Below are 56,409 nucleotides of genomic sequence, written 5' to 3'. Positions count from 1 at the left end.
ATCCCTCCGTTATTCTATATTTTATCATATATTAATTAAAAATTCTATTTTTACAATATAGCACAGCAATAAAAAAAGAAATCAGGAAAGCCCCAATTTCTTTGTGAGTTTCTGTAAAGCGGATTCCTGAGAGGTTTCCAGAGTCGGCTCCTCCTGGCTGAAATTATCTCTGTTCAGATTTACATAAATGACGTTTTCTTCCGTTCTTTTTTCCATACCAAGCGCTTCCGCCTTTTCCGAAATTCTATCGATTCCCGAGGAAGAGAGTATCACTGCTTCTGCGGCAGCTATTTCTTTTTCCAGCTCTCTTGATATATCTTCCATAATTCACCTTTATTAACAAATTTTAAAGATTCTTTTTACAAACCAGGTCTTACAAGTGTTTTTGCAGCAGCAATCAAAGGAATCTTTATGTTTTGAAAAATATCACCAATAATTTTATACCTGCTGTTTTGATTTTCCAAAAATAATTTTCTTTGCCCCAACAAAGTTTGATTGTTTTCAAAGATCAGAAAACAATCAAACAAAACCACAAAAACACGATCATGGTAATAAATCCCTGTCCTGTCACTTTTCACCTTCAAACCCGACCCAAGATTATCTGCCAGCTTTCTTATTTCACGCCATTGTTCCCACCAACTTATATCCGGTAAGTATTCAGAGGAATAAAACGACAGATAATCATGATAGCTTCCTTTTTCAATGGCTTTTATCCATTGCCTCAACATGAGGGTTATACTTTCCTCCTGCCTGGCAAGTATTTTTCTATCAATCCTGTCAATTTCTTCAACCATAATCACAGGCGTTGAATTAAGGGTTATATAGTCTGAAAGTTTTAGGACGTTAGAATTTTCCAATGCAATGCATCCATTTGAATCCATGGGTTTTAGTTTTTTGTTTGTACCATGTATCCAGATAGCCGATCCGTTTTTTCCTGCTTTTTTATCAATAAAATTGGGGTAATCTGTGGGGAATGCTTTTTTCCCATATATCGGGGACAAATATTTATCTTCATATTCATCTTTTAAAAAATAAACACCTTCGGGTGTTTTCTTGTCTCCTGCCATTTGTTTGATGCCCGACACCTCTCCTGTTGAGCAGGGGACTTGAAACCGAACGAACAGATCATTGGCCCGGAAAGTATACAGAAACAGGGTTTGACTTTTTTTCTCAACCAAAATGGCATTCTCATTATCAGGTAATTTAATAACAGCGGAAGGAAATGATTGATCAACTGCAAAAACGATAAAATTGAGTGGTGAAAAAAATGGTATCACCACGATCAATAATAACAGATTCAGTCTATTTAAAAATAATTTCTTTCCCATCTGAATTAACAATTATACCTCATTGGGGACGCTTCATTCTTAGGGTTTAAGCTTAAGATGTTGATATGCTTTTTGTGATGCTTTTCTGCCGCTGGATGTTCGAAGGACCAGGCCGATTTTTAATAAAAACGGTTCAACGACATCCACAAGCGTATCGGTCTCTTCCTGCAATGTCGCTGCTATTGCTTCAATCCCCACAGGTCCCCCCTTATAAAAATCTATTATCGTTTTTAGATAATTCCTGTCAAGAGATGTGAGCCCCAGCACATCAATTCCTTCGAGTTCAAGCGCTGCCTGTACACTCTCCCGGGTCACTTTCCCGTGTGATTTTACCTGTGAATAATCCCGGACTCTTTTTAATAATCTATTCGTAATCCGAGGGGTTCCTCTGGACCGTTCAGCAAGTTCTGCGGCACCATTCTCAGAAATAACCGTGTTTAAAATGGCAGCAGACCGCTTAACGATAACAATCAATTGTTCCTTTGAATAAAAATCAAGGGTGCGGAAAATACCAAACCGGTCCCTTAACGGGGAGGACAAAAGACCGACTCTGGTCGTTGCACCAATAAGGACAAACTGCTTCAGCCGGTATCGATGACTCCTTGCATGAAGACCCTTATCAAATATAAAATCTACAGCAAAATCTTCCATGGCAGGGTATAAAAACTCCTCAACAACCTTTGGGATTCGATGGATTTCATCGATAAAAAGAATGTCCCCTTCACCCAGATTGGTCAATATCCCGATGAGATCTCCCCCCTTCTCCAGGGTGGGCCCTGAAGTGACGGTTAAATCTTTGCCCATTTCTTTGGCAATAATATGGGAAACGGTTGTCTTGCCCAAGCCCGGGGGCCCATGAAACAGTATATGGTCTAACGGTTCATTCCTCATTTTGGCTGCCTGTATGGCAATTTTCAAGGTTTCAACCGTATCATTCTGCCCGATATACTCTTTAAAACTTGTGGGTCTTAAAGATATAATATCAGAGGATATATCATCCATTGTGCTGTTCGATGTAACGATTCCCTTTTTATCAGAAGAATAGGAAATGATATCATCACTCATATTTTATCTTTTCTCCTGAAAAATTTCATCAAAAAGTTCTTCCGGGGTTGACATCGTGGTGTTTCTTTCAAACGCCTCCTTGATCATCCTTTTTGCAGATGTTTGGGAATGCCCCAATTGCTCTACAAGAACATCCGCAACCTGTTGTCCGATAGTGTGTATCTCAATGGGGATTTTGCCTTGAGTAAATTCTTTTTTATCACCGGTCACCGCTATGAATTTTTCTACTTTCCCATGAAGGGTTGCGATGATTTTTTCAGCAGTTCTTTTACCAATCCCGCTTAAGCCCGTTAAAAATGAAACATTTTTTTTTTCAATGGCCTCTGCCATCTCGCCAATCGGACGAGTCATTGCTTTTACAGCTTTCATGGGACCAATAGCAGCTACAGTAATAAATGTTTGAAAAAACTCTTTATCCTCAAGTGTTTCAAAACCAATGAGTACGGGTTTAGGCTGTCTCTCTGTCTGATGATAATAAACATATAAAGAAATAGGGTTTTCATTTGAATCCTGAGACATTAATTTTTCAACCATTTGAGGACTCAATAACACCTCATAGCCAATGTCACCCACAAGCAGTAAAATGCCGTCGGGCTCAAAATGAAGAATTCTTCCTTCAAGGTATCCAATCATAATCTTCTTTTGTACCTGTAATATCCTGTTAAAGCAAGTCCCAGTGCATCTGATGCATGAAAGGGACGGATAGGTTCTCCGTGTTTTAATATATTTCGAACCGCCCTTTCCATCTGGTATTTGTCTGCGCTCCCATTTCCTGAAATAATTTTTTTTACTTGTCTTACAGGAATTTCTTCCACATCAAGACCTGCTTTATATGCAGCCACAAGAAGAACGCCTGAAACTTTACCCAGCATAATACCTGATCCGGGGTATTTTTCAAGTGAATAGATGTCCTCAATCATCACATAATCCGGCTGTTGTTCACAAAGAAAATCTAATATTTTTGAGTAAATAGTGTGAAGTCTGAAATGAATCGGATCCTTTGCATCAGTGGAGATGCTTCCAAATGAATACCCAAGGATTTCATTTCTGCTTCCCTCTACGACACCAATACCGGTGCCGGCCAACCCCGGGTCAATACCGACTACCTTTACCATGGGAATTTACTAAATCACTTTAAGGTTTTTAATTTCTTTTGGGCATACTCGGCTTCATTTGAGTCAGGATGTTTTTTTAACAACTCTTTCAGGATAAGCCTTGCATTGGCTTTTTCGCCCAGCTCAGCAAATGCATACCCTTGTTTCAGCCTTGCTGCAGCCAATTTATTACTGTCCAGATAGTCTTCCAGGACTTTCTGGTACTCCAGAATAGCTTTTTCAAACCATTTTTCCGAATAATAACTGTCGGCAATCCAAAACCTGGCATTGTCCGCATTATCAGAATCCGGATATTTATTTATAAAATTTTCAAACTGGATGCGGGCATTTCCCTTATCCCCATCATCAAACAATTTCTTTGCAAAATCATATAATTTCTGTTCACTATCCTTCTTTGGTCCTTCTGATGATACGGTTTTTTTCTCAAGCTCTCCGCCCGCCGATGGCTCGAACCCCATATATTTTTCAAGCTTGATCACTTTTTCATAATTTCTTGAAATAGCCTGATCAAGTCTTTCGAGTGTCTTCTCAATTCCTTGTCTATCTTTTTGACTGTACTTTTCAAAGCCATGATTAATCTCTTCTATTAAACCTTGAACCCGTCGAAGATCCTCTTTGATAGTCTGGATATCATATTTTAATTCTGCATATTCTTCCTGACTAATGCTGTGACTTTCACTTAATCTTCGCTCTAAATTATCAAGATTCTCCTTAAGCTTTACCTGATTCTGCTCGTTATGCAGGGGAAGCTGCCTGTCATTTTCCATTTCTATGGCTGCCACCCTGTTTTCAAGGATAACAAATTTTTGAGGTTCTACACAACCGAGGAAAAATAACAAAGCCATCACAATATATAAAAAATATGTTACTCTCATAACCAAACTCCAAAATGAATGGGGTCAGGCTTTCCTTGTTGTCGTTATTAAACTCAATAACGACAACAAGGAAAGCCTGACCCCGTCTATTGATTAATTAATCAATTGCAAAATGGTCCCGCCTGTTTTTTCTATAGGCACTTTCTGTTTTGTCTGAATCTTTGGGTTGCTCTTCACCATAGCTGATGGTATTCAAACGGGAAGCTGCAATACCAAGATTAATCAAATAGCTTTTAGCAATGCTTGCACGACGTTCACCCAGGGCAAGGTTATATTCAGTTGTGCCGCGCTCATCACAATGCCCTTCAATGGTTACAACTGCTGAGTAGTTTGCTTTTAACCAGGCTACCTTTTCTTTTAACACCATTTTTGCCATGGAACTTAACTCTGAGCTGTCATATTCGAAATGAATATCCTGATTCTCAAACCGTTTCTTTGCAGCTATGGCTTTAGCTGCCTTAAGCGCTTTTTCACTGGCTATCTGATCTTCAAGATTTTGCTGTGCAATACGCTCAGCCTCTGCCTGGGCCTGAGCCTTTGCAGCTGCTGCTGCTTCGGCTTTGGCCTGATCCTCTATAGTTGTTGCATCAGACACAACCGTTTTCTTCGCACATGAGACAGTAAAAAAAAGCCCTGCCACAAGAACTACCATTACCAGATTAATCCACACTCTCTTTTTCATTACTTTATCTCCTCTTTTTAGTGGGGTCAGGCTTTCCTTATTGTCGTTATTGAACTTAATAACGACAATAAGGAAAGCCTGACCCCGTCTTTTAATTTTTTGACATTGACCAGTCCGGTTGGGTCTGTTTTCCTTTCAACCTTAAAAGTCTTCGCTGGTCTGATCCGGATGCATTCATAACAAAAATTCTTGGAATGCCGCCTTCACGGGTTGATGTAAACGTCAGCATACTTCCATCCGGTGACCAGGCAGGATCTTCATTGTCCCCTGCATTCCTGGTCAATTGCACCGGCATTCCTGAGTCAATATTCATCACAAAAATATTGATGTTATTTTTTTCTATGCCCACATAGGCAATCTTTCCGCCATCCGGCGACCAGGCAGCAGATGTATTGTTGAGGCCCTTGAACGTTAGCCTTTGCACTCTTGCCGATTCAAGATCCTTTATATAAACTTGCGGAGTGCCGATCCGTTTTGAAGTAAAGACTATTCTTTTGCCGTCCGGTGAAAATCTAGGCGACACATCAATTCCCCAATTCCTTGTTATTCTTTTAATAATTTCTCCCTTTACGGTCAACAAATAAATTTCCTGATCCCCGGAAAAACTTAATGCTGCTGCAAGTTTAAGCTGTCCGGGCATCCAGTCCGGAGAGATATTCATTCCCTTGTAATTGACAATTGACCCTCTTTTTTCTCTGAGATTTTTAATAAATATTTGAGGGTTTCCCCTTGCATAGGAAACATAGGCCAACCATTTGCCGTCAAAAGACCAGGACGGGGAAAGGGATATGCTTTTATGGGATGTAATCTGTTTGATATTTTGTCCATCAAAATCGCAGGTAAATATCTCTTTTTTCCCCTTTACAGTTGAAACAAACGCTATCTTGCTGTTAAATACTCCCCATTTGCCGGTAAGCTTATAGGATATTTCACTGCAAAACAGATGAATCATTTGTCTGATCTGAGATCGGGAGCCGGTATATACTTTACCGACCAGAAGTTTTGTTTTAAATGTATCAAAAAGCCTTAATTGAAGCTTCACTTTCCCCTGATTTTCAACAATTCCTCCTGTAACCAGCAGCTCAGCCCCAATCCCTGTCCAGTCCCGAAAACTTATCTGAGCCAGTTGAATGCCTGATTCAGCCGGGTTTGAAAGAAACGCGACAGAATTCATTGTTTTAAGATATCCTGTAAACTCAAGCGCCTCTTTTAAAATATATCTTGCTGTTTTCCCATCTTTTACTTCAGTGGCATGCCCGTTAAATGCTTTAAATTCTGTCACGGCAACCGGTGTTTTCTTTAAAAACGGGTTGCTGACATTGATATAATCATAGTCTCTGGCATATACAGGTATCGAAAAAAATAAACTACACCCCACTCCCAGAAAACAATATAGTATGAATAAAATAATTTTATTGAACATATCATGGGAACAATACCGCTTATTCCCTGCAAAAGAAACCATTTTTATTTCAAACCTTTGGGTGTAAAAATCACAACAACATCGTAGGAGCGCATTCCACCCGGTAATGGTGGCAACGGATTTGCCTTTTTAATTGCTTTTTTTGCAGATTCATCAAGATATCGATTCCCTGACTTAGTTTCGTAAATAATATCCCTTATTTCTCCGCTTTTTAATATCTTAATCAGAATTCTGACTTCAAACTTCTGATCCATCCTGGCAAGGATATCATTAAACACCCAATTCTGTTCTATCGTCTGCCCTAAAACCATTTTATAAAGATCAATGGGCTTATACCCTTTTTTGCCAACTCCGGCAGTTAACCCCTTTTTTTCACCTTCTTTTGATTTGCCCTGATCCTTTACCTTTTCCTGGAGACGGCTCAACGCCTGGGCAATTCGATCCTGACTCCGGTCCTGCATCTGATCCTCAACTTTTTTTTCTAATTTTCCCCTTGCTTCTTCTAATACCTTTTCAGAATCAATTTGTTTTTTGGGTTTCTCTTTTTTAACAGGTGTTTTCTTTTTTTTCTCCTGTTGAGCCATCAGGTCTTTCAAATTTTTAGGTTTTGTTTTTAAACTGATATCAGGCTTTATAGTAGAAATTTTGCGAGTCTTTTTTTTTATAATTTGAGGTTTTATCGGGATACCCTCTTTCTTTGAAGTCTCTTCACTTTTGGCGGGTTCTTCTAACAGGGGTTCCGGTGAAAAAGAAACCAGATCAATCCGGATAACAGGCGGCATGGGCCTGGGCAGTTTGAAATCTTGAAAAAATATTATACTGCAAAAAAAAAGACCGTGTAAAAACAGAGAAATAAAGAAAAAAATAATTCCGGTTTTCCTGCTGTGATCTAAGGGAGTGAGAAAAAATTCTCTTCTTTTTTTAAAATTTTCCGGAAAACTCATGCTTGTCAATCAGGACTCTTCTTCATTTTCAGGAAGTGTAATCATCCCCAAGCTGTCAACACCGGCCTTTTTAATCTTTGAAATCACATTGACAACAATCCCGTAAGGCACTTTTTTATCTGCCCTGAGATATACGTTTTTTTTATCAAAATTTTCCAGTATGGCACCCAGCTTCTGGGTCAGAAACTCAACACTGACAACCTGCTCGTTAATAAACACTTTAAGATCATCATCAATGGATATAATCAGGCGCTCTTCACTGCCTTTTAATGCTTTTGAGGTAGCCTTGGGCAAATCCACATCAACACCCTGAACCATCATGGGGGCAGTTACCATGAAAATAATCAACAAGACAAGCATTACATCAACAAAAGGGGTGACATTAATCTCGGACATGAATTGACCATTACCGGAGCCTGATTGCATTATACCTCCATTTGGTTTTGAATATCGCGTTCCATTATATTTAAAAGATCTGAAGAAAAACTTTGCAATTCAGAATCCAAAATTCTTATCCTGTCAGTAAAATAATTGTAACCGATAACAGATGGAATAGCCACGGCAAGCCCTGCTGCTGTTGCGATGAGTGCCTCTGAAATACCGGGGGCCACGACGGCAAGACTTGCAGACCCACTCAACCCAATTCCATGAAAGGTGCCCATGATCCCCCAAACCGTTCCGAAAAGACCGATAAACGGGGCGGTATTACCCGCAGTTGCCAGGAATGGCACCAATTGAACCAGACGTCTGACTTCAACATTGATGGATCGATTTAATGATCGTTTTACACTTCCAATAATTTGGAAATAGGTACTCTGAGTTCTTTTTATCTGTGTTTTTTCCTTATCTTTGCTGTCAGATCTTGCCATCTCCGTATATGCGGTGATAAAAATTCTTGCAACCGGACTTGACCTCAATGCCTTGGCTTTTGAAAATGCATCAGCCAGATTTCGACACTGCCAGAAAATATCCGTAAAATCAGCAGACTCTTTAAATGCCTTTCGGATATACCTGAACTTGATAAACATAATTGCCCATGATGTTATTGAAAAAAACAGCAGCAACAGCATAACAAACTTAACAACCGGGCCTGCGCCGCTCAACATGTAAAGCACCCCTAAGGTTTCAGTGGTCATATATCCTCTCTTACAAATTTATCTTCCCAATAGCGGTAAAATAATAAATAAAATTTAATAAAACTAAGTATATGAGCCGGCATTTCATGTCAAGTTCTTATTGAAAACTCCCGCAGGAAACCAAGGGGATTTCGCCTGCATGGGACAGCTCAAAAACAAAGCCCCTGCACACAAAATGTGCAGGGGCTTTGTTCAATCTATATGAATATAATGTTTAATTCAACATTACATCATTCCGGGCATTCCGCCGCCCATTCCGCCCATTCCGCCGCCGGGCATTCCACCCGGCATTCCGCCACCGGCATTTTCTTCCGGTTTTTCAGCGATCATGGCTTCTGTGGTCAGCATTACAGATGCAACACTGGCTGCATTCTGAAGTGCAAACCGAACCACTTTCTTGGGATCAATAACACCTGCTTCAATGAGGTCTTCATAAACATCTGTCTTGGCATTGTAACCAAAAGCGCCTTTACCCTCTTTTACTTTATTCAAGACAACAGCACCTTCAACACCGGCATTGTCGGCAATTTTTCTCAAGGGTTCTTCAAGGGCTTTTATCACAACGTCAACACCCAGTTGTTCCTCCCCTTCAAGCTTAAGGTCTTCAAGGGTTGGAATGCATCTGATAAGGGCAACACCACCCCCGGAAACAATACCCTCTTCAACGGCTGCACGGGTTGCATTAAGCGCATCTTCAACCCTGGCTTTCTTTTCTTTCATTTCAGTTTCAGTGGCTGCTCCAACATTAATAACAGCAACACCGCCAACGAGCTTGGCAAGTCTTTCCTGGAGTTTTTCTCTGTCATAATCGGAAGATGTCTCTTCAGCCTGGGCACGAAGCATTTTTACCCTGCCTTCAAGGGCTTCTCTTGAACCGGCACCATCAACAATTGTGGTATTGTCTTTATCGATTGTGATAGATTTTGCCTGGCCAAGATCCTGCAGGGTTACATTTTCAAGTTTAATTCCGATATCTTCTGAAACAACCTGTCCACCAGTCAGTACGGCAACATCTTCCAGCATGGCTTTTCTTCTGTCACCAAATCCGGGAGCTTTAACAGCAGCCACATTCAAGGTGCCGCGAAGCTTGTTGACAACCAGTGTTGCAAGGGCTTCGCCTTCAACATCTTCGGCAACAATAACAAGAGGCTTGCCTGTTTTGGCAATCTCTTCAAGAACCGGAAGTAAATCTTTCATGGAAGAAATCTTTTTATCACAGATCAAAATAAACGGGCTTTCAAAGGAGGCAACCATTTTTTCAGTATCTGTTACAAAATACGGAGAAAGATAACCCCGATCAAACTGCATGCCTTCTACCACATCCAGAGTGGTATCCATTGATTTGGCTTCTTCTACGGTGATAACACCTTCTTTACCGACTTTATCCATGGCCTCGGCAATAATGTTACCAATGGTTTCATCACTGTTTGCAGAAATGGTTCCAACCTGGGCAATCTCATTTTGATCCTTGGTTGGTTTTGCCATTCCTTCAAGGACTTCAACAACTTTGACAACAGCTTTGTCAACCCCTCTTTTAATATCCATGGGGTTATTACCGGCAACAACCAATTTCTGGCCGTTTTCATAGATTGCCCTTGCAAGAACAGTTGCTGTGGTTGTTCCATCACCCGCCATGTCAGACGTTTTGCTGGCAACTTCTTTTACCATCTGGACACCCATGTTCTCGAATTTATCTTCAAGCTCAATTTCTTTTGCAACGGTTACACCGTCCTTGGTAACATTGGGGGAACCCCAGGATTTTTCAATCACTACGTTTCTGCCTTTGGGCCCAAGTGTAACCACTACTGCATCAGCAAGGGTCTTGACACCTTTAAGCATTGCCTCGCGGGCTTTAGCATCATATTTAATCTCTTTTGCCATCGTATATAATCTCCAATTATAAATTTAAATTATTCAATTATTCCAAGAACATCATCCTGACGCAGGATAAGATAATCACTTCCATCAATTTTCACGTCTGTTCCGCCGTATTTACTGAAAAGAACGCGATCCCCCACTTTTACATCCATTGGAAGAAGTTTTCCGTCTTCACCCATGCGGCCGTTGCCCGTAGCAACAATTTTTCCTTCTGCCGGTTTTTCTTTTGCTGTATCAGGAATAATAATACCGCCTTTGGTTTTTTCATCCTCGTCAACACGTTCCACAAGAATTCTGTCACTTAAAGGTCTCAAACTCATGATCTTTTTCTCCTTTGCATAATTTGTTTGGTTTGTTCTTTTAAATTTTTATTTTATGTCAACTTCAATCTTTAGAATCTGTTGTCTTTTTTGAAGTTGTTTTTGATTCTTTATCTTTTATGCCGGATTTTGTATTAGATTCTTTTTTACTTCCAGTCTTTGCCCCGCCATAATCCGTCACATACCATCCTGATCCTTTCAGATGAAATGTACTTTGAGAGATAAGTTTTTTCAAATGTCCCTTACAATGAAAACAGGTTTCAAGCGGTGGATCTGAAATCTTCTGAAATGCTTCTTGTATTTGTCCGCACTCTGTACATTGATACTCGTAAACTGGCATTTTCTTTACTTCTCCGTTTTCCTTTTATCTTCTTGAAAAATCAAAGATAAAATAATTAGTCTTTCACCCTTGTCAAGCAGGTTTATCCAAATTTTTTACCCATGATTCAGATCACGGGTTCTCTGTGCCAATCCTTATAAAATTCAAAGACTTCGCTTAATCCCGGAACCAATACCGGCTTTAAAATAATGTGGGTTAACTGATGAACTTTTCGCTCTTCATCCAATGTAACATCCGCTTCATTCTTATTTTCATATCGCTGTTTAAATTTTGAAAACCTGACCACATGAACCAGTTCATGGGTCAATATATAAAGAAGGAACGGCTCTAAGGACAGGTCCTCTTTTTTTTCAACTGTTGAAAGAATGGCATAGTCCTGAAGACATACTTTGTAAAGACTGAATAAAGAAGAGCCCAAAGAGACATCTTTTTTTCGCCCTTCATATTTAACCACCTGGGCAAAGGGACCGTCAACACATTCATGGGGGACAAGGTCTTTGGCTGTCTTTATATCATACCTGTTTTTAAGCCACTGACCAGAGGACATTTTATAAAAATTATTGACTATCTCCTCTGAAACCTTTACAGCCTCATCAACCTTTAAAAGCTCTTCTTTATTAAAGCGTCGTGCTGTTTTCATTGCGCGCCTTTAGTATAACCAATAAAAAATTGGACATTTAATAAAATATTATGTTATAATACTTTTTTAACTAATTTGAAATAAAAATTAAACTATGCCTGTATAATAAGGAGGTGATTTTTTTGAGCAGTGTGATGAAAAAGAGAAGGAAAAAAATGAGAAAGCATAAACACAGAAAGCTCCTTGCCAAGACCCGACACCAGAGAAAGAAAAAATAGCTGTTAAAATATTCGCGAGTATTGAGTTGAAAACGATTGTTCAACTCAATACTCAAAATCCGTTTCTTATCTATTTCTTAAGAGAGGGCTACTCAACACCTTTAAAGTATTTCATGAAATCAGAATCTGTTGAAAGAATCAGAGTGCTGTCTTTTTTTATGGTTTTTTTATAGACGTCCATGGTCTTTAAAAAAGCATAAAAATCAGGATCTACACCATACGCGTCCGCATAAATTAAAGTGGCTTTTGCATCTGCCTCACCCTTAATCGTCTGGGAATCTTTATAGGCCTGGGATTTGATGACCTGAAGTTCCTTTTCTTTTTCACCCCTTATATTGCTTGCTTCCCCCTTACCCTCTGCACGATATTTTTCTGCAATCTGATTTCTTTCTGCAATCATCCTGTCGTAGACCGCTCGCCTTACACTCTCGATATAATTTATTCTTTTTATTCTTACATCCACAAGTTCAATCCCAAACGGGGCCAGTTTGGGCCTGGCCTGTTCTACTATCTGCTTTGTAATCTCATCCCGGCCAAGTTCGATTTTATACTGGGTCCGTTTCCTGTTTTGATCAACCGTGGATTCAAAGGTATCCATGGGCCGATCTGTATTACGAACACTTTCCACCAGAGGGTATGATGTCACAAGATTCCTCATGGCCGGATCAATAATATCATCCAGACGTTCAAGCGCGGCAAGTTCATTGTTGACCGTCTGAAAATACTTTATGGAATCAACAATCTTCCATCTTGCAAAGGTATCTACCCAGATATAAGTTTTGTCTTTTGTGGGCACCTGGCCGGGATCACCATCCCAGGTTAACAAGTTGTTTGGGAAATAATTGGCTTGTTGAAAAAAGGGCAGTTTAAAGCTTAATCCCGGTTGGGTTACGGGTTTTCCAATCACTCTGCCAAACTGGGTGACCACCACCTGCTCGGTTTCATCGACAACATAAGCAGAGTTATATACCAATACAATACCGATAGCGATGACTGCCAAAAATAAAGGTTTCATAATATTATTCATTTTTTACTCACTTTTATTAAGGAATCTGTTTTGTGGATTAGAAGAAGGGGTTACCCCACCCATATTTAAAAAAGGTAATAGATTTTTTTGCTCTGAATCAATAATATACTTTGCCCCAAGGTTGGGAAAAACTTCCAGCATTGATTCCAGATATATCCTTTTTTTTGTAACATCTTTGGCTTTTATATACTCTTTGTAGACCGCTGAAAATTTGGCAGCATCACCCTGGGCACGGTTCACCCGATCAATGGCATACCCTTCTGCATCCTTTATTACTCTTTTGGCTTCACCACGGGCTAAAGGCACGGCCTTATTATATTCTTCCCTTGCTTTATAAATGGTTTGTTCTTTTTCCTGGGTGGCCTGGTTCACCTCATTAAAAGAATTCTGGACAGGTTCTGGAACATTTGTCTTTTTCATTTCAATGGTAACAACATTAATACCGGACTTTGCCTCGTTCATTTCCTTTTGAAGCATTTCTTTGGCAGCCAGTGCGATCTCTTCCCGTTTGCTGATGACCTCATTAATGCTTCTGTCTCCGACAACGGTCCGCATGCTGGCCTCAGACATATCTCTTAAAATAGCCCTGACATCCTTGACCTCAAACAGATAATTGCGGGGATTGGAAATTCTGTATTGAACAATCCAGGGGACCACTGCCACATTCAAATCCCCGGTCAGCATTAAGGACGTATCCTGAGAGGAACTTTCACTTGAGAATCTGTAATTGCTTGATCCCTGTACAGTTTGAAACCCGAATTCTTCCTTATAAATTCTTTTTATCTTTACTTTGGTCACCTTTTCAATACCTGACGGAAACTTAAAGCTCAAGCCCGGCTGAGCAATCCGAGTAAACTTTCCAAACCGCTGGATGACACCGACTTCATCCAGTTTAATGGTAAAAAATGTGGAGGATCCAAAAAACAAAGCCAACAGAATAATGATAACCAGAAAGCCCCCCGGAAACTTAAATCCTTTTAGTTTGTTTAAAATCTCATCCATCTGGGGAGGTTTTGGCATGCCAGGCCCGCCGCCTTCTCTCTTCTTCTCAAACTTCTGTTGATTTTCTCTCAGTTTTTCCCAATCCCAATTCATAGATAGTATCCTGTAAATATATTTTTTTTAAAATTACATTATGCTCGCAAAGTATAACCATATTTATATTTATCAACCCCAAAAGGCAATGTTTATTTAAAATATACCATTGGCCAGACTTTGGGCAAACCAAAACATTTTTGGGTATATTCCGATTCAATAATATGCTATAAAATAAACTTAGAACAAGTGTCTTAAAAAACAGGGTATATTCAATTGGACAAAAAAGACAAGAACAGCAAACTGATTCATATCAGTGACATCTTAAATTCCGCCCTCGGCAAATACAGACCGGCCAGGGACACGGAAATGGCCAGAATCTGGGATGTCTGGGATGATGCTGTCGGGAAGCCCATTGCCATGAATGCCAAGCCTGACTCTTTTAAAGACGGGATACTCATTGTCAATGTATCCAGTTCATCCTGGATACATCAGCTCAAATTCCTTGAAAAAGAAATGATTTTAAATATTAATAAACACCTTGAACATATATCTGTTAAACAGATCCGGTTTAAAATTGGAAAAATTCTCTCCTGACCCTTTCTTTAGCCATGAGATAAAGGTGTCCCAGCCTGAAAACGGATATCGCTTCTCCATGGATCCCTTCATCCTTGCGGCCCACATTCAACCAACGGGTATTGAAAAAATCGTTGATGTCGGGTGTGGCTGCGCAATCATGCCTTTGATTCTGGCATTTAGACGGCCTGATCTCACTATCATTGGTGTTGAAATTCAAAAAGAATTATTCGGATTTGCCAAACAAAACATCATCAACAACAAACTGGAAAGCACTATCCAAATTATTCATGAAGATATTAAAAACATGCGGCTTTCCGACATAAACGGCCCAGCAGATATTATCGTTTCAAATCCGCCCTATAAAAAAAGAAATTCCGGCAGGCTGAACCCGGATTCTCAAAAGGCCATCGCACGCCATGAGATCACCCTTGACATTGATATGCTTTTTTATTGTTCAAACAGGCTGCTCCAAACCCGGGGACGATTATATATCATCTTTCCTGCAGACCGATTACCGGATCTGATTCTAACCATGGAACGGTATAAATATACCCCTGATTTCATCCGGTTTGTGCATATTAAAAAAAAATCTGCGGCCAAACGCGTTATCCTCTGTGCGGTAAAAAACAATTCGGTGAAAAACAGCGGCAAACCCTGTGTTATTCACCCGCCCTTTTACATTTATGCATCTGAAAACAAGTTTACCAATGAGTATATTTCCCTGTTTAGATCTTGACACAATTGCAAAAAAATACTATTTTGCCTTGAATTAATTTAATGCGGAGAGGTGACCGAGCTGGCTGAAGGTGCACGCCTGGAAAGCGTGTGTATCCTAACCGGGTACCGAGGGTTCGAATCCCTCCTTCTCCGCCACTGATCATAACCGGTCATATTAAGATAAGATGTCATATCAAGTATTAGCACTGAAATATAGGCCCCAGACATTTGACAAAGTTGTCGGGCAAAGCCACGTTACCACCACCCTTTCCAATGCAATCTCGAAGGACAGGGTTGCCCATGCCATTCTTTTCACAGGGCCCAGGGGCACTGGAAAAACGACTCTTGCACGGATCTTAGCCAAGGCAATGAATTGCAAAGAAGGCCCAACTTCTCAACCTTGCAACAATTGTAAAATTTGCACGGATATTATTGAAGGGCATTGTACAGATGTTTTTGAAATCGACGGAGCTTCCAACAACAGCGTGGATCAAATCCGGGATTTAAGGGAAAATGTCACCTATATGCCTTCATCGGCAAAGTATAAAATATATATTATCGATGAAGTCCATATGTTGTCTACTGCTGCATTTAATGCGCTGCTTAAAACCCTTGAAGAACCCCCTGAACATGTCATGTTCATCTTTGCCACCACCGAAGCACACAAAATCCCGGCAACTATCCTGTCCAGATGTCAACGCCATGACCTTGGCAGAATTTCTTTGGAAATGATTTCAAGCCATTTGCAGCATCTTTGCAAAAATGAAGGGTTCAGTATTAAAAAGCAGAGCCTTGACCTGATTGCCCAAGAGGCCGACGGCTCTATAAGAGATGCTTTAAGCCTTCTTGACAGGGTATTATCCTCAGCCAACACCAAAGAGATTGAACATACCCGTGTGCTGGACAGTCTTGGTATCCTCGACCGGCAGATCATGCATGATATATCAGCAGCAATCTTTAAAAACGATGGTGCCCGGCTCATTGATATTATAGAAGAAGTAAACAACTCAGGAATTGATCTGAAAAAATTTTATTCTGATATTCTTTCCCATTTCAGAAACATGAATGTCATTAAAATCTGCGGCAAGGACAGCCCGGCTGTCAATATTACAGATTCTGAAAAAGAAAAAATTTTTCAAATAGTTTCTGTTCTGTCCAGCGGTTTTATCAACACCATTTTACAAATCCTTTTGGATGAGGAATCCATTGTCAAATATTCATCACATACCAAAACCGCTATTGAAATGGTCCTGTTAAAATTGCTTCAAGTAAACCCTGGCGCACAAATCGATAAAATTATTAGTCAGCTTGATATTCTTGCAAAGCAGATAAATTTAAACCCAATAGATCCAAATCGGGCAGCTTCAGAACTTTCACCCTTGCAACACAAATTTGAACCGGCACAAAAACCTGCTGCAAAAGGCTATCCAGCTAAAGATACTGATATTCAGGCAGTCAGGGAACCTGTGCCAACCCCCGGGTATGATGCAAACTTAGAACCGTCACCGGAACCCAATAAAAGTCGCACAAAAAGAACCTGGAAAGAATTTTTAAACAAAATAGAACAAACACTTCCCTTTATGTTTGCCCTTCTTTCAAAAGGGAAGGTAACTCAAACCAAAACCAGTGAAATTATCGTTGAATTGAAGAATGGTTCGTCTTTTGATAAAACAAGGCTTGAAAGAAAAAAGCATGAACTGCAAAAAATCTGCAAAGAATTCCTTGATAAATCCCTGATCATCAAAATACTTTCCGAAAATAATAATTTAACCCGAAACAATAAAAAAAAAAATGAAATGAAAGCCAAACAAGCAAGCTTCAACCACCCGCTGGTTGTTGAAGCCCAAAAAATATTTAACGGCGAGATAATCAATTAATATAGGAGTAATGGATCATGAAAAATATGAATTCAATGATGAAACAAGCCCAAAATCTTCAGAAAAAAATGCTGAAAACTCAAGCTGAGCTTGCCACAAAAACGGTTGAAGCATCCAGTGGCGGCGGAATGGTAAAAGTGATTGCCAATGGCGCTCAGAAAATTGAATCCATTGTTCTTGAAAAAGAAGTGGTTGATCCCGAAGACATTGAAATGCTTCAGGATCTTGTATTAGCAGCAGTCAATGATGCTTTGAATAAATCCCAGGAAATGGTGTCCTCTGAAATGGGAAAACTGACCGGCGGACTCAATATTCCCGGTCTTTAAAAAATATGAAGTATTATCCTGACCCAATTTTAAAACTGATCAACAGCCTGTCAAAACTTCCGGGTATTGGAAAAAAGACGGCGGAAAGGCTTGCACTCCACATTCTTCATGCTCCGAATCATGAAGCAGTGACTTTGGCTGCAGACATTATTGAACTGAAAAACAGCATTCGGCTATGTACGGTCTGCTTTGCCTTAAGCGATAAAGACAAGTGCAGGATATGCTCTGATCCACTGAGGGATAAAAGCCTGATTTGTGTTGTGGAAAACCCGACCGATATGGCTGCCATAGAAAAATCAAATGCATTTTCCGGGACCTACCACATACTGGGAGGGGCACTTTCTCCCATTGACGGCATAGGCCCGGATGACATCAGGATAAAGGAGTTGTTTAAAAGGGCGGACCCTGAAAAAATAAAAGAAATCATCCTTGCCACTAAAACCAATGTTGAAGGAGAAGCCACAGCTTCCTATATCCTTGAAAAACTTAAAAAAACAAAGATCAGGATCACAAGGATTGCTTCCGGTATCCCCATGGGGAGTGATTTGCAGTATATTGACCAGTTGACCATGCAAAAAGCAATGGAAAAAAGATATGGATTCTGAGTTTAAGACCTGTGATGATATTTTTGAATGTCAGCTGTGCGGCGACTGCTGCAACGGGTTTGGCGGCACCTATGTTACCAGACAGGATATCATTAATATCTCGATATATATTAATTTTGATCCCAAAAAATTTATTGGTCGATATTGTGACACGTCAGGGTCAAGGTATGTTTTAACACTTGGTAAAGACGGATGCTGTATCTTCTTTGACAAAAACAAACACTGTACCATCCATCCGGTAAAGCCCTATATGTGCAAAGCTTGGCCTTTCATCCAAACGATCATCAAGTATCCTGAAAACTGGGATGCCATGGCCAACTCCTGTCCTGGCATGAAAAAGGATATTCCCTATAAGGACCTTCAAAAAATTGTTGCCATGGAAAAAGAAGGCCTGGATAAATCCTCACGAACTTAGCACCCCGGATATAAAACAACCGGATATAAAACAAAAAGACCCTCTACCTTCTATCCATACCCGTTCCAGGCTGCTCACCTTACACTCTCTGGTGCCTGAACGATTTTTTAAAGTTTCAAAAGGCCTTTTATTTAACAGCGGAAACTGCGGGCAGGCATGTCCTCAAACAGTCCGCCGTTTTAACATTCCAGGCCTTTTGCGTGTGACCTTCAGGTTAAACTTTTACAAAAATCCCAGACAATCCGTTCGTTGCAAGGTGATCAGACCTGCACTAAGGGAACCACCGGGTCTTGCCGCCCTTGCTTTCGTGGAACCTGCAATACCCTTTGATAAATGTTCTATTTGGCAAATATAAAAAAACCTCAATATTAATCCTTAGTCATTAACTATCGTTTGGGATTTCTATATATTAAAAAGTTGAATATGAAAGAATGGGTTTGATTAAGATTGTCAGAAAATAAAGTTGAATTTTAATGCGGTGCTGGACGTAGTCAGCACCGCATTCTCGGCGGCGGAGCCGCCGAGAACGTTTCAAAATCTGCGGCTCGCCCGTCAGCATTTTGATTGTTAAGAATATTATTTATTTTCCCGATTTCTCTTGTGTTTCATTACAGTTTTACATAATTTCCCGAATTGTTTATCTTTTTGTTTTTTCTCTAAATAGGACATCTCATAATAAGCTGATTCTTTTTTCATTTTTATATAATTTTGATATCTTTTTTCTGAAACTTGTCCCTTTTTTACTGCTTCAATAACTGCACATCCTTTTTCATTAGCATGGTTACAATCATTGAATTGACATTGTTTTGACAACTCTATAATTTCTGAAAATATTTCATCAATGCCTATTTCTACAGAGAAATTACCGAGTTCTCTCATTCCAGGCGTGTCTATCACCATTGCTTTGCAATCTAATGTTATCAATTGTCGAGAAGTTGTGGCATGCCGCCCCTTGCTGTCCTTTTCTCGAACGGTCTTTGTTGTAAATACAGATTCTCCGATAAGATTGTTTAATAAGGTTGTTTTACCCACACCAGAAGACCCCAGCAAACAATATGTTTGCCCGGGAACCAAAAGGGCCTTTATTTTATTCAAACCAGACTCATTTTCATTACTAAATGGCTTCACATCCAAAAGCGGCATTATCCCATGGATTTCTGCGACTCTGTTTGCAATGCCTTCTGCATCGATAAGATCACTTTTGCTCAGTAATACAACTGGCTTGATATTACTTTCTTTAACCATGACTAAATACCGTTCAAGTCTTCTGAGATTAAAATCTGCATCCATGGACTGGACAATAAATGCAACATCAATATTGGCTGCAATCAATTGAAAAGCAATTTTCTTTCCAGGTGTTTTCCTTTTGAGCAGTGATTTTCTTGGCAATATATTGTGAATGATTGAAAAGGTATTTTTATCAAAGAAAGTGGCCAAAACCCAATCCCCTACAGCGGGATAGTCAATCGAAGAATCTGCGCTAAAAACCATTTTCCCAATCAGTTCAGCAAACACATCGTTCTTGCCATTATTTATGATATAGCTGTCCTTATGAACAGCCATCACCCTGGCAATATCGAATTTATTCAAATCCACTGGATCGATATTTTCCAGGAACCGTTTTTCAAAACCAAGTGTTTCTATTCTATTTGAAATCATATCCATGTATTATTTTGAGATCCTCAAACTTTTTTTGCTATGCATATTCTTTTCGTGTGTCAATTACAACCGTTCTGAATTATTTTTATGACCTGACCACTTGGGTAAATCATCGTTCATATCGAACACCCGCATACTGTAGAATATATGACAACTGGGCCTGAAGCTATTCGGAATTTTCTTATCCAGCACAAAATCAAAAAGAGATGGAAAGGCAAGCCACATTCTACGCCCTTCGTCGGCAATCAGGGTCCCGCATATATCGCAGCTGACTTTGCAGGGAAGAATGCGTTCGTGTTTGTTACACTCGCTGTTGTAAAAATGCAGGTGATCTATACCGGTGGTTATCCTTACGTCATGCTTGTGGAATATGGCTGCCCACTGCATGGGGGCACCGTGCAGTTTTTTGCAGACCAGACAATGGCATATCTTTGCATCCACAGGATCCGAACACACTTCGTATTGGATTGTCTTGCAGTAGCAGCTTGCCCGGTATTTGGTTTTAAACGTGTCATCCTCAACAGAAGAATAATCAGGGCCGAATTCATTTTTCTTTTGAATCATATTGTACACTCATATTTGGCCTGGAACAAGTAATTATCCGGTTGTCCGTATATCATTCAATATATTGATAGTAAAACACATATCATGAAAATTTGAATAATATGCGATTAGATTAATATTAAATTTAGTTTAAAAATTGTGTATCAATATTTTTAATACCTGTAAAGAAGTTTCAATAAATCAACTTAGGTAAAAATATAATTGATTCAGGTAGAACCTGCTGGAATGTTCTTTATTGGAGATATACAACCCCAGGGGTCACCCGGAAAAAATAAACAAAGTTATATATCGAAGCCTGAATCTTCCCGAGGAGGTCGGGGTATGGGTTGCAGGGAATCGTTGATTGGCCTTCTGTACAGGGTCTTAACGCAGTGGAGCGTTAAGACCGCCAAGTGTTTGAGCGAAGCGAGTTTTGGCGGTTAGCGCAACGGAGTTTAGAGCCTGTAAGAAAATCAATCGGATTCATCGTAACCTATGCCCCGGCCTGCACTGAAAAAAGTGGATTTAATCAATCTGTGTTTTATTCAGAGTAATCGTTCATCCACCATTCATCCCAACTGGTCTCCATGATACTTTGGGCTATCTGTTTGCCAGTCTCTGTTTTAAGTCTTTTAAGAATAACAGGTAACCATTTTTCAGGGCCTTTTGCTCCGGTATCATCCAATTTTTTTAATTCAAGGATAAAAGATATCTGATCTGCATCATTAACGAGTTTTGCTTCTTTTGTCTCCCCCGAATTAAACTCATCTAGAAGATTTTTAATATCATCGCCAAAAGAAAGGTGCTTTGTCAGATGGGAAATTGCTTTGGCCTCATCAACTATTGAATATTTTTTTTCTACATAGTTAAAATCCCCTGTTCTTGCCTCGGCAATATCATGAACCAAGGCCATGGTCACCAGTTTCTCACTATTAATATCCTGATCTATTCTGGCCATGGCAAAGCAAATAAAGGCTGTCATAAAACTGTGTTCGGCAACACTCTCTTTTCCCGACCCTAGAAACGCATACCCTGATCTAACGATGTCCTTTAATATTCTCACCTCAAACAGCAGGTTGGCAATTTGTTTCATTTCCATTCCAATTCCTATGATAATCGCAACAATATCGCAACAATTCTTGACTTTTTATAAAACTATAGTTTAAATAAAGTCAAGAATTCAAGAACAATTCAAAGCAAATCAGGAGGAAAAGATGCAAGGTCAAAAAACAATGACAGCAATATTTGTTTTAACTTTTTGGGGATTTGCTTTTTGCTCAACAGGGCTTGCTCAAAGTGATAAAGGCTTTATCCCGGGACAAGACTCAGGGTTTTACTATACCATAAAAAAAGGGGATACTTTGTGGGATTTATCTGAAAAATTCTATAATTCCCAGTGGGACTGGCCAGGACTTTGGGAAATGAATGATGATATTAAAAATCCCCACTGGATATATCCCGGGAAAAAAATACAGATCTTTTTAAAGAAAAAAGCCGCTCTTAAACCCAAGATTGTGAAAGTCCAAAAACCTGAAAAAAAGGTTGTTCCTGTTAAGGTTGAAACCTCTTTTTCTTTTTCCAAAATGGATCATGTCGGGTTTCTTAAAAAAAAAGCACAGACATCCCTTGGATCCATCATCAAGGAACAAGACGGCAATCTTATGATGTCAGCCAATGATATTATTTATATAAAACCCTCAGGGGAAGGGACGCTTGTCCCCGGCAGAGTCTATCACATTTTTACGACCTCTAATGTAAAAGAAAAAATCCATGGTCAACCATTTGACGGGATAAAACATTTGATCAAAGCACAGGTCAAAATACTTGACCATAAAGTGACTTATGTAAAAGCATTAATCACCAACGCCTATAGAGCTGTGTATAAAGGTGACTTGATTATGGAATACTATAAGCGGGACGCAATTTTAACGGTTGAAGACAATCCTGATCCCATTGAGGCAAGAATTATCTGTTCCGAAGATAATAATATCATGATTAATGACTATCGGATCGCTTTTATCGATACGGGCAAAGCCACCGTCAAACCCGGACAGATATACTCGATTTTTCAAAAAAATGAGACCAAAAAGCATACCGTCTGGCCGGCGAAAAAAGAAGGGTCTATTAAGATAGAAAATCCGGAATCCGGAAAATTGATTGTGCTTCATACTGAGGATATCGCATCCACCGTAATGATTCTGTCTTCAAAGTATGCCATTCATCCGGATGATATGGTAAATTAATACCCGGCCAAAAACCACCAATTTTCCTGATTACTGCACTGGACTCAAAGATGACTTTCAGCCCCCCGGTTCAGCCAGCCGTTCTTTTGGAGTGTAGTTCAGCCAGCCGCTCTTCCGGGATATAATTGAGGTATATCTTGTATTCCTCACTTATAAACAGATCAAGCAATTCCGGATCAAGGGCTTTCCCCCGTTCCGATTTCATTACCTGAATGGCTTTGGGAAGGGGCATTGCCTTTCGATAGGGGCGGTCCGATGTGATGGCATCCCAGCAATCAGCAATGGCGACAATCCTGGCCTCCAGGGGGATGGTTTTCCCCTTGGTGCCGGTGGGGTAACCGGTACCATTCCATTTCTCCTGATGGTAATAAGCGATATTAACGGCTACCGGGGCGATTTCAAGTTTGGACAATATATTCTTTCCGATCAGGGGATGCTCCTTGACCTGGTCAAATTCCTCGTCTGTCAGCTTCCCGGGTTTGTTGAGTATCACGTCCTTTATTCCGATTTTTCCCACATCATGGACAATGGCCCCCATATAAATTTCATTGATCCGGTATGAGGCGAGGCCAATTTTTTGGGCAAGATCCCTGGAATAATTTGCCACCCGTTCTACATGCCCCCCGGTATATGGGTCCTTGGATTCAATGGCCGATGCAAGCACCATTAAAAAAACCTCCAATTGCTCCCGTCTTGTTTTTTCCCGTTCAAGCTTGTGAAGACTGATCACATTCTTGACCCGAGCCTGGAGTTCCAGGTGATGAAAGGGTTTTGTCAGAAAATCATCTGCCCCTAATTGCAGAGATTTAATGCGGTCTTCCTGTTCCGAAAGCGAGGTAATGATGATAACCGGGATACTGGTGGTCTGTTTGCGGCTTCTGATATGCTGCAAGAGGGAAAATCCGTCCATCTCGGGCATCATGATATCCGAGACTACAAGGTCCGGCATTACCTTTTTGACGGTGGTCCATGCCTCCTTGCCGTTTACGGTCAGATACTGAGTATACCCCTCTAGTGCCCGGCTTAAAAAGTCCAGGATCCCGGGAGTGTCTTCGGCAATGACAATGGTACCTTTAGGGTTTTTTGCCTCAATTATCTCGACATTTCCCTGGGTGAAGCGGCTGTTTTCCACTAGGTCAACCCGGACAATATCATTGGTCTCAATCCGTGCCAGATCATCATCCCGCCGATATTTTCCCCGCCGTTCCGGATGGAGAAAAACAATGTTTTCTCCCCGCCGTTCGGCTTTCCGTCTATCAATAATGGAGCCAGGCTCCTTTTCTTCAAGGTCCCGGGGCAATTCCAGGATAAAACAGGTGCCTTCATCTTCAACACTGGTGACCGATATCCTGCCATACATCCTTTCAATGGATTCTTTGACAATAGCAAGTCCCAGTCCTGTGCCTTCATACATCCTTGTTTTTGAACTGTCCCCCTGCTGAAACCGGTTAAAAATGGTTTCCACGACCTCAGAAGACATGCCCACCCCTGTATCCTTCACCTCGATACAGATGTAATCGTCAGTGTCTTTCAATATCACGGATATCTCGCCCATTTCGGTGAATTTATAGGCATTCCGGATCAGATTGTTTAAGATATCCGTGAGTTTTTCCCGGTCAATGAAAAGTTCCTGAGTACTTGACTTGGAATGATAGGTAAGATCAACCAGGCTTGCCTCTGTCAATCCCCTGAAACTGGACACGATCTGAAAAATACAGGTGTCAATATTGATCCGACTCAGGGCAAGCTTATCCATGCCGGCATCAAATTTTGAAATCTTGAGCAGTGCATTGATTTTATGGGTCAAAGAAAGGGTCTGTACCCCGATTTTTCCCATGATACCCGAGAATTTGGTCGGAAGGTCACCGGCTTCTCCCTCAAGCATATAATCGGTCCACCCCCGGATCAGAGTAAGCGGGGTCCTCAATTCATGGGTGACATTGGCAATAAAATCTTTTTTGACACTGGCAGCCCTTTCCAATGCATCAACGGAATTTTTCAACTCCTGGGTTTGTTCAGCTACACGCTTTTCAAGGGTCAGGTTAAGGGTCATAAAATGAGACAAAACAAAGATGAAAATAGAAAAGTTGATGAAAAAGACCCCGATAGGATATATCTGAAGACCAATTTTCTCAACCAGAGTCGGATAATTTAAAAGATAATCAATACCTGAGGCGGAAAAGACTATAGTGGAAAGAAGAAAGAATTTCAGCTGGAGCTTTCGGACAGGGTTGGTTTCCTCCCTGTGAAAGCGGATCAAGGTATAGGTACTTTTGCTAAGCAGGTAGGCAATCATCAAAAGATGTCCCACATGGAGGATGTTTGCCTTTGGATAATAGCCGAACCAGTAAAGGTGGGTCCCTTGTATAAACAGGTCGGTTTTCCACAGGCTGAACAAAAATCCAAAACAGACAAAGTAAAGAATGACAACATCTTTTTTGGAGATCTTCAGGTAATGGGCTACAGTTTCATAACAGCTCAGGGGCAGAAAAATAATGCCTGAGTATCCGATTTTACATATCAGGCCCGCATATTCACTGTTGTGGGACAAAAAAAGAATCACCCATGAAAACTGCCAGTAAAAGGTGATAAAACAGAACCGTAAAAAGATCCTGCGGATTTGACCCCGTGCCAGGAAATAGACCGTAACCCCCAGGCACAGGGACACAATGGCTGCAAACAGAGGTAGAACAGCACTCAGATATGGCATAACCTTATCCCTTTATTTCATGATAAAAATTCAAGGGGGTTAAAAAATTTTCAGGGATTCTCATGACTTTGCCTTTTTCACTGACCATGCAGACTCTTTGATACCCTTCACCGATCAGTGCGCCGGTTTCCTTATTTTTGAATATAATATCCAGCCTGCAGGTGGCAGCCTTTATCTCCGAGGTGGTCAGTTCCACTACCAGAGTATCCCCAAAATAGGCATTACTGACAAACCGGTTGTAAGTGTCCACCGTCACCAGGCGGATGCTGCGGTTTGCCATCAGTTTGTGCAGATCCGGAACAGTGGCCATTAAAAATTTTTCCCTGACAATACCCTGGTATTCAATGAAATTACTGAAATATACATTCCCGAATACATTAGTATTTTTTAAGGTGACCACAATTTCAACTTTAAACACTCTATCTGCGCCATAAACCTTTAATGCCTGAATCTGATTTTCCACATACCGGGTGAACAGGTCTTCCTCGGCCTCTTCAACATCGAGAACCCTGAACCCGATGCCTGCGCTGTTATGCCACTGGGGTTCGCATTCCAGTTTTATTTTTTTGAACTCACTGATTTTTAATTCAAGGTGAAAGGGCTCTGTGGGAATATCGCTTTTCATTTTCAAAAAACCGCCCGAGGCGGAAATATTTTCAATGATTCCTGTCCCATTGTTCAGTAACGCTTTAATTTTTTTTTGAACGCGCGGGGCTCTTTCTTTTGTCTTTTCCGTCATTTCACATTACACTCCAAATAAAAAAATCAGTAAAATTAGTTTCAAAAAACAGGGACCCATTCCTTATATAAAACACTTCTGAAAGTCTTATAAAAACAATTTCCCATCATTAGCTCAGGTAGAAATGAAAAAGAAAAACGGTCAGTATTGCTTGATAAAACTAATAAGACGAGAAGATAACATGGAATAGCTGAACATATCAAGTCTGATATGATATGGAAACGTCGAAAATATCTTTTTTGAGCATTCAACATGGGATTAATTTCCTTTTTCCCTTTTAATCCATGTTTATTTGGATAAATTCGATTTGTCAAGCCTTTTTTCGGAATATTCCGGAATATTCCTATTTTTCCTTGATCTGAATGAGACGCCTGGGCCTTCCAGAAAAATGTACCCATTATCTTGATTTTTACTTCTCTTTTGCTTGACATTTAACCTTTTGTCTGTGCAAATACAAAAATTCTTTTTATTTTAAAGGAAAGTGTTTGATATATTTCAAATTGATACTTGCTGCGGTTTTCTGGGGAGGAACCTTTATTGCGGGAAAAATAATCTCTCACAATATAGACCCCTTCTCAGCTGCTTTCATACGATTTTTTATCGCATCATTTTTTCTCGTCTTTCTGACCGTAAAAATCGAAGGACACCTTCCCAGGCTTGCCCCTGATAAAATATTTATTGTATTTTTACTGGGCCTTACAGGTATCTTTTCCTATAACCTGTTTTTTTTCTCAGGCCTCAACCATATCCAGGCCAACCAAGCGTCTTTGATTGTTGCCGGCAATCCTATTTTTATCAGCCTTTGTTCTGTTATCTTTTTTAGGGAAAAACTTAACTTCCTGAAAGTGATCGGGCTTTGTCTGTCAGTCACAGGCGCTTTAATTGTTATTTCAAATGGAAGCCTTTTTACTATATTAACACTGGGGATTGGAAAAGGAGAGCTCCTCATCTTTGGATGTGTTGCAAGCTGGGTTGCCTATTCAATTTTGGGAAAAAAAGCCATGAATGATTTATCCCCCATTGTATCTGTCTGTTATTCATCCATTGCTGGAACTCTGCTATTGTTTTTCCCTGCCCTTTTTAAAGGTGTCTTTTTAAATATGGCCTCCTATAAACCTGTTGAATGGGCAAGCCTTTTTTACCTTGGTTTTTTCGGAACTGTGCTTGGCTTTCTCTGGTATTATGAAGGAATCAAAAAAATCGGCCCGATGAAAGCCGGTATTTTCATTAACTTTGTCCCCATCAGTGCTATTATTCTTTCCTTTTTTATTTTAAAAGAATCGCTAACTTTTTCTTTAGTTTTGGGAGCGGTATTTGTCATTGCAGGCGTATACCTGACCAATGCTGTCACCTTAAAAAATAATAAAAATTAATGCGCCTTTGGGAACAAAGCTGGTATAATAAAAAAATGCCGGGCGATGCAAAACATGCCCGGCATTTTTACCTATTGTAAGATGTATTGTTTAGTCTTCTTCAATCACAATAGCATCTTCTTCACAAACTTCCACGCAGCTTTCGCAGCCCATGCATTCTTCAGCATTGACCGGAACAGATTTGTCATCTTCCATTTCAAACACTTCCACTGGACATACATCTACACATTCTTCGCAACCCACACATTTTTCTGGGTCAACAATTGGATTAAATGCCATTTTAATAGCCTCCTTAAAAAATTAACATTATTATATTATAAATTCATTTTTTAAATATAATCTGTATAAAAAAAACTTTTATAACATGATATTGATTAAAATCAAGTTTTTTATCACTTTAATTTGATCAGACATACAAAGACTTGTTTGTCTGAACAATTAAAGAGCTTGTTTATATCCTTCCCGGAAAAAAAGCTCAATTTGATTTTCCCTGAAAGCGAACACCTGTCATTCACTTCTGGTATATCATTTTTCCGGATTCCATTTCCTTGAATTGCACGCATCAAATAGTCACAAAAATGATGTTGCCATTCGCCTTTATTTTCACATTCATTTTCATGCACTTTTATCTTATCAATGTCAAGGGCATTTACAACATCTTGGCAATTCGACTCAAGATAATCAAATACCGCCTCACTGGTAGTGATGAATAGAGGCTGCCGCCCCTCTTCTTGTTTCAATGCCCCCTTTTGAACCATACATCCTGACCAGGCATAAATCCGCTCGCGGGTCATCATAAGTCCCAAATCTTTATAGCCCTCTGTTTTTCTGTCTTTGCCATCACTTAAGGGGCTCTCTGAGCCGCGCAAGGTTGAAATAAGCGTATCACGACTTGTATCCAGGTCTTTTAACTCCAAATCAATGCGTTCGTTTTGCTCATCACACAATTGAGCCATCTTTAAAAACAATAAATTGCGCTGCAGGGCTGGTTCATCTGGTAAAAAAGCGGTGTCGCCTCCTTTGTCTTCTTTAATCCCTTTGATCTGTGATTTAATCACTGTCACATCTGTATCATTTGTAAAATAAGGATTGTCTTTTAAAAGTGATTTGAGACTGTGTTCATTCCCCTTATGGATCTGGACCCATTCCAAATATTGTCCGACTTTTTGTTCAACCGTTACAAGCTCCTCAGGTGATGAAAATAAAGGACGGATTTTCCCCTGTTCAAATAATTCCTGCAACGCTTGATGATGCTTAAAATCCACAAGGCCGGGTAAATATTGAAATGATGGGAAAAAAGCTAAAACCGTGTTTAACTGGTTCCGGGTAATATGGGTGAAGGGAAAAAATAAGAATTGATTTGTCATGGTTTTGCCTTTTTATCATGAACGCTGATGCCCAAAGTTGTTAATCGTTCCCGAACCTTATCAGCCTGTTTCCAGTCTTTTTGCTCTCTTGCGCGTTCACGTTCCCTTATAAGATCTTGAATTTCATCCGAGTATTCCTTTTTTTTAGCAAAGCTAAAAATTTTAAGAACAGAATCAATGTCTTTAAAACAATCCACAAGTTTTTGGGCACCTTCCGGATTGATTCCATTTTGATTGATCAGCCTGTTGATGGTTTTCACATTTGCCAGCAAAGAAGAAATAACACCTGAAATCCTTAAATCATCTTCCATGGATTGAAGAAAAGCCAATTTTATATCATATATAAATTGATCAATCCCTTCAAACTCCTTTCCTTCTTTAATGATACTCAAGGTGGCAAGACACCGGTTAATTTTATCCAATGTATATTGCGCTTGTTTCAGGGATTGTTCTGACAGCAGCAGGGTTTTTCTGTAATGATTGGAAATCAGCCAGAATCGAATAGTATTAAGCTCCCACCCCTGGTTGACAAGGGCTTCAAGGATCAGCGTTTCAATGCCCGGAGCCCCTAAAGAACCGTCATAGCGAACCGGATTACAATGCAGCCAATACCTTGCAAGGGTTGCCCCTTTTGCAGCTCTTGCAATGGCAACTTCGTTTTCATGATGCGGGAATATCAGTTCCCGGCTGCCGGTTTGAATATCAAAACTTTCTCCCAAAAACTTCATGGCAATGGCGGCACACTGCAAATGAAGAGAGGGACGTACATTGCCCCATTGGGTCTTAACCCCTATGCCTCTTTTGAGTTCTGAAAGGCGAACCCGTTTTAACAATGTAAAATCCTTTGGGTTACGCTTTTCATACTCGTCAAGATCCACTGTTGCGCCTAGTCTTATCTTATCAAGATTGGTACTTGAAAAATCGCCATACTCGGGCTGGCTTTCAATATCAAAATAAAGAGAATGCAGTTTTTCATAGGCATGCTGATTTGATTGCAGCTGTCTTGCCACATCAATCATTTCATCAAAATGATCTGATACTTTGGGATATGCATCAGCTTGCCTGATATTCAATTTTTCAAGATCACTTTTGAAAAAATCTATGTGGGTTTGTGTAAACTCGGAAAGTGTCTTCCCTGCCTGCTGCGACCCCTGGATGGTCTTGTCATCATAGTCTGTGATATTGACCACATGATTGACAGCAATATTGTGGTGCTCGATGTATCTGATGAGCAAATCTGTAAATACATACCTTCTAAGCTGCCCTATATTGAGTCTTCCATGAACAGTCGGTCCGCAGGTGTATACAGATACTTTTTCTTTTTCAAGCAGTTCAAATGGCACCTTGGTTTTTGAAAGTGTATTAAAAAGTGACAAAGCAATATGTTTTTCCACAGAAAAAAGGCTGGTGGACAAATACCGTTCCCCGTTGTCCGGGAAGATGACCACAATAACTCCTTTTTTAACTTTTTTGGCTTCCTCAATGGCAGCAGCCATGGCTGCACCACTGCTCATCCCGACAAACAGTCCTTCTTTTACCGCTAAGCTGCGGGCAGCATCAAAAGCGGTATCATCATCAATATTAATTATTTCATCAAGACGACTTTTCTCCATGATCTCAGGGGTATAAGATTCCTTCATATTCTTCAACCCCTGGATCTTATGCCCGAGATACGGCTCGACACATACAATCCTGATATCCTTATTATGCTCTTTCAACCTTCTGGAAAGCCCCATAAGCGTCCCACTCGTTCCAATGGCTGCGACAACACAAGAAACCTTTCCATTGGTCTGATCAATAATTTCAGGCCCCGTGGTATAATAATGGGCTTTCCAATTGGCTTCGTTATTATACTGATCGGCAAGAAAATACTTATCCGGATTTTCCCTGGCAAGCCTGTATGCTTCCTCAATGGCACCATCAGACCCCAGACGTCTGGGGGTTAAAATGATCTGAGCACCTCTTGCGCGCAGAATACTTTTCCGCTCTTCACTTGCATTTTCAGCCATGGTAAGCGCAATTTTGTATCCTTTGACCGCACAAATCATGGCAAGGCCAATACCCGTATTCCCGCTGGTCGCTTCGATAACGATTTTGTCTTTGGTCAATTCACCGGATTCTTCTGCCGCGTTGATCATATAGAGCGCAGCCCGGTCTTTAACAGAGCCGCCGGGGTTCATATATTCAAGTTTAGCAAAAATTTTAACCCCTTTTACAGGGTTCATTTTTTTTATCTCAACAATAGGGGTGTTGCCAATGGAATCTATAATTGAAAATGTCATTTTTTATTTGCCCTTTACCATCCTGGCCTATCCAAACCACGCATTCTTAACTTGACTTTTAAACTATAAAATGGCTTTATACAGTAATTTTAATCGATGTGCAATTTTTTACTGGAAAGAACATGGTCTGTTTGTTAAGGCAACGGTATCTGCCACTTTTTGTAATATTTGCTTTTTTTTACATATTTGTATCAACCAAGGGGGTTGCAAAAGCAAATGTTCTCCCCCAAAATCCTAAAGAGATTCCCTGGCATATCTCCGCGCAGGCAGTGACCTTTGACAACAAAAAAAATCTATATATTGCTGAAGATGATGTTGTCATCACCGGGGGTAAAACCAGACTTGAAGCTGATTATGTTGAATTTTCAAATAAAACAAAGGATGCTTTTGCCCAGGGCAATGTTCTTTTGATATCCGGCGAAGATTCCATCTCCTGCAATGCCATGAATATCAATCTTACAACAGAAATCGGCACCATCAACAAAGGGACCATTTTTATCCAGAAAAACAATTTTTATATTAATGGTGAGAATATTAGAAAGACGGGTAAATTTTCTTATAGTGCCGATAAAGGGTCCATCACATCATGTGCAGGCGACTCTCCTGACTGGAAAATTTCCGGCAGAAACATAAAAGTTACTATTGAAGGGTATGGACTTGCAAGTCATGCTGTTCTCTGGGCAAAAAAAATCCCTGCCGTTTACAGCCCTTTTCTTGTATTTCCTGTCAAGACCAAACGCCAGACAGGTCTTTTATTCCCGAGATTCACATCATCGGACAGAAAGGGAGTTGAATACGAGCAACCTCTTTTTGTCGCTATTTCAAGGAATACCGATGCAAGCGTTTATGTAGATTATATGTCTGACAGAGGAACAAAATTGGGAACCGAATTCAGATATATAATGGATAACAAAACAAAAGGGTCCCTGTTTTTTGATTTTCTTGAAGATGATAAAATAGATGATGGAACAATCAATACAGAAAACTATAGTTTTTCCACCACCCCTCAAAGGACCAATACGGATCGCTTCTGGTTCAGGATGAAACACAACCAGGACCTTCCCAATGGATTTACAGCCAAGCTGGATATCGACATCGCCAGTGATGAAGATTATCTTCATGAATTTAAAGACGGATTTACCGGATACACCGCAACCAAGGAATATTTTGAAAAAGAATTTGGCCGGGGTCTGGATGAATATGATGACCATATCCGGAAAAACTGGCTGAACATCAGCAAATCATGGTCAACCTACACATTGAATGTCGATGCGTTGTGGTATGACAATATTCATGCCCGGCGCCAAAATATCGATGACACAACCTTGCAAACGCTTCCAAGCATTCAGTTTGATGCCTTCAAACAGCAGATCGGTCCTTCAAAATTCTTTTATTCCCTTGATACCGAATATCGATCTTTTTACCGGAAAGATACAAGTGCAACGCTTGTAAAAGGTCAGCGGGCAGATATCTACCCCAAAATCTATCTGCCCTTAAAACTTGGCAAATTTTTTAATTTTGAGCCGTCTGTTGGTGTGCGCCAGACCATCTGGCATACCAATGAGTTCACGGATATTAACGGCAATTCCGACAATCTCCGGACAAGACAGATGTATGATATTGGTGCCCAGCTGTCCACAAAGCTGATTAAAATCTTTAATCCCAATAATGAATTTGCAGATAAAACCAGACATGAAATCATCCCGAAACTTGAATACGCCTTCATTCCAAACGTCATCCAAAATGATCTGCCCTCTTTTGATTCTCTGGACAGGATTGTGGAACAAAATCTTCTTACCTGGTCTCTTACCAACAATTTCACTTCCAAAAAATCGAGAATAACTCCTAAAGGGAAAGAGATAACAACCTACCGCGATTTTGCCTATATTAAACTTTACCAAAGTTATGATATTAAAAAGAAAAGAGATAACGAACCCAAACCGTTTTCAGATATTACACTTGATACGGCACTGAATCCTAACGATTTTATAACCCTTGATATGGATCTTTCCTGGTCCCCCTATGACAACCATTTTAAAACCTTAAACATCGGAAATACACTGCAAGACAACAGAGGAGACTCCTTAAGAACAGAATATCGATATACATTCAACGTATCAGAATCCCTGTATTCAAAAATCGATGTCAGCTTGACAGATGAATTAACCGCATATTACTCCATTGAAAAAAATCTGAAAGAAGAAAAGACCGTGGAAACACAGGCAGGGTTTGCCTTGAAAAAATCCTGCTGGACCTTTAATCTTTATTTTGCAGAATCAAGTGGCGAACAGAGTATTACCTTTCTCATAAATCTTCATGGAATCGGAGAGTTTGGTACAAAATGATTGAACAATTAAACTGGTTTGCCCTTCTGACAAGAAGTAACTTTGAGCAAATAGTGTATACTAATATTGTTAAAAAAAAAATTGAGGCGTTTTTGCCCAAAACAAAGCGGAAAAGTCGGCGGAAAGATAGAAGCCTTATGATAGAAACTCCGCTTTTTCCGGGATATGTTTTTGTAAAATCAACATTTAACTCTGGTGACCAGCTGAATGTTTTAAAAACGATCGGGGCCGTCAGACTGCTGGGCAATCAATCCGGACCGGTACCCGTGCCGGGAGAACAGATTGAATCCTTAAAAATCCTGACCAGTGCCAACATGGATCTGATCACAGGGGAAAATGTCCGCATAAAAAAAGGAGACCCTGTGATAATTTCAGAAGGTCCTATGGCGGGGGTAAAAGGAGAATTTACAAGATATAAAGGGAAAGGACGTGTTGTTATCAAAATAGAGGTTTTAGGACAATATGCCGGTGTTGAAGCAGAGGAAGACAGTGTTGAAAAAATCCCTGGCTTATTTGCATAACCCCTTGACTTTTTATGAAATTTTAATTAGAAACGTAAAAAAATGATAAGATTTCATCATTCAACATGGAAAGAGGAAGTATGAATAAACTTGAATTGATTTCGACATTAAAAGAGAAAGCAAACCTGACAAAATCCGAAGCTTCAGAGGTCATTAAAATATTTTTCGACTCGCTTTCCGATTCATTTGTCAAAGGAGAAAGGGTTGAAATAAGGGGCTTTTGCAGTTTTCATATAAAAGGGTATAAAAGCTATACAGGCCGAAACCCGAAAACCGGCCGAAAAGTCACTATTCCTCCCAAACGACTCCCGTTTTTCAAATGCGGAAAAGAACTAAAGGAGCGGGTAGATTATTAACACATGGGTATTGATCAAACCATGTCTGATTTTGATCAACTGCAATACCAAGCTAAAACTGTATCTGAGTTAACCATAATCATTCAGGCAAAAAAAATTCCAAATGCCCTTCTTTTCTCCGGGAATGAGAATACAGGAAGAAAAGAATCGGCATTTCTATTTGCAAAGGCGTGTAATTGTTTGAAAGAGACGGGCATTGCCTGCAATACTTGCAAGTCATGCCGTAAAATAGATGCAGACAGCCACCCTGATATCCTATGTGTCAACCTTCGAAAAGGGAAAAAAATAATTTCCATATCCCAAATCCGTGAAATGGGATTAGCCATTTCATCCAAGCCTAATGAGGCCAAATTCAGAATGGTACTGATTCTGAATGCAGATCTAATGAATAGACAGGCCCAGAACGCATTATTGAAAATGCTTGAGGAACCGCCTGAAAAAACATTTTTCATCCTCATTGCCAACAAGACATCTTACCTTCTTCCAACCATTATTTCGAGATGCCGTGACATCAGATTTAAACCATTGACCGACAAACTCATTGAACACTGTCTGATCAATGAATTCAAGGTTGATAAACAAATGGCTGTAATTGCATCGAAAACTGCCGATTCTGACTTGAAAAAAGCAATGATGTATTTAAATTTAAATCAAAATGATGAGGCAAAAGATGTCGACTGGATCAAAAGAAGAAAGTGGTTACTTAACGCCCTTGCAAGCATAATTAAAACAGACTCAAACACCTGCATATCAAAAGGATTGATGCTGTCACAAAAGTTAAGCTTCAATCCCGACCTTATTGATGATACCATTGCCATTATGAAAACGTTTTTCCGGGATTTAATGATTTTTAAACTTTATCCAAAAAAAATAGTTAATCTTGATTTTTTTGACACTTTTACAGATATTAGTCAGATGGTTGAAACAAAAAAAAAATGTGACTGGACCGGCTATCTGTACGAAACGGAAAAAAGGCTGGCATCGAACTGTACACTAAGATTAACATTGGATAAATTTTTCCTTAAAATTGTTACAAATAAAAGAAAGTTGATTTATGATTAAAGTTACTGGTGTTAAATTTAAAACAGCAGGGAAAATATATGATTTCAAAAGCGATGCTTTTGTACTGAAAGAGGGCGATGCTGTAATCGTAGAAACTGAGCAGGGTCTTGGGTTTGGTAAAATTGCCATCCCGCCTGTTGAAGTTAAAAATGTTGAAAGAAAATTTAAGCAGATTGTCCGTATTGCCACCCGAAAAGACTTTCTAAAAAGAGAAGAAATAAAAAAGCTTGAAAAAAGAGCCTTTGATTTTTGCATCCGATGCATCAATGATTTAGATCTTCTCATGAATCTGTTCAGTGTTGAAAGTACATTTGATCGTAACAAGTTGACTTTTTTCTATACTGCCGACGGCAGGATTGATTTCCGAGAACTCATCAAACTTCTGGTAAAAGAGTTCAGTATTCGGATTGAAATGCGTCAGGTCGGGATTCGCAATCTTTCAAAACATTGCGGCGGTATCGGCAAATGCGGAAGAGAACTTTGCTGTTCCTCTTTTATGCGTACGTTTGAGCCGGTTTCCATCAAAATGGCAAAAGAACAGGGGCTGTCATTGAATCCCACAAAAATTTCCGGGGTTTGCGGCAGACTGATGTGCTGTCTGACCTTTGAAAATGAAACCTATAAAAGCCTTAAACGCAAGATGCCGAAATTAGGAAAAAAAATCACAATAAAAGAAGGAAAGGGAAAAGTTATCCGACAGAATGTACTGAAAGAAAACGTCACTATCCGTTTAGAGGATAATACCGAAATAAAAAAAACCATCCAACAACTGGCTAACTCCATCACGGGATCTGCAAAATCATGAAACCCAAAAAACAATTTTTTACAACCCCCATATATTATGTGAATGCCAAACCCCATCTGGGGCATGCATACACCTCCATTGCTGCTGATGTTGCAACGAGATTCAAACAGATAGATGACTATGAAACTTTTTTTCTGACAGGAACGGACGAACACGGAGATAAGATTGTCCAGGCAGCCCAAAAACAAGAAACAACCCCAAAAGAATATGCTGATAATATCAGTCAGCTTTTTCAGGATCTGTTGCCGGTATTAAATGTCAAAAATAACCATTTTATCAGAACAACAGATCCAGGCCATATTCAAGTGGTTAAAGATGTTCTTTCAAAAATTTATGATTCAGGGGATATCTACTTTTCAAGCTATGAGGGGCTTTATTGTTTCGGGTGTGAACGGTTTTATCAGGAAAGAGAGCTTATAGACGGTAAATGCCAGGACCATGGTGTTGAGCCTACAGTCATCAAGGAATCTAATTATTTTTTCAAGATGAGCAAATACCAAAAATGGCTCATCAACCATATCAAAGCCAATCCCGATTTTATCCAGCCCGAACAGTACAAGAATGAAATTCTTTCTTTTTTAAAAGACCCCCTGGAAGATCTTTGCATTTCCCGTCCAAAATCCCGGTTGACCTGGGGAATCACTCTGCCTTTTGATGAAGATTATGTCACCTATGTATGGTTTGATGCCCTTGTAAATTACATTTCAGCGCTGGGGTATCCTGATGGCAAACTTTTTAAAAAATTCTGGCCGAGTACCCGTCATTTTGTGGCCAAAGATATTATCAAACCCCATGGAATTTACTGGCCCATTATGCTGAAAGCCGCCGATATTGAAATTTATAATGGATTGAATGTCCATGGGTTCTGGAATGTCAAAGGCAGTAAAATGTCAAAAAGTATCGGCAATGTCACAGATCCTATCCAGGTGACAAATAAATACGGAATTGATCCGTTCAGATACTTTCTAATGAGGGAGATGGTTTTTGGACTGGATGCCAATTTCACAGAGGAGACCATTGTGTCAAGAATCAACTCGGATCTTGCCAATGACCTTGGAAATCTCTTTTCAAGAGTCCTTTCCATGAACTCTAGATATTTTACGGGTGAAGTAAAAGGATCGGATGCCAAAATTGAGAAACAAAAAAACCTGTCTTTGGCGTCTGATGCAAAAAAAGCCGTTGATGAATTCAAGCAGGCCATGTCTCTTTGTGAGTTCCACAAAGGGGTCGGGGCCATCTGGCAATTTATCAGCATCATGAATAAATATATTGACACGACTGCGCCCTGGACACTGGCCAAGGATGATGCCAATGTTCTTATCCTTGGGACAGTCCTCTACAATCTAATCGAAGGGTTAAGGGTTGTTTCCTGCCTGATATACCCCATTATGCCGCAAACATCTTTAAAAATGCAAGAAACCCTTTGCATGGAAAAAAGAGAAAAGGGCTTCTACTCCCTGGAAGAAACATTCCCCTGGGGACAGATTAAAAAAGGAACCATCATTGAAAAGCCGGACATTTTATTTCCAAGAATTGATACAAATAAAATTAAACCCAAAAGCCATAAAAAAAAACTGTCGGCTTCCAATTTTGATAAATCGGTTGCACCTGGAAACCCGGTAAAATGAAAGAAAACTCCTGGCGAAATTTTCAATCTGACTATATCGTTAAAAAAAAGAGGACTCTTTTTTTAAAAACAATAAAAGTAATCATTGGGTCTGGTGCCCTGGTGCTTTTGATTGCAGGACTCTATTTTTTAAAAAACCAAGTCCCTGAAAATAAAAATAGTTTTCACGAAACCCGGAAGGAAGATCCCGCACGATCAAAACTGCAGACCTCTGAACCACAAAACCGGTTATCAAAGGCTCAATTAAAGGATATCATCGGCAATACAAAATTTGTCCATACAAATAAAAACATCTTTTCCATTGATGCACCTGAAGCCAGTTATACAATTACGACAAGTATTGATGTTTATCTTCAGGAATATTTATTGTCTCTGCTTGACCGCCTCAAACAACTGACCCGTGGGAAACCCCAAAGGATTGCCTTTGTAGTCATGGAAGCCGATACAGGAAAAATTATTGCCATGACAGGGTTTGATCTTGAAAATCCCAATAGCAATCCCTGTATCGAATCAGACTATCCGGCTGCAAGCATCTTTAAAATTGTAACGGCTGCGGCTGCTGTTGAAACACTGGGCTACACTCCGCAGACGCAATTGTACTTTAATGGGAATAAGTACACATTATATAAGCGTCAACTCAAAGATGTTAAAAATAAATATACCTATAAAATTTCATTTTCCAGGGCTTTTGCAGAATCCGTAAACCCGGTGTTCGGGAAAATCGGAAAAAATTACCTTGGAAAAGAAAAACTTGAGTCCTATGCCGCTGCTTTTGGATTCAACCAGATTATTCATTCGGAATTACCCTTTGTTACAGGCACATTTAAAACGAACAGCAATAATTACCATCTGGCAGAGCTAGGTTGCGGATTTAACAATGATACAACCATGTCACCACTATTTGGTGTTATGCTCGTCTCGGCTATAGCCAACTCAGGTAACGTCATGCTGCCAAGTATTGTTGAACATGTGACAGACTCTGACGGAGAAATCGTTTACAAAAATAAAAAAGCAACCTATATAACACCAATAAAACCCAAAACTGCAGCAACAATGATGCAACTCATGGAAAAAACCGTATCAACGGGGACTGCCAGAAAATCCTTCAGGGGTGCTTCAAAAGATAAAGTCCTTTCCACGCTTGTGATTGGTGGAAAAACCGGATCTTTATATAATAAAGATAATACGGTTAAATACGACTGGTTCACCGGTTTTGGGAAAGAGAAAAAAACAAACAAAAGAATTGCTTTGTCTATTGTTGTCGGCCATAGAAAATATATTGGAACAAGAGCCGGCACCTATGCAAAAATGATTTTAAAACAATATTTTAAAAATAATAATGCTAAAACTGCACAATTGTGATGCACAAAACATTTTGGGCGACGGAGGAAATAATGATTCTGCAAGGAAAGCATTTTTTAAACCCTTTTTTTAATCGGGTCAAAAAACTATTTTCAATCAATATTGAATTCGGAACATCCATAACAGGGGCAGAAGAAAACGCCATCATATTCTTCCCATATCAACCCAATACCGTCTCATGCGGTATTTCGGCATTTGTTGCATTTAAAGGGAGCGGCAGCCCGGAACATTTTAATTTAAACCCTCTCCAGGAAATGGTCCTTTCGTTAAAAACAAAAAGCGACGTCTCTGGCAGTGATGATCTTCTGAACACCTTATTTAAAGAATGCCAGGGTTTTAAACAGGAAAACATTTTTTCTGATCTGTTTTTTAACAAAGAAAAAAGAAGACTTCTTTTATCCATTTCAAAAACAATTGAACAATTGATAAAGGATCAAACCGCTGCGTTTAAGAAAGAAGACTCAAATCTTTCTTCTTCAGATGTTGAAATAATTTCCAACCGTCTTGAAAAACTCCAGGATATTTTCTGGTGCCTTAAAAAAGAAATTCTGGATAATATAACCGCTATCAGCAATCTTACCATTGGACTTGAAAGTTCTGACAACACCCGCGGATTAAAGATATTCAAAAGAATTAACGCTGTATTAAACAGTATTGACCGTCTTGAAGTCAGGGGAAGAGATTCTGCGGGAATTTCAATTATACTTACCTTTGCTAAGCCCGAATTTGAAAATTTCAGGGAAGGGCTGATCAAGGCAGGACTTGCCGAAAAGCTGAAACAGAGAACAAATCATCTGGTATTACCCAATAACAGCCTTACCATCAAGGATACATTTTCGGAAAACGGCACACATTTCGTAACCATTTCTTTTATCTATAAAATTGCTGCGGAAATCGGTTCACTTGGAGATAATGTATCCTTTATCCGAAGCCAGATTAAAAATGATCTCATTCTTCAATTGCTTTCAAATTATCACTTTGTTGCCAATTCCGTATCTGCTCATACTCGATGGGCCTCTGTCGGAGATATTACGATAGCCAACTGCCACCCGCAAGACAACACTCCCACAGATAGAAAAATCGGCAAGACAGGCATCCTTCATATCTGTCTGAATGGAGATATTGACAATTATCTTGAATTAAAAACAGAATATGAAGCACGATATGATAAAATCCATGAAGATATCAATACTGACACCAAACTGATTCCGCTCCAGATCGAGCACTACCTGAAACTCAACAACTCCATTGAAGAGGCCTTCAGAATGGCTGTCAATGATTTTGAAGGCTCTCATGCCATCAGCATGCACTCGAATCTTGCACCGGGCAAACTGTTTTTAGCCCAGAAAGGAAGTGGCCAGGCCATTTTTGTCGGGATTGCAAAGGATCATTATATTGCAGCGTCAGAGCTCTATGGCATTGTGGAGGAAACTCAGGATTACATCAAACTGAATGGAGAAAACAAAGGTCAGATCGTTATTCTTGATCCAAATTCCTCGGGGGGTGTATCAGGGATTCAATCCCTTTATTACGACAATACCCCTATCAGCATAGAAGAGGATCAAGTACTGACAAGCCAGATTACATCAAGGGATATTGACAGGCAGAATTTCCCCCACTATTTTTTAAAAGAAATTTCAGAATCCCCGGGTTCGGTTGAAAAAACCCTGGAGGATAAAATCATTTTTTCGCCGGAATCAAACCGGTTCGCCACAACTCTGGATGAGACAGTGATTCCAAAATCACTGGAAGACAGCTTTAAAAACAACAGGATAAAAAAAATCTATTTTATTGGTCAGGGAACTGCCGGTATTGCGGCTCAGGGCTGTGCAGATCTGTTAAATTTCTATCTGGGGGATATTGATATCACCATCAGAGCCTTAAAATCGTCTGAGCTTTCCGGATTCAGTATTATTGAAGGGGAAAATAAATCCCAGTCCATGATTCATACCCTTGTTGTGGCCATCAGCCAGTCCGGCACCACAACTGATACCAACAGGACCGTTGACCTGGTGAAAGGTTGTGGCGCCAAAACGCTGGCCATCGTAAACAGGAGAGATTCTGATCTGACCTTTAAAACAGATGGTGTATTATATACCAGCTCCGGCCGCGATATTGAAATGTCTGTGGCATCAACAAAAGCATTCTATTCACAGATTACGGCAGGAGCGATTTTAGGTCTTCACATTACCCGCATTGCCCAAACAAGATCAAGTGTTTTTATTTCAGAACAGATCAGCGAAATCATAAGCCTGCCGGATAAAATGAGAATCATACTTGGGATGAAAGATCAAATCAAAGATTCGGCCTTCAGACTTGCGGTCTCAAAAGACTATTGGGCAACCGTAGGATCAGGATCAAACAAGACATCTGCCGATGAAATCAGGATCAAACTCAGTGAGCTTTGCTATAAAACCATTTCGTCTGACTTTATTGAAGATAAAAAACATATTGACCTGTCAAGCGAACCATTGATCATCATTTGTGCTGCCGGCACAAGACAAAGCGTACTGGGGGATATTATAAAGGATACGGCCATTTTCCATGCACACAAAGCAACCCCCGTGGTTATTACCACCATTGGAGAAGATCGGTTTGACCCTTATGCCAGGGATGTATTTAAAATTCCTGAGACAAAAGAACATTTTGCACCTGTCCTTAATACGCTTGTCGGACACATCTGGGGGTATTATGCCGCCCTTGCCATTAATGAGGGGTCCAGGTTCATGTATGAAGGGAAAATTGAAATCCAGGATCTTTTAGACGGATATACCACCATGGGGCATGATGTTTATGAAATTCTTCTGGAAAAACGATTCAGGGAAACCATTGCGCAATTCTATAACAAGTTTTCAAAAAAACGAAAACAAGGCGGCTTCCCTGCTGCCATGGGTCTTGATATCGTTGCCAATATCACACTGCTTTTAAAATACCTGTCCGGCAGGCTGCCGGTGTCAGATTTTGAAATTGATTTTGAAAAAAAAGGCACCCCTTCCAACATGTTGAATACATTCTTTGATAACATTGGCCAGGCTATCAACATCATGGCAAGACCGGTTGATGCCATCAAACATCAAGCCAAAACCGTAACGGTCGGCACCAGTAGAATCAATGAAAAATTTGAAGGCCTTGTCTTTGATGAACTGTCTGCCAATGGCATTCAAATCTCTCAGATTATCAATAAAAATGTCCTGGTGATTAAAAACCTCCAGGCAGTTATCTCCGAAATCAAAGGTGCCTTTCTCTACCAGATCTCAGGGTTGAGTCTTTTAGGTGACGTCACCCGAGAGACCAAAATTAAAATAGTAAATAAAACCGGTGCGTTAAAAAATGACCATTCCAGAGTGGAAATAGATCACAGGCTGAAAGGAACTAAAAACATCATTGTGAGAGAAGGAAATGTTTATATTGGAAAAGGCAAAAAGGATAATAAGAACATTCTGGTGATTCCCGGTATTTCTTCAAATCCTGCCACACCCAACATCATTGAATATATCCTGTCTTTAAATATCAGCTTTAAACCATCGCATGACGTACCGCTTTTAAAAAAGATCAAAGCTCTGGGCGGCAAATATAACAGGCTCAAAGACTGGATTCTTGAAAGTGATAATTTTCAATGGGATGACAAATATCTTAACCTGGTGGAAGTTGAAACCCTGTTTGGAGATACTGCAGAAAAAGTAGTTGAAAAGATAATAAATAAAATTCAATAAAAAGTTGTTTAATGCCTGATTATAAAAAAAAACAGATGTATTCCTATCTCATCGTTTTGACCATTTGTTCTACCGCAGGGCTCCAGTGCTGGGCAACCCTTTTTGACAATTTCAGTGTTAACATTGTCGGACTTGACGGCCATCATATCGGTGCGCTGCAGTCTGTTCGTGAAATTCCAGGGTTTCTGGCATTACTGGTCACCTACGTAATTTTAATCATTAAAGAACACAAATTGTCTGCCCTGTCCATTATCATCCTGGGAGCAGGTCTTTTTGCAACCGGATTTTTACCCAGCTTTTTCGGCCTTATTTTTACAACCATGATCATGAGTTTCGGATTCCACTATTATGAAACAACAAATAAGTCGCTGACACTCCAGTACTTTGACAAACTGACCTCCCCTCTTGTTTTAAGTGCACAAAGAAGCTATGCCGCCGCTGCCAGCATTGTGGTCGGCATCATTATATTTTTCATCGCCCCGATATTCAGCTATAAAACCATGTATATTATTTTTGGTGGAATGATCGGAGTCTGCGGTATCTGGGCCTTTACAAAAAATCCTGCAAACAAGGACATCATTCCCCAAAAAAAACAATTAATATTAAAAAAACAATACTGGCTCTTTTATTTTTTAACCTTTATGGCAGGCGCACGGCGGCAGATTTTCATGGCATTTGCCGTGTTTTTGATGGTAAAAAAATTTGGATTTTCCGTTCAGGATATCACCCTGCTCTTTCTTTTGAACAATGGGATCAATTTTTTCATCAATCCCCTCATTGGAAAATTTATTGTAAAATATGGAGAACGCAAACTTCTTTCAATAGAATACTTTTTCCTTATCCTGGTTTTTATCGCCTATGCGTTTGTTGATTCAAAACTTCTAGTCGGTGCCTTATATGTCCTTGATCACATTTTTTTTAATTTTTCCACGGGCATTAATACCTATTTCCAGAAAATTGCCAACCCCAGGGATATTGCAGCCAGTGCTGCCGTGGGATTTACCATCAACCATATTGCAGCCGTGGTCCTGCCGGTCATTGGCGGGCTGTTATGGATGGTGGACTATAAAATTCCTTTCCTGGCCGGGGCCTTTTTCAGTTTTATCTCCCTTTGTTTTGTCCAGTTTATCAGGATTAAGCCGACATCTTTGTAGGCGTTGTTTTGCGTTAACCCGGTCGGAGCACGGGTCGGGGCACGGGTTGCGACTTATCCGATTGATCTTCTTACAGGCTCTAAATTTAAGTTCCGCTAACCGGAAAAACTCGCTTCGCTCAAACAGTTCCCGGTCCTAACGCTCCACTACATTAAGACCCTGTGTAGAAGGCCAATCAACGATTCCCTGCAGCCCATACCCCGATCTCCTCGGCAAGATTCAATTTAGACTTTGATATGTAACTTTGCTCATCGCCTTAAAAAAATTGAAAATAGATCTATAAAAATGAATAAAGCTGAATTTTCTAAAATAATCTGTATCTCCAATATACCTTAACGGCGTCTCGATCAATTTGATTTTTCCTGGTCCCATATAATTGATTCTACATTTGAGTTCTCCAGTTACCATTCTATTTGAATTTGCATTAAACTTCGGATTTAAGAGCAGACATGGCTTAATATCATTTATTCTTCATAATTATGCCAGTTAGGTTCAACTTTTCAAATTCCGCAAAGCCAATTGTCTCTGACACAGTAATTTCACCGCACCTAAAATGCTCACTACAAAACAGCTCGGAAAGGTGACGATTACGGCCGGAAATGTGCATAGCGAAAAAAAGTAGGATTTTGTTGCATGTTGTTTTCTATTTCTGAAGAGCCTTGGTCATGGCTTTTAAAATCATATCATTTTCCGACTTATCCTTAAAGACAAGAGCTTTTTTCTTGAAGGGAATTAGTGAGAATTTTGGATTTATCCTGAGAACTTCTTGAGCCTCGGCGCGGGCCTCCTCATCTTGACCCATCAAACTGTATACAGTCGTCAAGGCAATATGAGCAATAAGGTGATCAGGCGCACGTTGTAAGACTTTCTTATATGCCGAAATCGCCTCTTCGAGCCGACCTGTATTCCGGAAGGAATGGCCCAAAAATACAAAGGTCCAAGCTTCAGCATTGGGGTTGAGTCGGATTGCTTTTTGAAGCAGTGGAATGGCTTCCTCCGGCCGGGATGCAAAAAGGAGGGCCGCTCCATAGTAAGTATAAGCAGTCGATCCGCTGGGATCAAGTTCTACAGCCCGTCTCCCGGCAGCAATCGACTTGTCATACTCTTTTTCTGCTCTATATAAGATAGATAAAAGAATGTGAGCGTCGGCTAAAGTATCATCCATGGCAAGAGCTTTTTTTATCATCTCTTTAGCTTTTTCAAGAGCCTCCTGATAGGGCTTCGTTTTGTCAAGGATTGCGCTAATTCGGTAGGCCCAACCGAGTCGGACATATCCTATTGGATTTTCTGGACATATTGCAATAGCCTCCTCTAAAAGCCGCTGAGCCACGTAGTAGTCCTCAAGAGTGAAACGGTCTGCGTACTTTGCTGCCTCCATGATCTTCAAATAGCAATCGAAACCTTTCCTCCCCCTGAAGTATTGCGAGTATGCCGAAGATATTTCCCCCTCCGATAGTTTCACTCGGATGGACTGCAAGATCTTCATGGTCATCTCATCTTGCACGGCAAACAGGTCTTTCTGATCACTCTCGTACCGCTCCGCCCAAAGGTGATGTCCTGTAAGGGCATCGATTAATTGGACATTAATCCGGATGCGGTCGGCAGACCTCTGAACGCTCCCTTCCAGCACATACTGAACTCCAAACTCCTCACTCACCTGCTTAACTTTTACAGGTTTGCCCTTATAAAAAAAAGTTGACTGCCTGGATATCACAAACAAGCGTGGAACCTTGGAGAGAACGGTGATGATGTTCTCGGTAATCGCGTCACTAAAAAACTCCTGTTTAGGGTCTCCACTCATGTTCACGAAGGGCAGCACGGCAATGGAGGGCACATCGGGTAAGGGCAAAGCCATCTTTCCTATGGATGCCGGTTCAAATTCAGGAGCTGTAATTTTTTGAAATAATTGATATCCAGTCAAAGTCAAAATTATTGCCGCTACAACAATAGTCGACCAGATCCAGGATTTTAATACGGGTTTTGATTTCTCACCAATCAGTTTGCCTGCATCCTCCTCGCTCGTTAGAATTTTATAAACCCTTACCGGGTGTTTGATGTTTTTTACACTGTGATCACCAAGATATTCATAGCCGAAGCCTAATTTGTTACGGATATGATCATAAGTGCCCCTTGAAATACATACGCCGCCAGGATCGGCAAGTCCTTCGATACGGGCTGCAATATTGACTCCCTCTCCGTACAGGCTGTCACCATCCTGTACCACATCACCGATGTTGACCCCAATACGGAACTCTAGTCGTTTATCATCCGGCAGTTCAGCATTTCTGATTTTCAATGCCTTCTGGATCTCCACGGAACATTGAACCGCATTAACAGCACTGGTGAACTCAGCAAGCAAGTTATCACCAGGAGCATCAACAATACGACCGGAATGCTCTTTGATTAATTCTGACATGATGATTCGATATTCTTTTAATGTCCTGATCGTAGATGTTTCATCATTTGTCATGAGAATGCTGTAGCCTTTGACATCGGCACTAAGGATAGCACTGAGTTTTCGCGTTTCTTTCTGTTCTGCGTTCATTAGATCACCTCGTCTTTTTGGTTGACGGTTACAGAATTTAATGAATAAGAAAGTATTGACTGGGTCGAGAATGCAATTTAAAACGAATGTAATATCAAATCAGGGAGAGTGTTTAGTTAATAGGATATAATACAAACTGCTTATTGATGGGTCAAGAGGTTATTGGGTTTATCCTCATATAAAATCTGATCCAATACCTTGTTGGTGGGATGGATTCAAGCCTAAATTCTTAGATTACAATATATGAACCAGAACCGGCATCATAAGCCATTCTTTTGCATTCCAGTAAATAATATATTTATAAACCCCGGATATTAGTTAATGACTAAGGGATAATATTGGGTAAATGGCAACTCTAATAAATGCCGATTTAATGATGGCCTCACCTTTGTACAAATAACTTAAAAGCATGGGCGAACAGACCCAGTGGCCGGGATACCTGAAAATTTTTAAATCTACTTGCGATACCTTTGGCAGCAATTGTATAATCCATTGACACAAAATATATCATAAAAACTTGATTCAGGCACTCAATTCAGATTGTGGAGGCTAAATGAAAAAAGTCGTATTGATCATTGGAATACTTTTTTTTGCAGTGGACTCACAGGCCCGGATGACGGCTGAAACAATCGTAAAGAAAGCCTTTGATTACTGGCGGGGTGAAGCCTCTGAATCAACCATAACCATGACCATCCACCGGCCTGACTGGGAACGCGTTGTGACCATCAAGGCCTGGACCCGGGGAGAATCTGATTCCTTGTTTGTTATCACCAACCCTGCAAAGGACAGGGGGAACGGTACCCTTAAAGTCGGCAAGGGAATGTGGATGTATAATCCCAAGGTAAACCGGGTCATCAAGCTGCCCCCTTCCATGATGTCACAAGGCTGGCACGGATCGGATTTTTCCAACAACGACCTTGCAAAGACCGACAGCCTTATCAAAGATTATATACATACCCTGGAGGACACAAAAATTGATCAGGGCAAAAAAGTCTATTCTATAAAATCAATACCCAAGCCCGAGGCCCCGGTTATCTGGGGGATGATCAAACTGACCATACGAGAGGATAATATTCTTTTAAGTGAAGTGTTTTTTGATGAAGATCTTCAGGCTGTAAAGAGAATGACGGCATGGGATATCCAGATGACAGGCGACAAGCTTTTCCCCTTAAAATGGAAAATGCAGAAATCAGATGCAATAGATGAGTATACCCGATTTGTATATGAAAAAATTAGTTTTAAAAAAAATCTGAGCAAACGTATTTTCACCCGGACCTATCTTAAAAATCCAGGATTATAAAAGGATATGGCATGTCTATAGAATTAAAAATGGCGTGGCGCAATATATGGCGAAACCCCCGCCGGACACTTCTTACCATCTCCGCCATTGCCTTTGCAAGCATGATCCTTGTGTTTATGCTCTCTTTCCAGTTAGGGTGTTATGAAACAATGATCAATACTTCTGTTAAAATCAGTACCGGCCACCTACAGGTACAGGCAAAGGGTTATCTTAAAGACAAAAAAATGCGCCTTGTCATTAAAGATCCTGATCAGGTTGCAAGGGTTCTTGACACGGTACAAGGTATTGATGCTTACACTTTCAGGGCCAGTGGGTTCTCTTTGGTATCGTCTGATAAAAGAACGTACGGGGTTGTTGTAACCGGGATAGATCCCATAAGGGAAGCCAGTGTTTCTACCATAAAATCCCTTGTTCGCAAGGGATTTTACCTAAAAGAGGAGGATGCGTATACAGCCCTTATAGGAGAACTTCTTTCACATAATTTAAAAGTGGATATCAATGATGAACTTATTATACTGGGACAGGGGCGGGACGGTTCAATTGCCGCTGCTGTCCTTACCATAAAAGGTATTTTTAACTCCGGCATTGATGAATTTGACCGGAATGTTATCATGATGGGGCTTAAAGGATTCCAGGAAATCTTTTCAATGGGAAAAAGTGTTCATGAGGCTGTTATAACAGCAGATTCCCTTGGTGATATCTCCATGGTTAAACAGGCAATCCAGAATAATTTTTCTAATGCCAAAGAAGATGAATATCTTGCAGTCCCTGACTGGATGGAAATTATGCCGGGGCTGTTGCAGGGGATACAAATGGATCTGGTCTCCGGCATCATCATGTATATCATCCTTGTCATTGTTGTCGCCTTCAGCATTTTTAATACATTTTTAATGGCTATCTTTGAAAGGACCCGGGAGTTCGGCGTGATGATGGCTATCGGAACGACCCCTTCAAGGATTACAAAGCTTGTCATGTTTGAATCCATTTGCATGACCATTGTGGGAATTGTTCTGGGGATCATCATCGGAAGTCTTGTAACGCTTTATTTTCAAAACAAAGGGATTTATATTGCCGGCACCCAAGACATCCTTAAACAATACGGGATTCCCGACAGGCTATACCCGAGGCTGTCCCTAATTTCTGCTGCAGCAGGACCTCTGGTGGTATTTGTTATTACCTTTGTGTCTTCTGTTTTCCCCGCTTTGAAAATAAGAAAATTAAAACCAGTTGAAGCTATGAACAATGTGTAAAGATAAAAAATTATGTATATAATATTAGCGTGGAGAAATATCTGGAGAAACCCGAGAAGAACCATTGTGATCCTGCTGGCAGTAATCATAGGTGTCTGGAGCATGATTTTTCTGGGCTCACTCATGCGGGGAATGGAAACCGAAATGGTAAGGAACTCCATATCCACCCTTACCGGAAGTATCCAGATCCATCACAGGGATTATCGTAATGACCCTGTTGTTGAAAATTCCATGGATAACATTGATAAGCTTGACAAGGCCCTTTCTACAGTCCTTGGGCAGGATGCCCTTTGGGCAAAAAGGATAAGGGTAAGTGCTGTTGCTTCCAACGCCAGGCACGCAGGCGGTGTGACCCTTGTGGGGATTGAACCTGAAAAGGAAGCAAAAATATCATTCGTTGGCAAGGCCATGATATCAGGACGTTATCTTACATCAGAAGATAAAAATAAGATTATTGTCGGGCGGGCGTTTCTTAAAAAATTTAATACAAAAATCAATAATAAGCTGATTCTCATGTCCCAGGACACCCACAAGGAGATTGCTTCAAAAGCTTTCAGGATTGTCGGAGTTTTCAGTGCGGAATCCCAAAGCGTTGAAAAGCAATTTGTTTTTGTTCCCATATCACAGGCTGGCAAGATGCTTAAAATGGAAAATTTAATTTCAGAAGTTTCCATCATGCTGCCCAGGCTTGATATTACCGGCAAAAAAGAAACCCGAGCTGCAAAGAAATTAAAAGCCGCTGTCGCCGATGACACCTGTGTTATTGAAACATGGCAACAGCTTTTACCCATGATAAAGGCCTATCTTGAGATGTCGGATTTTTTCCTTTATATCTGGTATGTTGTGGTTTTTGTTGCAATGGGTTTTGGTATTGTCAATACAACCCTGATGGCCATCTTTGAAAGAATGAGGGAGTTCGGTTTGATGAAGGCCCTTGGAATGAGACCCTTTCAGGTCATTAAGGGGGTTGTGACAGAGACTTTTTTCCTTTTGATTTTAGGGATATCGGCAGGAAATATTCTGGGATTTTTAAGTGTTGCCGCCATTTCAGAAAAAGGGATTGATTTATCAGCTCTGGCAGCAGGTGCAGAAATGTTTGGAATCCCAAGAAAACTATACCCGGAAATCTGGGCGCAGGATGTTGCTGCGGCAGGGCTTGTGGTGCTTGTTTTAGGTCTTTTAGTCAGCTTGTATCCGGCTTTTAAGGCTGCCAGGTTTACCCCGACCCAGGCCATGATGAAAAATTAGAAATCTGTTCACATGGAGACATGATATGGCAATTGTTGAAACAAAAAATATAACGAAAACATACAGGCAGGGAAAAGTAAAAGTCCCGGCCCTTTGCGGTGTTGATCTTATAGTAGAAAAAGGGGAGTTTGTTGCCCTTGCAGGCCCGTCAGGGTCAGGCAAAACCACACTGCTGAATATCATAGGCGGCCTTGATCTGCCGGACTCAGGAAGTGTAATAGTTGACAACAATCAGTTTGCAGACATGAACCAGACAAGTCTTGCCTCTTTAAGACTGCATAAAATAGGATTTGTTTTTCAGGCCTTTAATCTTATCCCGGTTTTGTCGGCTATTGAAAATGTTGAATATGTCATGCTTTTGCAGGGTGTTTCTAAAACTGAACGACACGACCGGGCAAAGGCGATACTCGATGATGTAGGTCTTGAAGGAAAATTACACAGACGTCCTGCCGAACTTTCAGGCGGCCAGCAGCAAAGGGTTGCCGTTGCAAGGGCCATTGTTTCAGGTCCTGCCATTGTTCTTGCAGATGAACCTACGGCAAATCTTGATTCAAAAACAGGTGAAGGTCTTCTTTTAATGATGAAAAAAATGAACAAAGAAAAAAAGGTCACCTTTATTTTTTCAACCCATGACAACATGGTCATGGATTATGCCGGACGACTTGTCATTATCAGAGACGGGCTCATTGTAAATGATGAAACCAGATAATGGCAACATATGGTGGCTTGTATCCTTTTTTTTATCCCTGTTGTTTGCCCAGAACCTTTGGGCCGGGCAGAACCCGATCTCGTATGAAAATAAGGCATGGTATGAAAATATTGATAACCGGTTTGGCGGGCATTTAACACTTGAGGGAAGCGTAACAGGATATGATGACGGGTCTTATTTTGAACCTGTGGGAACCCATACCGGCTTGGACGGTCTTGCCAATGTCAGGTTGTTTGACAAATTTATTTTATCTGAAAAAATTTATCTTGAAGCTCATTATGAGGCCTTCCTCAAATCAGGGGATACATATAAAAAACAATTATATCTTCAAAAATATTATAACCCTTCAGATATTGATAAGAGACGCCTTTTAGACTTAACAAAAACAATTGAAAAGACAGAGGACTATGTTTTATGGAACCGGCTTGACCGTCTGTTCTTTTCAATAAAACCATCCTGGGGTGACATCATCATTGGAAGACAGGCTGTTACATGGGGAAATGGTCTTATTTTCAATCCCATGGATCTTTTCAATCCTTTTGCACCTTCTGATACAGTTCGCGATTACAAGATGGGTGACGATCTTATTTCTCTTGGGTTTAATACAGAACTCTTGGGAGAATGCAACCTGCTTTATGTCCCGAGAAGGGATGCAATAACAGGAAAAGTTGATTTTAAAAGTTCTTCTGTTGCAGGAAAATTTCATTTTTTTGCAGGCGATATTGAAATGGATGTAATGGGAGCGTGGCATTATAATGAAGCTGTTTTAGGCATAGGGGGTTCGGGTTATTTGGGAAATGCAGCATGGCGGACCGATCTTGTCTGGTCAACGCTGGAAGATGGCAGGGACAAAAACGGATATTTTGAATTTGTAATAAATATTGATTACTCCTGGGTATGGCAGAAAAAAAACATGTACGGCCTTATTGAATATTATCATAACGGGCTTGGAAAAAATAATTATACAACTGCCATGGATGATCCTGAAGTTATGGAAAAAATTGACAGGGGGGAATTGTTTGCCCTTGGAAAAAATTATTTAAGCGGTCAGATCCAGATGGAACTTCATCCTTTATTTAATATTTATTTAAGTGTCATCAACAATATCAGGGATCCTTCCGGTATCATCCAGCCCTGGGCGATCTGGAGTGTGACACAGAATTCAAACCTGCAGTTTGGCGCAACTCTTTTTTATGGGAAAAAAGGAAGTGAATATGGCGGTTTTTTGATTCCGGGCACAAATTATTATACCAACGCCGCTCCGAATGCCTACGTACGACTTACATATTATTTTTAGGGGTCAGGAGAAATTTGAAGAGTGAATAAAAGGCAGGATAGTGTCTATTGTTTTATCCGGATCTTCCATCATTAAAAAATGACCCAGCTTTTCCAGTTCAATAAAGGTGCAGTCCTTTATTTTTTTTGTCAACCGGATGCCGGCCTGCCTATGGAAAAGGTCTGATCTTTCTCCCCGGACAACAAGGACAGAAACATTGATGTGGTTTGCATGCTGCCAGGTATTGAAAGGGACAAATTCATAGATCTGGGCTTCAAATTCAGGATTGCAGCACAGTTCATAAGTGGCGGCAGTATCTTTTTCAATGGCGGTATTCACATAGGCTTGAACATATTCCGGTTTCCAGGACTTGAACATACCCTTGCCCGAATAATGGGCCAGGGCCTCTTCTCTGGATTGAAACTCACTTTTTTTCGTCCGGGTCATCCTGGACAGCGGTAAATATCCTGCAAGTCCTGTTTTTCTAATCAGAGCGGCAAACCAGACAATTTTAAGAGGAAAAATAATCGGATCCAGCAGGATCACCTTTGAAAAAAGGTGGGGGTATAAAGCGGCTGCCGCATAGGTAAAATATCCGCCGATGGAATGGCCGATGCCGATAACCGGAGGCTTTGTTATGGATGAGACAACCTGTTCAAGATCTTTGACAAAGATATCCCAGCTTTTGATCTGTGCCGTATTTTCCTTTGTTGAAAATCCGTGTCCCCTGATATCTGTTGCATAGATTTTCAGGTCATGGGAACAAAGTTTTTCCAGAAAAGGCAGGTAGGTTCCGGCACTCAAGGAGTTGCCGTGACAAAAATGAATTTGATTTTCTGATTCCCCCAGGACATGGTAATGAAAAAATCCCTGGGAAGTATTTATAAAATTTTCTTTTGTCATTATCGCTCTCTTTATCCGGCACTTTATCAAGCAGGAATCTTAGCCTATAGGACAGGAGCTTGCTTTTTGTCAAGAAAAGTATAAAAAAAATCCCAAAGCCCGGAATATGCACCAAGTCCTGTTGACACTTCTTTTTATTGACAATAAGCACGTTCATATTTTAGAAAGAAGATCGGGTGTCGTAACCAAGGAGATGGAATGGTTCCCTGTCAAAGATTTAAGTATATAACAATATCTGTATTATTCTTGTTGTTGAGTTTCGGACAAGCCCTGTTTGCCGGGGATTTATCTTTACAAAAACCCAAAGTTTACACCAGTGAAGAAGAAATAACAGGGTGGGTGATGAGTGAAAAACTTGATGGTATCCGTGGTTACTGGAATGGAAAAAAATTACTGACCCGCAAGGGATTGCCTCTAAATCCGCCGTCATGGTTTATTAAAAATTTTCCTGGCTTTGAACTTGATGGTGAACTCTGGAGCAAAAGGGGGGATTTTGAATTTATCCAGTCAACGGTCCTTGATAAAAATCCGGGAAATGGCTGGGAGGAAATCACCTATAATATTTTTGAGGTCCCAAATGAAAAAGGAGGTTTTCTTAAACGACTCAACAAGGCAAGCGCATGGTTTGAAATCCACAAGAATACTCATATAAGAATTATTCCCCAGATAAGGGTCAAAGATAAATCAGATCTTGATCTTTTTTTAGATGAGGTGCAATCAAAAGGCGGGGAAGGCGTGGTCGTAAAAGACCCTGAAATGCCTTACCATACAGGCCGAAGTGCCCATGTCCTGAAAGTAAAAAAATTTCGGGATATGGAAGGTGTGGTCATTGGTTTAAACAAAGGAAAAGGGAAATATAAAACCATGATGGGGTCTCTTACCTTAAAGCTTGAAAATGAGATAATTTTTAAGCTGGGCACAGGCTTTACAGACCAACACAGGAAAAATCCTCCGCCCATAGGAACAATTGTTACGTTCAAGTACTATGGTTTTACCAAAAACGGGATACCTAAATTTGCATCTTTTTTACGGGTGAGGCAAGATTGAATATCATGCAGATCCTCTCAGATCAGGCCCATCAACTTGAGCTTCGGACCGGGACGAAATTTTGATTTCCTTTACATGTCTAATATGATACTTGCACGATAAAGGAAAAAAACAAGTAGAATTTTATAGGTAGGCAGAATTTTCCATATTTTTAACTTATTACTCAACTTTCGGGTTTAATAATTACTCGCAAACTTTCTTTTTCCTAACAAACCAGCACTCTGAAGTGCGGCTTGCATAATTGTGTTAAAAAAACATGTTGCTGTTTTTTCACAATAACTGCCACTCGCTTTTAAACGGCTTCCAGCAAGAACCATTATTCTATAAAGAGACTCAACAAAGGAAATGTCGGATACTTCTTCACAGCAGGCATAAAACAGCTCCCCAAAGGTTCTGTGATCTGTATTTATCCTATGTTGGTAAGCCAAAAACATATATCGCATAAAAACGATGCTGGTATGGGCGACTAAAGCATCATAATCTCGGCATTGAATCTCCTTTGCCAGTTTCAGATGCTGCTTGGCCATCTTGAAGAACACCTCGATGTCCCAGCGTTTGCCGTAAATGCGAACGATGTCTTCATCTGACAGCTCAAGATCCGTGGACATCAATGCCAGCCAGTCTTGTTTTCGTCTATCCCTTACAAATACCAGTTTAACAGGTAAGCCTTCTTTTAATGTTACAATTGCGCTTGCCAAAATCTTTGCCCGGCCACGACGTTTTTTGAGCTTCCGATAAATGGTTTTCAAATTCATCCGGTGGCCTTTGTAGCCGTAATGAATTTCGGAGTTTTTTTCACCATGCCGATAACATCAATATGTTTACATAATGCGGTTACTGTGGCAGGCATTGTAAACCAGCTATCCATAAGCAGGTATTTGGCCTGAACACCGGCGGCCAATATCCGTTTGACCATGGCTTCCAAATTCTTTGGCGCTTTGATTGTTGCTTCTTGCCGCCGTTGCCATGCACAACATCTTTTGTCCATTGGTTTGTGGCTTTCACAAATTCGTTTTTTAGCATCGGTTGATGATAACAGTGCAAAATCCAACGGCAGGCAACTGGTGCCGTCAGACCAGCAGACAGTGAGCATTCGAAATCCTTTAAGAAACCTTCCGTTGCTGTGATCCCATACCCGTGACAAAAGTTCTACCGCCTTGGATCGAGATCGATCATAAGGGCTGTCATCAACAATCAAAACCGAGTCACGTGTTTCATCGGTCAGTCGGTTAAAGAAACCATAAAGCCGGACACCTAAAAGCAATATCAGGCGCCGCCAGTTGGACTTACATCCTTTGAGGACTTCATATGCGGTATCTTTCCCAAATGTTAAATTGTCGTTGATCACAATGCCCCTGAAAAAGTTTTTACCCACAAAAGGTAATGTAAAAATTGCCATAATCAAAGAACGAACGCTATGACCATGTCGTTTCCGAACACCACATCGATGCAAGGTGGTAGTAATGTTAAACTGCTTAAAAAAATCATCAATTTTGCCAAGAATGCAAATGTCATCTTGAGTTTTAGAACCAATATTGTTATGTTTCATTTGAGCCCTTTCTTATTGATATTATTGTGTTTTTCGCTAATTCACTATATATCAAATGCTATTACCGCAAATGACAGTTGGATTCTACCAACCATTTGATTTTATTTCAATTAATTTTAACCAGTTACCTTTGCAGAGTATATGATTTAGTTCTTAAACCAAGAATTTTTAAGATT

Annotated in this window: 53 protein-coding genes and 1 tRNA gene; 25 read left to right on the top strand and 29 right to left on the bottom strand. The window is 40.2% G+C overall.

Annotated features, from left to right (window positions below; all coding sequences use genetic code 11):
* Positions 1-81: 81 nt before the first annotated feature.
* The 15 genes from HGJ91_RS00715 to HGJ91_RS00645 form a co-directional block, all read right to left on the bottom strand.
* A complete protein-coding gene (locus tag HGJ91_RS00715) occupies positions 82-324 on the bottom strand; it encodes a hypothetical protein (RefSeq protein WP_291345759.1) in 243 nt (80 codons plus the stop codon).
* A 35-nt stretch (positions 325-359) separates the two neighbouring features.
* On the bottom strand, positions 360-1,328 hold the full coding sequence (locus tag HGJ91_RS00710) for a L,D-transpeptidase (RefSeq protein ID WP_291345758.1): 969 nt from the start codon (positions 1,326-1,328) through the stop codon (positions 360-362).
* A gap of 39 nt (positions 1,329-1,367) precedes the next feature.
* Positions 1,368-2,393 carry a Holliday junction branch migration DNA helicase RuvB gene (ruvB, locus tag HGJ91_RS00705; protein WP_291345757.1) on the bottom strand — a complete coding sequence of 342 codons (1,026 nt, stop codon included), beginning with the start codon at positions 2,391-2,393 and terminating at the stop codon, positions 1,368-1,370.
* 3 nt (positions 2,394-2,396) lie between these two features.
* Positions 2,397-3,026, bottom strand: a complete 630-nt coding sequence (ruvA, locus tag HGJ91_RS00700; protein ID WP_291345756.1) for a Holliday junction branch migration protein RuvA — start codon at positions 3,024-3,026, stop codon at positions 2,397-2,399.
* Positions 3,023-3,508, bottom strand: coding sequence for a crossover junction endodeoxyribonuclease RuvC (locus HGJ91_RS00695; protein ID WP_291345755.1), 486 nt, complete (start codon positions 3,506-3,508; stop codon positions 3,023-3,025). Before HGJ91_RS00695 ends, ruvA begins: the two co-directional genes overlap by 4 nt.
* A 14-nt stretch (positions 3,509-3,522) precedes the next feature.
* Positions 3,523-4,383 (bottom strand): tol-pal system protein YbgF, encoded by an 861-nt coding sequence (ybgF, locus tag HGJ91_RS00690; RefSeq protein ID WP_291345754.1) that lies wholly within the window; start codon positions 4,381-4,383, stop codon positions 3,523-3,525.
* Between the two features lie 97 nt (positions 4,384-4,480).
* Entirely contained in the window at positions 4,481-5,065 is a 585-nt protein-coding gene (gene pal / locus HGJ91_RS00685; protein WP_291345753.1) for a peptidoglycan-associated lipoprotein Pal, read from the bottom strand.
* Between the two features lie 91 nt (positions 5,066-5,156).
* The gene (tolB, locus tag HGJ91_RS00680) at positions 5,157-6,530 is read right to left on the bottom strand and encodes a Tol-Pal system beta propeller repeat protein TolB (RefSeq protein WP_291345752.1); all 1,374 of its coding nucleotides are present in this window, start codon (positions 6,528-6,530) and stop codon (positions 5,157-5,159) included.
* A 2-nt stretch (positions 6,531-6,532) separates the two neighbouring features.
* Entirely contained in the window at positions 6,533-7,432 is a 900-nt protein-coding gene (locus tag HGJ91_RS00675; protein WP_291345760.1) for an energy transducer TonB, read from the bottom strand.
* Positions 7,433-7,441: 9 nt separating this feature from the next.
* Positions 7,442-7,858, bottom strand: a complete 417-nt coding sequence (gene tolR / locus HGJ91_RS00670) for a protein TolR (protein WP_291345751.1) — start codon at positions 7,856-7,858, stop codon at positions 7,442-7,444.
* Complete coding sequence (gene tolQ, locus HGJ91_RS00665; RefSeq protein WP_291345750.1) at positions 7,858-8,568, bottom strand: protein TolQ; 711 nt, start codon at positions 8,566-8,568, stop codon at positions 7,858-7,860. Before tolQ ends, tolR begins: the two co-directional genes overlap by 1 nt.
* Positions 8,569-8,793: 225 nt before the next feature.
* Complete coding sequence (gene groL / locus HGJ91_RS00660; RefSeq protein ID WP_291345749.1) at positions 8,794-10,449, bottom strand: chaperonin GroEL; 1,656 nt, start codon at positions 10,447-10,449, stop codon at positions 8,794-8,796.
* Between the two features lie 29 nt (positions 10,450-10,478).
* Entirely contained in the window at positions 10,479-10,766 is a 288-nt protein-coding gene (gene groES, locus HGJ91_RS00655) for a co-chaperone GroES (protein ID WP_291345748.1), read from the bottom strand.
* A gap of 64 nt (positions 10,767-10,830) precedes the next feature.
* On the bottom strand, positions 10,831-11,106 hold the full coding sequence (locus HGJ91_RS00650) for a zinc ribbon domain-containing protein (protein WP_291345747.1): 276 nt from the start codon (positions 11,104-11,106) through the stop codon (positions 10,831-10,833).
* Positions 11,107-11,212: 106 nt separating this feature from the next.
* Positions 11,213-11,746 carry a hypothetical protein gene (locus tag HGJ91_RS00645; protein WP_291345746.1) on the bottom strand — a complete coding sequence of 178 codons (534 nt, stop codon included), beginning with the start codon at positions 11,744-11,746 and terminating at the stop codon, positions 11,213-11,215.
* A gap of 122 nt (positions 11,747-11,868) precedes the next feature.
* Here HGJ91_RS00645 and HGJ91_RS00640 point away from each other — a divergent pair, with 122 nt between their 5' ends.
* Positions 11,869-11,964, top strand: coding sequence for an AURKAIP1/COX24 domain-containing protein (locus HGJ91_RS00640; protein ID WP_291345745.1), 96 nt, complete (start codon positions 11,869-11,871; stop codon positions 11,962-11,964).
* Between the two features lie 88 nt (positions 11,965-12,052).
* Here HGJ91_RS00640 and hflC read toward each other — a convergent pair whose 3' ends face one another.
* Complete coding sequence (gene hflC, locus HGJ91_RS00635) at positions 12,053-12,979, bottom strand: protease modulator HflC (protein WP_291345744.1); 927 nt, start codon at positions 12,977-12,979, stop codon at positions 12,053-12,055.
* 15 nt (positions 12,980-12,994) lie between these two features.
* Positions 12,995-14,086, bottom strand: a complete 1,092-nt coding sequence (gene hflK / locus HGJ91_RS00630; protein WP_291345743.1) for an FtsH protease activity modulator HflK — start codon at positions 14,084-14,086, stop codon at positions 12,995-12,997.
* 216 nt (positions 14,087-14,302) lie between these two features.
* On the opposite strand from hflK, the gene HGJ91_RS00625 reads away from it, so the two are divergent.
* The 7 genes from HGJ91_RS00625 (at position 14,303) to HGJ91_RS00595 (ending at position 18,545) form a co-directional block, all read left to right on the top strand.
* Positions 14,303-14,623: a DUF721 domain-containing protein gene (locus HGJ91_RS00625; RefSeq protein WP_291345742.1), complete on the top strand. Its 321-nt coding sequence runs from the start codon at positions 14,303-14,305 to the stop codon at positions 14,621-14,623.
* Positions 14,624-14,681: 58 nt separating this feature from the next.
* Positions 14,682-15,341 carry a methyltransferase gene (locus tag HGJ91_RS00620; protein WP_291345741.1) on the top strand — a complete coding sequence of 220 codons (660 nt, stop codon included), beginning with the start codon at positions 14,682-14,684 and terminating at the stop codon, positions 15,339-15,341.
* 45 nt (positions 15,342-15,386) lie between these two features.
* A tRNA-Ser gene (locus HGJ91_RS00615) sits at positions 15,387-15,478 on the top strand.
* A gap of 29 nt (positions 15,479-15,507) precedes the next feature.
* Positions 15,508-17,199 carry a DNA polymerase III subunit gamma/tau gene (gene dnaX, locus HGJ91_RS00610; RefSeq protein ID WP_291345740.1) on the top strand — a complete coding sequence of 564 codons (1,692 nt, stop codon included), beginning with the start codon at positions 15,508-15,510 and terminating at the stop codon, positions 17,197-17,199.
* Between the two features lie 17 nt (positions 17,200-17,216).
* On the top strand, positions 17,217-17,525 hold the full coding sequence (locus HGJ91_RS00605; RefSeq protein WP_291345739.1) for a YbaB/EbfC family nucleoid-associated protein: 309 nt from the start codon (positions 17,217-17,219) through the stop codon (positions 17,523-17,525).
* Between the two features lie 5 nt (positions 17,526-17,530).
* Entirely contained in the window at positions 17,531-18,130 is a 600-nt protein-coding gene (gene recR, locus HGJ91_RS00600; RefSeq protein WP_291345738.1) for a recombination mediator RecR, read from the top strand.
* Positions 18,120-18,545 carry a YkgJ family cysteine cluster protein gene (locus HGJ91_RS00595; RefSeq protein ID WP_291345737.1) on the top strand — a complete coding sequence of 142 codons (426 nt, stop codon included), beginning with the start codon at positions 18,120-18,122 and terminating at the stop codon, positions 18,543-18,545. The genes recR and HGJ91_RS00595 overlap by 11 nt, the downstream gene beginning before the upstream one ends.
* Before the next feature lie 576 nt (positions 18,546-19,121).
* Here HGJ91_RS00595 and rsgA read toward each other — a convergent pair.
* The 3 genes from rsgA to HGJ91_RS00580 all read right to left on the bottom strand — a co-directional run bounded on the left by rsgA (position 19,122) and on the right by HGJ91_RS00580 (position 21,846).
* On the bottom strand, positions 19,122-20,141 hold the full coding sequence (gene rsgA, locus HGJ91_RS00590; RefSeq protein WP_291345736.1) for a ribosome small subunit-dependent GTPase A: 1,020 nt from the start codon (positions 20,139-20,141) through the stop codon (positions 19,122-19,124).
* Positions 20,142-20,267: 126 nt separating this feature from the next.
* Entirely contained in the window at positions 20,268-20,768 is a 501-nt protein-coding gene (locus HGJ91_RS00585; RefSeq protein WP_291345735.1) for a GFA family protein, read from the bottom strand.
* Between the two features lie 520 nt (positions 20,769-21,288).
* Positions 21,289-21,846, bottom strand: coding sequence for an HD domain-containing protein (locus HGJ91_RS00580; RefSeq protein ID WP_291345734.1), 558 nt, complete (start codon positions 21,844-21,846; stop codon positions 21,289-21,291).
* A 115-nt stretch (positions 21,847-21,961) separates the two neighbouring features.
* Here HGJ91_RS00580 and HGJ91_RS00575 point away from each other — a divergent pair, with 115 nt between their 5' ends.
* Complete coding sequence (locus HGJ91_RS00575; RefSeq protein ID WP_291345733.1) at positions 21,962-22,990, top strand: LysM peptidoglycan-binding domain-containing protein; 1,029 nt, start codon at positions 21,962-21,964, stop codon at positions 22,988-22,990.
* A gap of 70 nt (positions 22,991-23,060) precedes the next feature.
* Here HGJ91_RS00575 and HGJ91_RS00570 read toward each other — a convergent pair whose 3' ends face one another.
* Positions 23,061-25,700, bottom strand: coding sequence for an HD domain-containing phosphohydrolase (locus tag HGJ91_RS00570; RefSeq protein WP_291345732.1), 2,640 nt, complete (start codon positions 25,698-25,700; stop codon positions 23,061-23,063).
* Positions 25,701-25,704: 4 nt separating this feature from the next.
* Complete coding sequence (locus tag HGJ91_RS00565; protein ID WP_291345731.1) at positions 25,705-26,439, bottom strand: thioesterase family protein; 735 nt, start codon at positions 26,437-26,439, stop codon at positions 25,705-25,707.
* 485 nt (positions 26,440-26,924) lie between these two features.
* Between HGJ91_RS00565 and HGJ91_RS00560 the strand changes: the two genes are divergently transcribed.
* Entirely contained in the window at positions 26,925-27,812 is an 888-nt protein-coding gene (locus HGJ91_RS00560) for a DMT family transporter (protein ID WP_291345730.1), read from the top strand.
* A gap of 90 nt (positions 27,813-27,902) precedes the next feature.
* Here the strand turns inward: HGJ91_RS00560 and HGJ91_RS00555 are convergent, their stop codons facing one another.
* The 3 genes from HGJ91_RS00555 to HGJ91_RS00545 form a co-directional block, all read right to left on the bottom strand.
* The gene (locus HGJ91_RS00555) at positions 27,903-28,091 is read right to left on the bottom strand and encodes a 4Fe-4S binding protein (RefSeq protein WP_291345729.1); all 189 of its coding nucleotides are present in this window, start codon (positions 28,089-28,091) and stop codon (positions 27,903-27,905) included.
* Between the two features lie 113 nt (positions 28,092-28,204).
* Entirely contained in the window at positions 28,205-29,179 is a 975-nt protein-coding gene (locus HGJ91_RS00550; protein ID WP_291345728.1) for a hypothetical protein, read from the bottom strand.
* The gene (locus HGJ91_RS00545) at positions 29,176-31,461 is read right to left on the bottom strand and encodes a cysteine synthase (RefSeq protein ID WP_291345727.1); all 2,286 of its coding nucleotides are present in this window, start codon (positions 31,459-31,461) and stop codon (positions 29,176-29,178) included. The genes HGJ91_RS00550 and HGJ91_RS00545 overlap by 4 nt, the downstream gene beginning before the upstream one ends.
* Before the next feature lie 122 nt (positions 31,462-31,583).
* Here HGJ91_RS00545 and HGJ91_RS00540 point away from each other — a divergent pair, with 122 nt between their 5' ends.
* The 9 genes from HGJ91_RS00540 to HGJ91_RS00500 all read left to right on the top strand — a co-directional run bounded on the left by HGJ91_RS00540 (position 31,584) and on the right by HGJ91_RS00500 (position 44,406).
* Entirely contained in the window at positions 31,584-33,806 is a 2,223-nt protein-coding gene (locus HGJ91_RS00540; protein WP_291345726.1) for an LPS assembly protein LptD, read from the top strand.
* Complete coding sequence (locus HGJ91_RS00535) at positions 33,803-34,327, top strand: UpxY family transcription antiterminator (protein WP_291345725.1); 525 nt, start codon at positions 33,803-33,805, stop codon at positions 34,325-34,327. Before HGJ91_RS00540 ends, HGJ91_RS00535 begins: the two co-directional genes overlap by 4 nt.
* An 80-nt stretch (positions 34,328-34,407) precedes the next feature.
* Positions 34,408-34,683, top strand: coding sequence for an HU family DNA-binding protein (locus tag HGJ91_RS00530; protein WP_291345724.1), 276 nt, complete (start codon positions 34,408-34,410; stop codon positions 34,681-34,683).
* A gap of 3 nt (positions 34,684-34,686) precedes the next feature.
* Positions 34,687-35,745: a DNA polymerase III subunit gene (locus HGJ91_RS00525; RefSeq protein ID WP_291345723.1), complete on the top strand. Its 1,059-nt coding sequence runs from the start codon at positions 34,687-34,689 to the stop codon at positions 35,743-35,745.
* Entirely contained in the window at positions 35,738-36,550 is an 813-nt protein-coding gene (locus HGJ91_RS00520) for a stage 0 sporulation family protein (protein WP_291345722.1), read from the top strand. The genes HGJ91_RS00525 and HGJ91_RS00520 overlap by 8 nt, the downstream gene beginning before the upstream one ends.
* Positions 36,547-38,178: a methionine--tRNA ligase gene (gene metG, locus HGJ91_RS00515; RefSeq protein WP_291345721.1), complete on the top strand. Its 1,632-nt coding sequence runs from the start codon at positions 36,547-36,549 to the stop codon at positions 38,176-38,178. The genes HGJ91_RS00520 and metG overlap by 4 nt, the downstream gene beginning before the upstream one ends.
* Complete coding sequence (locus HGJ91_RS00510; RefSeq protein ID WP_291345720.1) at positions 38,175-39,539, top strand: penicillin-binding transpeptidase domain-containing protein; 1,365 nt, start codon at positions 38,175-38,177, stop codon at positions 39,537-39,539. Before metG ends, HGJ91_RS00510 begins: the two co-directional genes overlap by 4 nt.
* Before the next feature lie 32 nt (positions 39,540-39,571).
* Positions 39,572-43,252 carry an SIS domain-containing protein gene (locus HGJ91_RS00505; RefSeq protein ID WP_291345719.1) on the top strand — a complete coding sequence of 1,227 codons (3,681 nt, stop codon included), beginning with the start codon at positions 39,572-39,574 and terminating at the stop codon, positions 43,250-43,252.
* An 11-nt stretch (positions 43,253-43,263) separates the two neighbouring features.
* Complete coding sequence (locus tag HGJ91_RS00500; RefSeq protein WP_291345718.1) at positions 43,264-44,406, top strand: MFS transporter; 1,143 nt, start codon at positions 43,264-43,266, stop codon at positions 44,404-44,406.
* Between the two features lie 643 nt (positions 44,407-45,049).
* Here the strand turns inward: HGJ91_RS00500 and HGJ91_RS00495 are convergent.
* On the bottom strand, positions 45,050-46,951 hold the full coding sequence (locus HGJ91_RS00495) for an adenylate/guanylate cyclase domain-containing protein (RefSeq protein ID WP_291345717.1): 1,902 nt from the start codon (positions 46,949-46,951) through the stop codon (positions 45,050-45,052).
* Between the two features lie 553 nt (positions 46,952-47,504).
* Here HGJ91_RS00495 and HGJ91_RS00490 point away from each other — a divergent pair.
* Genes HGJ91_RS00490 through HGJ91_RS00470 form a run of 5 tightly spaced genes read left to right on the top strand, consistent with a single transcriptional unit; the run spans position 47,505 to position 52,755 of the window.
* Positions 47,505-48,251 carry an outer membrane lipoprotein-sorting protein gene (locus tag HGJ91_RS00490; RefSeq protein ID WP_291345716.1) on the top strand — a complete coding sequence of 249 codons (747 nt, stop codon included), beginning with the start codon at positions 47,505-47,507 and terminating at the stop codon, positions 48,249-48,251.
* Between the two features lie 11 nt (positions 48,252-48,262).
* Positions 48,263-49,501 (top strand): FtsX-like permease family protein, encoded by a 1,239-nt coding sequence (locus tag HGJ91_RS00485; RefSeq protein WP_291345715.1) that lies wholly within the window; start codon positions 48,263-48,265, stop codon positions 49,499-49,501.
* 12 nt (positions 49,502-49,513) lie between these two features.
* Entirely contained in the window at positions 49,514-50,749 is a 1,236-nt protein-coding gene (locus tag HGJ91_RS00480) for an FtsX-like permease family protein (RefSeq protein WP_291345713.1), read from the top strand.
* A gap of 25 nt (positions 50,750-50,774) precedes the next feature.
* Entirely contained in the window at positions 50,775-51,458 is a 684-nt protein-coding gene (locus HGJ91_RS00475; RefSeq protein ID WP_291345711.1) for an ABC transporter ATP-binding protein, read from the top strand.
* On the top strand, positions 51,442-52,755 hold the full coding sequence (locus HGJ91_RS00470; protein WP_291345710.1) for an LYR motif-containing protein: 1,314 nt from the start codon (positions 51,442-51,444) through the stop codon (positions 52,753-52,755). The genes HGJ91_RS00475 and HGJ91_RS00470 overlap by 17 nt, the downstream gene beginning before the upstream one ends.
* Positions 52,756-52,758: 3 nt before the next feature.
* Here the strand turns inward: HGJ91_RS00470 and HGJ91_RS00465 are convergent, their stop codons facing one another.
* The gene (locus HGJ91_RS00465) at positions 52,759-53,637 is read right to left on the bottom strand and encodes an alpha/beta hydrolase (RefSeq protein WP_291345709.1); all 879 of its coding nucleotides are present in this window, start codon (positions 53,635-53,637) and stop codon (positions 52,759-52,761) included.
* 198 nt (positions 53,638-53,835) lie between these two features.
* Between HGJ91_RS00465 and HGJ91_RS00460 the strand changes: the two genes are divergently transcribed.
* On the top strand, positions 53,836-54,684 hold the full coding sequence (locus HGJ91_RS00460) for a DNA ligase (protein WP_291345708.1): 849 nt from the start codon (positions 53,836-53,838) through the stop codon (positions 54,682-54,684).
* Between the two features lie 176 nt (positions 54,685-54,860).
* Here the strand turns inward: HGJ91_RS00460 and HGJ91_RS00455 are convergent, their stop codons facing one another.
* Both HGJ91_RS00455 and HGJ91_RS00450 read right to left on the bottom strand, forming a co-directional pair.
* Positions 54,861-55,439: a transposase gene (locus HGJ91_RS00455; protein WP_291345707.1), complete on the bottom strand. Its 579-nt coding sequence runs from the start codon at positions 55,437-55,439 to the stop codon at positions 54,861-54,863.
* Positions 55,436-56,233, bottom strand: a complete 798-nt coding sequence (locus HGJ91_RS00450; protein WP_291345705.1) for a transposase — start codon at positions 56,231-56,233, stop codon at positions 55,436-55,438. The genes HGJ91_RS00455 and HGJ91_RS00450 overlap by 4 nt, the downstream gene beginning before the upstream one ends.
* Positions 56,234-56,409 lie beyond the last annotated feature (176 nt).

Origin of the sequence: Desulfobacula sp., assembly GCF_014237455.1 — a bacterium.
In the GTDB taxonomy this organism is placed as follows: Bacteria; Desulfobacterota; Desulfobacteria; order Desulfobacterales; family Desulfobacteraceae; genus Desulfobacula.
Note: the sequence above shows the minus strand (reverse complement) of the source record. Positions and strands in the feature narration are given on the sequence as shown.

Excerpts from the sequence above, each read along its gene's own strand:
- HGJ91_RS00695 (WP_291345755.1), bottom strand. The coding sequence starts at position 3,508 with ATGGTAAAGGTAGTCGGTATTGACCCGGGGTTGGCCGGCACCGGTATT.
- HGJ91_RS00490 (WP_291345716.1), top strand. The coding sequence starts at position 47,505 with ATGAAAAAAGTCGTATTGATCATTGGAATACTTTTTTTTGCAGTGGAC.
- HGJ91_RS00650 (WP_291345747.1), bottom strand. The coding sequence starts at position 11,106 with ATGCCAGTTTACGAGTATCAATGTACAGAGTGCGGACAAATACAAGAA.
- tolQ (WP_291345750.1), bottom strand. The coding sequence starts at position 8,568 with ATGACCACTGAAACCTTAGGGGTGCTTTACATGTTGAGCGGCGCAGGC.
- HGJ91_RS00645 (WP_291345746.1), bottom strand. The coding sequence starts at position 11,746 with ATGAAAACAGCACGACGCTTTAATAAAGAAGAGCTTTTAAAGGTTGAT.
- HGJ91_RS00460 (WP_291345708.1), top strand. The coding sequence starts at position 53,836 with ATGGTTCCCTGTCAAAGATTTAAGTATATAACAATATCTGTATTATTC.
- recR (WP_291345738.1), top strand. The coding sequence starts at position 17,531 with ATGAAGTATTATCCTGACCCAATTTTAAAACTGATCAACAGCCTGTCA.
- HGJ91_RS00540 (WP_291345726.1), top strand. The coding sequence starts at position 31,584 with ATGGTCTGTTTGTTAAGGCAACGGTATCTGCCACTTTTTGTAATATTT.
- metG (WP_291345721.1), top strand. The coding sequence starts at position 36,547 with ATGAAACCCAAAAAACAATTTTTTACAACCCCCATATATTATGTGAAT.
- HGJ91_RS00580 (WP_291345734.1), bottom strand. The coding sequence starts at position 21,846 with ATGGAAATGAAACAAATTGCCAACCTGCTGTTTGAGGTGAGAATATTA.
- HGJ91_RS00575 (WP_291345733.1), top strand. The coding sequence starts at position 21,962 with ATGCAAGGTCAAAAAACAATGACAGCAATATTTGTTTTAACTTTTTGG.
- HGJ91_RS00675 (WP_291345760.1), bottom strand. The coding sequence starts at position 7,432 with ATGAGTTTTCCGGAAAATTTTAAAAAAAGAAGAGAATTTTTTCTCACT.
- HGJ91_RS00550 (WP_291345728.1), bottom strand. The coding sequence starts at position 29,179 with ATGACAAATCAATTCTTATTTTTTCCCTTCACCCATATTACCCGGAAC.
- ybgF (WP_291345754.1), bottom strand. The coding sequence starts at position 4,383 with ATGAGAGTAACATATTTTTTATATATTGTGATGGCTTTGTTATTTTTC.
- HGJ91_RS00605 (WP_291345739.1), top strand. The coding sequence starts at position 17,217 with ATGAAAAATATGAATTCAATGATGAAACAAGCCCAAAATCTTCAGAAA.
- HGJ91_RS00480 (WP_291345713.1), top strand. The coding sequence starts at position 49,514 with ATGTATATAATATTAGCGTGGAGAAATATCTGGAGAAACCCGAGAAGA.
- HGJ91_RS00620 (WP_291345741.1), top strand. The coding sequence starts at position 14,682 with ATGGATCCCTTCATCCTTGCGGCCCACATTCAACCAACGGGTATTGAA.
- HGJ91_RS00455 (WP_291345707.1), bottom strand. The coding sequence starts at position 55,439 with ATGAATTTGAAAACCATTTATCGGAAGCTCAAAAAACGTCGTGGCCGG.
- tolR (WP_291345751.1), bottom strand. The coding sequence starts at position 7,858 with ATGCAATCAGGCTCCGGTAATGGTCAATTCATGTCCGAGATTAATGTC.
- HGJ91_RS00510 (WP_291345720.1), top strand. The coding sequence starts at position 38,175 with ATGAAAGAAAACTCCTGGCGAAATTTTCAATCTGACTATATCGTTAAA.
- dnaX (WP_291345740.1), top strand. The coding sequence starts at position 15,508 with ATGTCATATCAAGTATTAGCACTGAAATATAGGCCCCAGACATTTGAC.
- pal (WP_291345753.1), bottom strand. The coding sequence starts at position 5,065 with ATGAAAAAGAGAGTGTGGATTAATCTGGTAATGGTAGTTCTTGTGGCA.
- HGJ91_RS00570 (WP_291345732.1), bottom strand. The coding sequence starts at position 25,700 with ATGCCATATCTGAGTGCTGTTCTACCTCTGTTTGCAGCCATTGTGTCC.
- HGJ91_RS00520 (WP_291345722.1), top strand. The coding sequence starts at position 35,738 with ATGATTAAAGTTACTGGTGTTAAATTTAAAACAGCAGGGAAAATATAT.
- tolB (WP_291345752.1), bottom strand. The coding sequence starts at position 6,530 with ATGGTTTCTTTTGCAGGGAATAAGCGGTATTGTTCCCATGATATGTTC.
- groES (WP_291345748.1), bottom strand. The coding sequence starts at position 10,766 with ATGAGTTTGAGACCTTTAAGTGACAGAATTCTTGTGGAACGTGTTGAC.
- HGJ91_RS00545 (WP_291345727.1), bottom strand. The coding sequence starts at position 31,461 with ATGACATTTTCAATTATAGATTCCATTGGCAACACCCCTATTGTTGAG.
- HGJ91_RS00470 (WP_291345710.1), top strand. The coding sequence starts at position 51,442 with ATGATGAAACCAGATAATGGCAACATATGGTGGCTTGTATCCTTTTTT.
- HGJ91_RS00535 (WP_291345725.1), top strand. The coding sequence starts at position 33,803 with ATGATTGAACAATTAAACTGGTTTGCCCTTCTGACAAGAAGTAACTTT.
- HGJ91_RS00565 (WP_291345731.1), bottom strand. The coding sequence starts at position 26,439 with ATGACGGAAAAGACAAAAGAAAGAGCCCCGCGCGTTCAAAAAAAAATT.
- ruvB (WP_291345757.1), bottom strand. The coding sequence starts at position 2,393 with ATGAGTGATGATATCATTTCCTATTCTTCTGATAAAAAGGGAATCGTT.
- hflC (WP_291345744.1), bottom strand. The coding sequence starts at position 12,979 with ATGAAACCTTTATTTTTGGCAGTCATCGCTATCGGTATTGTATTGGTA.
- HGJ91_RS00465 (WP_291345709.1), bottom strand. The coding sequence starts at position 53,637 with ATGACAAAAGAAAATTTTATAAATACTTCCCAGGGATTTTTTCATTAC.
- HGJ91_RS00555 (WP_291345729.1), bottom strand. The coding sequence starts at position 28,091 with ATGGCATTTAATCCAATTGTTGACCCAGAAAAATGTGTGGGTTGCGAA.
- HGJ91_RS00505 (WP_291345719.1), top strand. The coding sequence starts at position 39,572 with ATGATTCTGCAAGGAAAGCATTTTTTAAACCCTTTTTTTAATCGGGTC.
- HGJ91_RS00715 (WP_291345759.1), bottom strand. The coding sequence starts at position 324 with ATGGAAGATATATCAAGAGAGCTGGAAAAAGAAATAGCTGCCGCAGAA.
- HGJ91_RS00450 (WP_291345705.1), bottom strand. The coding sequence starts at position 56,233 with ATGAAACATAACAATATTGGTTCTAAAACTCAAGATGACATTTGCATT.
- HGJ91_RS00585 (WP_291345735.1), bottom strand. The coding sequence starts at position 20,768 with ATGATTCAAAAGAAAAATGAATTCGGCCCTGATTATTCTTCTGTTGAG.
- ruvA (WP_291345756.1), bottom strand. The coding sequence starts at position 3,026 with ATGATTGGATACCTTGAAGGAAGAATTCTTCATTTTGAGCCCGACGGC.
- HGJ91_RS00710 (WP_291345758.1), bottom strand. The coding sequence starts at position 1,328 with ATGGGAAAGAAATTATTTTTAAATAGACTGAATCTGTTATTATTGATC.
- HGJ91_RS00500 (WP_291345718.1), top strand. The coding sequence starts at position 43,264 with ATGCCTGATTATAAAAAAAAACAGATGTATTCCTATCTCATCGTTTTG.
- HGJ91_RS00485 (WP_291345715.1), top strand. The coding sequence starts at position 48,263 with ATGTCTATAGAATTAAAAATGGCGTGGCGCAATATATGGCGAAACCCC.
- HGJ91_RS00595 (WP_291345737.1), top strand. The coding sequence starts at position 18,120 with ATGGATTCTGAGTTTAAGACCTGTGATGATATTTTTGAATGTCAGCTG.
- HGJ91_RS00475 (WP_291345711.1), top strand. The coding sequence starts at position 50,775 with ATGGCAATTGTTGAAACAAAAAATATAACGAAAACATACAGGCAGGGA.
- HGJ91_RS00530 (WP_291345724.1), top strand. The coding sequence starts at position 34,408 with ATGAATAAACTTGAATTGATTTCGACATTAAAAGAGAAAGCAAACCTG.
- groL (WP_291345749.1), bottom strand. The coding sequence starts at position 10,449 with ATGGCAAAAGAGATTAAATATGATGCTAAAGCCCGCGAGGCAATGCTT.
- hflK (WP_291345743.1), bottom strand. The coding sequence starts at position 14,086 with ATGAATTGGGATTGGGAAAAACTGAGAGAAAATCAACAGAAGTTTGAG.
- HGJ91_RS00525 (WP_291345723.1), top strand. The coding sequence starts at position 34,687 with ATGGGTATTGATCAAACCATGTCTGATTTTGATCAACTGCAATACCAA.
- HGJ91_RS00495 (WP_291345717.1), bottom strand. The coding sequence starts at position 46,951 with ATGAACGCAGAACAGAAAGAAACGCGAAAACTCAGTGCTATCCTTAGT.